The sequence below is a fragment of the Phaeodactylibacter sp. genome, assembly GCF_022763345.1.
Lineage (GTDB): Bacteria > Bacteroidota > Bacteroidia > Chitinophagales > Saprospiraceae > Phaeodactylibacter.
This window is the reverse complement of the sequence record NZ_JALEGS010000040.1, coordinates 57,672-115,342: the sequence shown is the minus strand read 5'-3', so window position 1 is coordinate 115,342 and position 57,671 is coordinate 57,672. Positions and strand designations below refer to the sequence as shown.

Sequence of the window (57,671 nt, the reverse complement as noted above, 5' to 3'; positions counted from 1 at the left end):
GGTCTTGATAGAACTGCCATGCAAGCCAATTTGCGCGGCCATATGCTGCCCGCAGGAATTCATGCAGCCGCTGATTTTTATCCGGATATCGCTGGTCTCCAGCAATTCGTCGTATTCTTCCAGTAAGACTTGTTCCAGTTTTGAGGCCAGCCCGGTGCTGTTGGTGACGCCTAATGCACAGGTATCGGTGCCTGGGCAGGAGGTGACATCCGCGATGCTGTCCGCGCCGAGGTCTGCCAGTCCCAGCGCCTGTAGTCCGTTGTAGAGGTAAGGCAGGGCCTCCGGGCGGACAAAACGCAGCAACAATCCCTGTTGTACCGTTATCCGGATGTCATCGGCAGCATAAGCTTTAACGAGGTCGGCCAACGGGCGGGCAATGCGGGCGTGAATATCTCCACGTGGGACTTTTACCTGCACGCCGTAAAACCCTTCCTGCTTCTGGCGGAAAGTATTAAGGACCAGCCACCGTTGGTAATGCTCCTGATCCTTGATTTCAGGACGCCCCTGGGGTGCATCAGGCAGAAGTACCTCTTCTTCCGCAGTCACTATCGGGACAGACTGCTGAGGCAGGCTGGGCCATTCTTCTTTAGCCAGCTTCATGAATGCCTCAACCCCCATTTTTTTAATCATAAACTTCATGCGGGCTTTCATCCGCTTTTCGCGTTCTCCGTAGCGGTCAAATACCCGAATGCAGGCTTCCATGAAGGGGATAATCTGGTCGTCTGGCAGGAATTCGTAGACGGTTTGGGCAATGGCACCAACGGCACCGAGCCCGCCACCAATCACTACTTTGAACCCGCGGCGCAGCTCACCCTCATGTTCCCGCAGACGGGGGATGAAACCAAAGTCATGGAAATAGGTATAGGCGGAGTCCCGCTCACTGGATGAGAAGGCAGGCTTGATTTTACGCCCCATTTCCTGGCAAATCGGGTTGCGCAGGAAGTATTCGAAAGTCGCCTGTACATAAGGTGCCACATCAAATGGTTCCTCGGGATCAATGCCGGCGGTGGGGGAAGCAGTGATGTTGCGTACGGTATTCCCGCAGGCTTCCCGGGCGGTCAGTCCTGCTTCTGCCAGTGCTTCCCAGATTAATGGTGAATCGCTGAGCTTGACGAAGTGCATTTGCACATTTTGCCGGGTAGTCAGGTGAAGGTTCCCGTTGGTGTAGCGCTCCGAGATATCGGCAAGGGCCCTGAGCTGAGTAGTAGTGATTTTGCCATAGGGTATCTTGGTGCGGAACATCTGCACCCCAAATTGCCGTTGCCCGTAAACACCGCGGGTCAGGCGGTACAGTTTGAAGCGCTCTTCATCTTCTTTTCCGGAATAGAAGCCGTCGATCCGTTGCTTCAGTTCCTCAATATCTTTTTGGTCTTCAGTAGGTATAGTTGTAGCAGACATGGTCAAACTTTTGGGTTTGGTCAATAGCACTTTAGGGGCATTGGGTTGCAATTAGCCCGGTAATTTGGTTTGAAAATTCAGCAGGGAAAGAATCGTGAATCAGAGGGTAGGGCAGGAGCAGCAACAACATCGCATCCGCAGATACCGCCGGAACATATCGTGGCTCATCAAGGCTTGCATGGTATATTGCTTTTGGTTCATAGTGCAATTATACAGCCTTACATTGAATAAAACAATACTAAACCGATAGGAATTTAGGTAATTTAACTTCTGGTTGTTTTAATACATTGATTTATAGGTCTTTAGGTTTGTTTTTTTTCTTTTCTAAAAAGCCCGATTTGTACTAAAAACAGACCGGACCAGGAATTTAAAAAAGGAGAAGGGAATAAAAAAAGCTGTACCGGAAGTCTCCCGATACAGCTTTTTGATATACTAAAGCTAACAAATTCGCTTACTTCTTCGTCAGTTTCAGGACTTTAACGCCTGATTTGCTGTAGTTCAGCTTAACGAAGTAGGTGCCGGATGGCAATTGTTTTACATCCAGTTCCAGTTGCTGCGCATCGGGTGCCAGCTGCTGTGAATAGATGACATTGCCCTGAACACCCAAGAGCTCTACTGTCACGGATTCCCCGAAGGTTTCAAATAGCTCAAGTGTAGCCACTTCTTCTGCCGGGTTTGGATAGAGCAGTGCAATTTCTGAATCTCCGTAGAGGATCGCTTCGGCTTCCTCAGAGTAGAAGATGTCACCCTGTGGGTTTTCAATCCGCAGGCGGTAGAGGTTGCGGCCGCGCTTGGCATCATCGTGCATTTGCTCGTAGTAGTTCATCACACCAAGGTAGGCAGAGGGCTCTTCTACAGTTGCAATTTCCACAAATCGCTCTCCGCCATCAGCAGAGTGTTCGACGGTGTAGGTATGGTCCTGAATAAACTCTTCGGTCATCCAGCTGACCATGACTTCTCCGTCCACCTCATTGGTGACTTCTGCGGTAAGCGGCATTGGCGAACCACAGTAAATTGGGCTGTTGGTACCGGTAATCGTCTCAATATCCGTTGAAGTACATCCGTTTTCGGTTACTTGTAGTGTGATGGTAAAAGAACCGTGGGAGGAAGCGGTAACACTTACCTGTGGACCAGTTGCGCTTTGCGGGCTAAGCCCCGGGCTAAAGGACCACTCGATCTGGGCATTGGCACCAGTTGGGCCGGCAAAGAAGGTCGTTGGCTCATCCACACAGATGAAATCAGGGCCATTGATGTCCGCCACTGCTACATTACCAACTTCAATAGTTACGATGTTGCTTTCCAGGTATACAATGCAGCATTCCCGGCGGGCACAGCGTGCAAAGTAGGTGGTTTCAGAAAGTGGCCCTGGATCGTAAGAGTCTCCGGTAGCTCCCGGAATAATCTGCCAGGTTTGCAGGTTAAATGGACCGGCTACAGTACTCTGCATCCACAGGTACTCAATAGCGCCGCTACCACCTGATGGTGATTCGATATTGATGATAGGGTCCGGATCGTTGCCAGGACCGCATAGGAACTGGTTTGGACCGATGAGCCCCGGATCGTCGATGTTGTCACACTTGGTGGAGAGGCCGGCGTCAATAGTCAGGTTAGAATCTCCTGCATTGATTACATAGATACCGGTCATCCCCATCAGAGTGTCCGCATCACTGTCAAGTGCATCATCCACACCTTGGTTAGGTGCCGTGAAGACCAGGCCTCCCGGTGCGATGAATTGTACTTTATATTCACCCGGATCTACATTAAAGAGGTAGAAGCCGTTAGCATCCGTGAACATGGTATCGATGTTGATTGGATCATTTTCAGCAGGGATCTGCAGGATGACCATCACGCCTTCGATGCCCTGTTCGTTCGGGTCCTGAATGCCATCCCGGTCTTCATCCAGCCAGACATAGTCGCCAAGCTGAGCCGGTGGTGCAATCGTTACCATACAAGTCGTTTCACAACCGTTGGCATCGGTAACGGTCGCGGTATAGTCGCCGGAGGCAAGGCCGGTTGCGGTCTGCGTGGTTTGGCCATCGCTCCAAAGGTAAGTGTAAGGGGCTGTGCCTCCTGTGACCGTAATGGTTGCTTCACCATCGTTGCCAGCCGTTGAGATAGGGCTCGTCACTTCAATAGAGCAGGATGGAGCAGGGAAGGCGTTCACGTCAATGCTCGCCGTAGCCGTACACTCTGCAATATCAGTAACCGTGACGGTGTAGGTACCTGCCGGCAGGTTAGAAATAGAAGGTGTTGTTGCACCATTGCTCCACTCGTAGAAGAACGGAGGCGTACCTCCCGTTGCGCTAACGCTTACAGCACCGTCGGTTGTATTCTCGCAAGTATTGCCTACATCGGCGGTGATATTAAGGTCGATCGCTTCCGGCTCGTTGATTTCCACAGTGAGAATATCTTCACAATCGTTCGCATCGGTAACCGTTACGGTATAGGTGCCAGCGGACAGGTTCGTTGCTGTAGGTGTCGTTTGACCATCACTCCACTCGTAGGTGAAGGGCATGGTGCCACCGGTTACTTCCACACTGGCCTGGCCATCAGACAAACCGTTACAGCTAACGTCCTCTGTCATAGAGGAGGATACGGAAGCAATTAATTCTTCCGGCTGTGCGACGCCTACGATTGCTGTTCCGGTACAACCGGCATCATCGGTTACCGTAACTTCGTAAATGCCTGCTGGGATGTCAATAAGTTCCGGTGTGGTGCTGCCCGTGTTCCACTGATAGGAGAACGGTGGCGTACCGCCGGAAACAGAGACGGCTGCTGCACCGGTTGATTCGCCAAAGCACTGTGGCGAAGTGGCGATCGGTGTCAGGCTCAGGCTTGGGAATGCGTTTATGGTGACCGAAGACATAGCTGTACACTCGTTCAGGTCTGTTACTGTAACCGTGTACTGACCAGGCTGCAGTCCATCAATGGTAGCCGTTGTTTCACCATTGCTCCACTCGTAGGTGTAGGCAGGTGTGCCGCCGGTTACCACGGCCGTAATGGAGCCTGTACCATCGTCATCACAGAAAATGTCCGTTTTATTAAGTGTGATATTGATGGGGTCTGGCTCCGCTACAGTAGCTTCTGCCGTTGCGGTACAGCCCTCAATATCGGTTACGGTTACGGAGTAGGTGCCCGCAGGTACCCCCATAATATCCGGAGTGCTGGCGCCGTTGCTCCACTCAAAGTTGTAAGGCATATTTCCTCCGGAAACAGTGGTCATCACTGCACCCAGCATATCACCGTTACAAGGATTGTTTTGCACATCAAGGCTCAGTTCTATCGCTTCCGGTTCATTGATAATGGCGGTATCGGAAGTTTCGCAGAAGTTAGCATCCCGCACCGTAACAATAAGTGTGTCCGGTCCTGAGAGCCCGGAAATGGTGTTTGAAACCACCTCGTTACCATCAACAAAAATGGTGTAGCTGGCATCATTACCGCCTGACACATTAATAACGACTTCACCGTCGCCTGCATTTGCGCAGGTAACGTCAGTCACATCAAGGTCAAGTTCAAGCAATGGTGGCTCGCCGATTGTCACCGTTTCAGATAACGTACAATCGTTGGCATCGGTAACCGTCAGGCTATATTGTCCTGCCGGCAGGTTGATCAGCTCGCTGAGCGTATCGCCGGTAGACCATTCATACGAGTATGGTGCGGTACCGCCCTCAGCAGTCACCAAAATACTGCCGGTATTGTCACCGTTGCAAAGCACATCTCTTGGTACTACTGTGATGGAAAAGTCTTCAATGACCTCAATAAAGATCTCTTCAACCTGCGTACAACCGTTGGCATCTGTTACCGTAACAGAATAAGTACCTTCAGGGAGGTTCTCAATATCTGTATCGGACTCACCGGTGCTCCATTCGTAGGTATAAGGTGGCAGTCCGCCTGTCGCCTCTACTGAAGCTTCGCCGGTATTGCCAGCTCCGCAAACCACCTCAGGGGCGTCTACGTTGATGTCGAGTTCAGGTGCTTCTTCTATGGTTACCGTTGCCGTTGCTTCACATTCGTTGGCATCGGTAACAGTGACGGTATAAGTGCCAGCACCAAGGCCGGTAATCATTTGTGTAGTGGCACCGGTGCTCCATTCATAGGAGTAAGGCGGTGTGCCCCCACTCGCCATTGCCATGGCAGTTCCGTTCATATCGCCGGGGCAAACCAGCCCGCCGGCATTCGCCTCCACCTCAATTTCGGTAGGCTGAGAAATAACAAAGGTCTGAGAAGCCGTACAGCCATTATCATCCGTGACCGTTACGCTGTAGAATCCGGCAGGTACGTTCAGAATAGCTGGCGCCATTGATCCGTTATTCCACTGATAGGTATAAGGAGGGGTGCCCCCGGTAGGGTTAGCCGTGGCTTCGCCTGTGCCGTCTGCGAAGCAAAGCAGGTTCTTGCTTGTGCCGTTAACAGCCAGGTCATCGCTTACATCAATGGTGAAGGACGTATCGTCTGTACAGCCATTTGCGTCCGTGACCGTAACGCTATAGGTGCCCGCCCCGAGGTTCATAATGGTTTGGGTGGTCGCGCCGGTGCTCCACAAGTAGGTAAACGGTGGCGTGCCTGATGTAGACATGGCGGTGAGCATGCCATCTGTCTCAGAGCCACATACAATATCTGTTCCGGTGATTACAGCTGTAACGCCATCGTATTCACCGATTTCAACGGATTTTGCGGCCTGGCATCCATTGGCATCTGTAATAGTAACCGTGTAGGTACCTGCCCCTAAACCGGTAATCATTTGAGTCGTTGCCCCTGTATTCCACTCATAGGTGTATGGAGGCGTGCCGCCCATGCCAACAGCCATTGCTGTTCCTGTAGATTCGCCCGGGCATACCTCAACTGTGGCATTGATCGTTGCTACCAGGGTAGGAGGGTCTGTTAGGACAAAGTTCTCTATAAGCTGGCAGCCGTTTTGATCTGTAACGGTAACGCTGTAGTTGCCAGCTCCAATATTTTCAAGCAGCGGGGTACCGGTTACACCGTTGCTCCACTGATAAATGTATGGTGGCGTGCCACCCCAGCCTTCAGCCAGAATGCTACCGTTTTCATCACCGGGGCAAAGTGGATTGGTAACGATAATATCCAGAATGAAATCATCTACGATATCGATGTCAATTTCATCCACGGCAGTACAGCCCAGTGCGTCGGTTACTGTCACACTGTAGGAGCCTTCCGGCAGGTTAGCAATGGCCTGTGTGGTGGCCCCTGTGCTCCATTGGTAACTGTAAGGCGGGTTTCCGCCGGAAGCCATAGCGGTTGCAAGCCCTTCGCCTTCCGGGTCGCAAATGGTTTCATCACCACTGATCACCACGACTAATGCTGATGCTTCCTCTATAACTACTGCTGCCAGGTCCTCACATCCATTAGCGTCTGTAACAGTTACGGTATAAGTTCCTGCGCTTAGCCCGGTGATCATCTGAGTCGTGGCACCAGTATTCCACAGATAAGTGTAGGGAGGTGTGCCGCCGCTGGCCATCGCCATCGCCATGCCCGTTGTTTCGCCGGGGCACAATTCCTGAGTTGCTGAAATATCTGCCACAACAGCTGGCGGGTCAACCAGCGTGAAGTCTTCAATGAGTTGACAGCCGTTCTGGTCTGTCACTGTAACGCTATAGTTGCCTGCTCCAATGTTTTCAAGGAGCGGGGTGCCGGTCACACCATTGCTCCACTGATAGATGTAAGGTGGTGTGCCTCCCCAGCCTTCAGCCAGGATACTGCCGTTCTCATCTTCCGGGCAAAGTGGGTTGGTTACGATAATGTCGAGGATGAAGTCATCCACAATTTCAATATCGATAGACTCTATTGCCGTACAACCAAGGGCATCCGTCACTGTGACGGTGTAGGTGCCTTCCGGCAGGTTGCCAATGGAAGCTGTGGTGCTGCTGTTGCTCCAGTTGTAGGTAAACGGTGGGGTGCCGCCAATTGGAGTAGCAGTAGCAAATCCCTCGCCTTCCGGGTCACAAACGGTTTCGTCTCCGCTAATGGTTACGCCAAGGCTTGGCGCGGCTTCAATAACGACTGTAGCAACGTCCTGGCACTGTGCGGCATCCGTTACAGTAACGGTATAGGTGCCCGCGCCAAGGCCTGTAATTTGCTGCGTGGTCTCTCCTGTGCTCCACAGATAGCTAAATGGAGCCGTCCCCCCTGATACGGTTGCGGTTGCCGTAGAGGTGTTCTCACCCAGGCAAACGGTAGACTCAGAGGTAATGATGGAAACAATCAGGTTAGGTGGGGTATCGATCATGACCGCGTCGGTAGCTGTACAGCCATTTACATCGGTAACAGTTACCATATATACACCACCGGGAAGGTTCGAAATCGTTTGCGTTGTCGCACCCGTGCTCCACTGATACGTGAATGGGCCCGCTCCATCAGTAACGGAAACAGTTGCAGAACCGTTCGTGCCATCACATACCGTAACGTCGTTGGCAATGGTCGTGATTTCAAGGTCTGTGGCTGCCATAATCATGGTAGAAGCTACATCCTGACACCCTTGGGCATCCGTGACTGTAACAGCGTACACACCCGGTGCCAGCCCGGAAATCGTTTGTGTGACAGCACCGTTGCTCCAGCTGTAGGAAACCGGCTGCACACCACCTACCGGGAATGCCGTGATAGACCCGTCATTCTGATCAGGGCAGCTTTCGTCGTTCTTTTGCAGGGATACATTCAGGTTAGACAGTGGAGCGATGACTACATTGTCTACGGCGATACACCCGTTTGCGTCCGTAACCGTTACGGAATAGCCTCCGGGAGCAAGACCAGCTATAGAAGTCGTTGTTGCGCCGGTGCTCCACAGATAACTGTAGGGTAGGGTGCCGCCCGAAGCAACAACGAAGGCAGAGCCATTGTCGTCGCCCACGCAAACCGGGTTTTGCCCGGTAGCATTGGCAAAGAGTGCAGGTGGTTCAATCACGGTGCCTGAGCCAACCGCCTGACAGCCTTCACTGTCTGTGACGGTAACCGTGTAAGTACCAGGTGCCAGGCCGCTGATAGAAGAAGCTGTCGCACCTGTATTCCATAAATAAGCAAACGGGGGAGTTCCGCCAATTGGCGTTGCGGTGATTTGCCCGTCGTTATCACCCGGGCAGGTAATATTGTTAACGTTAACGTTTACATCCAGAGGCGTGAAATCAACTGTTATACACTCCACTGCACCGCACAGGTCCTGATCGGTCATGGTAACGCAGTAAGTGCCTGATCCCGGTACGGTAATGGTAGATCCGGTCTGCCCGGTGTTCCAGTTGTAATTGTAGGGTGGCTCCCCGCCGCTGCCTGTTGCCGTAATGGTAATAGGCAGTGTACAGTTGTCAGCCGTGATGTCTACATTGACCAAATCTGGCTGTGTGACTGTAACATTCTTAATAGCGGTGTTATTGGAGGCATCTACCACGGTAACAGTATAAGTGCCAGCTGTAATCCCGGAAAGTACAGGCCCTACCGTACCCGTATTCCAGGTATAGCTGTATGGGGCATTCCCTCCGGAGGCGGTTGCCGTTACACTACCGTTCGGTTGACCAAAACAGGCAGGCTCCGTGACCTGAAAGTCGACTGTGATCTGTGCCTGTAAAACGGAAATCGATAAAAAGAAGAGCGGAAGCATCATTAATAAGCGGTTCTTCGGGCTCTTCAGCTTACACAATAACCTTGTGCGAATGGAAGATTGTAAAATTCTTTGCATCTGGATTATGAATTTGTTAGCTGAAAAATGGTATTTAACAGATTAGGATCAGTAAGGACTAGGGCATACGGCAGTCTTGGCTAGACCAAATACCTCTAATTTCTACCGATAAATGAATTTACTGACTATCGTTAAACCTGGAAAAACACCAAAACAGCCATAGCAACGCTATAGCTTTTTCTTTATGAAGGGAACTCCGATATTTCCGGAGCCAAAGGGGAATGGTGGGGCAAGATGATTGCTACTGTGTGTAGACGCGTTTCTACGTCTTATGTCACAAAGAAACAAATTTTGCTTCAAACTTCCAATCACTTTTTGGAAGTTTGCTGGGAACAGGTGTACCAAACATTTCTTTTTAAGGTGGGCCCGCATCCCTGCCTTTAATTATCTATACGGCTGGGTCTATTGAATGTTCCAAAAAAACCACATCTTTTTCCTGAAAACCAACGTATTAAGAAAAAATTTAGATGTTTGTCTGGTTCTTTGTGTACGTTATCCGGAGTTTCCGTTATCTTTAGCGCAAAAAAAATAAGTCGCACTGAATCTCAGTACGACTTATCATTCATAATCCCATGAACATGTACGAAAACTAGCAAAAGCTAGTTGAAAAGTATAAATCTTTATATTAGGTCCTCCTAATGTGGAGGCTTAATTGTCTTTCAAGGTTTGGAAGTAGTTGCCGTATAGCAAGTCAGATTTTCCCAGATCCGACTTGCTATAAGAGGCAAACTAAAATCCCAAATAAAAATCCCAAATTTTGAGAGCCGATTCATTCACCGGCTTCTATCTTCGTTTGACATTACAAACATCTTAATAATTACAAGGGATAACAAAGACAAAAACGAGCTATTGTGAAAAAAATACCTTAGAGTAGTGGCTGTAATCCTTTTTTAAAAGTGTTTTTCTGTTTTTTTTGTGAAAATAAAAGTGTTTTTCAGGCACTGATTCGGAAGATAAAAAGCTCAAAAACTTTCCTTTTTTATTTGCGGGAAACAAAAAATGCACTGCTGAGTAAGCTTCAGCAGTGCATTTTTGATTCGGCCGATGGCCTGTTTAGGCATCAATAAGCACGACAAAGTGATTATCAAGTGGGTCGAGGTGCTCAAGCAGGGCCTCAAAAAAGCCCCGTCCGTATTTCAGGTAGTACATCGTGAAGTTATCGTAGCGTTCCTGAAGCCCATTATTGGGGAAAAGCTTATCCTTTAGAGTACGCATTTGGTTGACAGCAGTATCGTGGCGCTGTTTTTCGGCCCGCATGAGCTTGCCTTCGAGTTGGTTTAGGCTGTTCAATTGCCGTGCCCCTTCAGCAGCGGCAGCCTTTCGCAATGTAGGGTCTACTTCCTGAGCTTTGGCTTCTACTTGCTTGAAAACCTGAGCAAGGGCTTTTTTCTCCTCTGATAGGCTGATCTCGTTCTCTGTGTTTTCTCTGACGTATTCCTTGATCAGCGCTTCTATGTCGCCGAAGAGGTCTTCCACTTGCAGGTCAAGCTTTTCCAAACGTTTACGGGTCCCCTTATCGACAAAAAGTACGGAGTTCCGGCGGACGAGCATAGGGAAATTCAGGTCAAAGGCTTCGAATTGTTTTTTGCGCTCAAGCCAGTACGCTATTTCTCCGCCACCACCGATGTAAGCCAGATTGGGAAGGATGTGCTCCTGATAGATCGGCCGCATAACTACATTGGGGCTGAACCGCTGAGGGTTGGCTTCGATTTCTGCTTTGAGTTCATCTTCAGTCCAGGTAACATCCTGATTGAGCACCTTGAAGGTTCCCCCTTCCTGTACAATGCGCTCCCGGAAACCTTCGCCCAGGTAGAAAAAGTTAATTTCCCTGGGATAGGCTTGTTCGGAAAAACCAGCGGCTTCTAGCTCTTTAACGGTGCCTTCTACCAATGACTTGGAAGGTTGCTCAAAAATCTCCTTTTGGATGAAGGGGGCAAAGGAAGCCTTTAAATCGGGCTGGCTGGGGTCCAGGATGACGAGACCGTACTCGCCCAGCAAGCGGTGAGTCAGGTCAAAAGCGACTTCGCTGTACTTCGTTTTGCCTTCAAGGGCAGCTTTGAAAAGTTCCGTCAGCTCCTGAGCAGATGGCGAATCGCCCATAATATCAACCAAGGTGTCCAAAGCTTTCTGCAACCCGTCAAGCGGCATTTGCCCTACGGAGCCGCTGTGGTCATTTTCCCAGGTAACGGTCTTGCCAAAAATATGCAGATGATTTACTTCCTCGAAATCATGGTCTTCCCCGCCCGTGATAAAAATGGGGACGAAGTTGTAATCCGGATAGGTTTTTCCGAGCCGTTCTGCCAGATTGAGGGTAGAAATGATTTTATAAATATAGTAAAGCGGGCCGGTGAACAGGCTGGGCTGGTGGGCTGTCGTGACGGTGTACGTATTGGCTTCCAGCAAAGCGTCTATTCTGCTGCTGGTGAGGTCGCTCAGCTCCTTGCCCTCATATTGGGCTTTGAGCGCCCGGACCAACGTTTCCCGACGTTCCTGGTCAAAGGCTTTGTCCCGTATGACCGATTCAAAGGCTTCCAGCGTTACCGGGTACTTATAAAAAGGTTTAAGCCTTGGATCGGCAGTAGTGTAGGCTAGGTCCCGCTCGGACAGTTGCGGTACTTTATCAAAGGGAAGAAGTTCTCGGGTAAGGTCTGGCTTCGGTTTACTCATTTAATGTTTGTAGATTGATGATTGTAGATGCTTTTAGGAGAAAGCAAATCCGGGGGCAATAGTTGACTGGCCAGCTATATTTTTGCAGGCAGCCAATTGTTGGGAAATCAAATGAGATTCCTTGCAGATATGCCCACAATTTATATTTTTGGCATACTACCCTTAATCAAATCATTATTACATCAAGATTGATATGGACCAATATATCCTTGCTCTTGACCAGGGGACTACCAGTTCCCGGGCCATTCTCTTTGATCATGAAGGCAGTATCGTTGCCACCACACAACAGGAGTTCACCCAGATTTACCCCAAAGCGGGCTGGGTAGAGCATGACCCCAACGAAATTTGGAATACCCAGCTGAAGGTTGCCCAGGGTGTCCTTCGCAAGCAGGGGGTTTCTGCCGACCGTATCGCTGGCATCGGCATCACTAATCAAAGGGAAACAGCCGTGGTGTGGGACCGCAACACGGGGGAGCCTATCCATAATGCAATTGTCTGGCAGGATCGGCGTACGGCAAAAATCTGTGACCAATTAAAGCATGATGGGCACGAACCTTACCTGCGTGAAAACACTGGCCTCCTTGCTGATGCTTACTTCTCCGGAACCAAGGTCAAATGGATCCTCGATAATGTGGAAGGGGCCAGAGCTAAGGCCGAAGCGGGTGAACTGTGCTTCGGAACGGTGGACTCCTGGCTTATTTGGAAACTCAGCGGTGGAAAGCAACATGTGACGGATTATACTAATGCTTCACGCACCTTATTATACAATATCAAGAATCTGGAGTGGGACGATCACCTGCTCGACATCCTCAGCGTGCCTAAGTCTATGCTTCCTGAGGTGAAATCCTCAAGCGAAGTGTACGCCGAGACCCAAGCCTACCTTTTTGGCAAACCGATCCCCATTGCCGGGATTGCAGGCGATCAGCAGGCCGCGATGTTCGGCCAGGCTTGTGTGAAGCCAGGCATGGGCAAAAACACCTACGGTACCGGCTGCTTCATGCTGATGAATACCGGGCACGAAATGGTCACTTCCAAACACGGGCTGCTGACCACGGTAGCCTGCGGGCTAGACGGGAAGCCCATGTACGCGCTGGAGGGCAGTGTTTTTATCGCCGGCGCTGCCATTCAGTGGCTGCGAGATGGGTTGAAAATCATCGATGAATCGCCGGATTCTGAATACTACGCCATGAAAGTCGTAGATACGGATGGCGTATACGTCGTGCCTGCATTTGCCGGCCTGGGCGCGCCCTACTGGGATATGTACGCCAGAGGCGCTATTTTCGGCCTGACCCGCGGTACCGGTAAAGCCCATATCATCCGGGCTACGCTGGAGTCTCTAGCCTACCAAACGAAGGATGTACTGAATGCGATGGAAAAAGATGCCGGCTTTCCACTTCAGGCGCTGCGGGTAGACGGCGGAGCGAGTGCGAACAACCTCCTCATGCAGTTCCAGTCCGATATGCTGGACGTACAGGTAGAACGGCCGAAGATTATCGAGACAACGGCCCTGGGCGCTGCCTACCTCGCCGGGTTGGCCACCGGTTACTGGAAACCGGAAGAATTGGAACAAAAATGGCAATTGGATATTGCGTTCCAGCCGGAGATGGCGGCTGAAGAGCGGGAGCAGCGTTATGAGGGATGGCAAAAAGCCGTCAAACGCAGCATGGATTGGGAAAAAGCAGAGTAAACGTACATGGCCATAACTTATATTTCCCCGGAGCAAGCTGTCGCACAGCTGAAGGACATACCCCTATTGGATGTCCGTACGCCAGCTGAGTTCGGGGAAGCGCACATCACGGGCGCACTTAATTTACCACTCTTTTCAAATGAAGAACGGGCAGAAGTAGGCACGCTTTACAAGCAGGTGAGCCCTAAAAAAGCTTTCCTGCGCGGCCTTGAGTTCGTCGGTCCCAGGATGCGGGAATTGGTAGAGCAAGCAGAAACCCTGGCGCCGGCTGGGAAGGTGCAGGTGCACTGCTGGCGGGGCGGACAGCGAAGCAGCAGCGTAGGCTGGCTGCTGGACCTGAGTGGTTTTGAAGTACAGGTCATTAAAGGGGGGTACAAAGCTTACCGGACCTGGGTTCAGGAAGCGCTTGCTCAGGTAAAGGCAAATTTCCTGATCGTTGGCGGGCCTACCGGTGCCGGAAAGACGGAAGTCATTCACGCGCTGAAAGCTGCAGGAGAGCAAATCATTGATCTGGAAAAACTGGCTCATCATAAAGGTTCTACTTTCGGTGCATTGGGCGAGGCTCCTCAGCCAACCGTGCGGCAGTTTGAGAATGACCTGTGGGAGGCATTCCGGCAGCTCAATCCGAAACAACGGATTTGGCTGGAAAATGAAAGCCGGGCTATTGGCAGGGTTTACATCCCGGAGGGCTTTTGGAAAACGATGATCCTGGCCCCCTTATTCGACCTGCAGGTGAGCCACGAAGACCGGCTCAACCGCCTGGTGCAGCAGTATGCATCCTTTTCTGATGCCCAGCTGGCAGAAGCTTTTGAACGGATCCGAAAGCGGCTCGGCGGGCAGCACCTAAAGGCGGCACTGGAATCTCTGGAGAATAAAGACTACCATAAGGCTGCCGAAATAGCCCTTGTTTACTACGATAAAGCCTATCACCACCATACCTTTGAAAAGGTAGGGCGGCAGACCGTTTATCCAATACCGGTAGAAAAAGACGATCCGGTTCAAACTGCCCAAACCCTAATTGCGTTCGCAAATCAAAAACAACACTGAAATGGAATATAAGCTTACCGAATACAGCCACGGTGCCGGCTGCGGGTGCAAAATCGCTCCTAAAGTCCTGGATGAAATCCTGGCGCATGCTAATGCAAAAGCACCTTTTCCGGGCCTTCTGGTCGGCAATGACAAACGGGACGATGCAGCGGTTTTTGATTTGGGCGACGGCACAGCCATCGTAAGTACCACCGACTTTTTTATGCCCATTGTAGATGATCCGGTTGACTTTGGGCGGATCGCTTCCGTGAATGCCATCAGCGATATTTATGCGATGGGGGCTACGCCTTTGGTCGCCATTGCCATTCTGGGGTGGCCCATAGATAAACTACCGCCCGAGGTAGCTAATCAGGTGATTGAAGGGGGGCGTCAGGCTTGCCAGGAGGCAGGCATTCCTCTGGCAGGGGGGCATAGCATCGACAGCCCGGAGCCGATTTTTGGGCTCGCCGTGACCGGCCGGGTAAAGAAGGAGGAAATCAAGATGAACGGAGGCGCCAAAGCAGGGGATGTGCTTTTTCTGACCAAACCCCTGGGCGTAGGCATTCTAAGCACGGCGCAAAAGAAGAAAAAACTGAAACCAGAGCATAGTACTATGGCCCGCGACAGCATGGTTCAACTCAATAAAGTGGGCGCTGTTTTTGCCCGCCTCCCGTATGTACATGCCATGACGGACGTGACAGGCTTCGGCCTATTGGGGCACCTGAGCGAAATGTGCGAAGCCAGCGGGCTGAGTGCTACCGTGAACTTCAGGCAGGTCCCACTGCTCGACAAAGCGATATTGGATTACTACCTGGGCGAAAAATGCATACCTGGTGGCACTCATCGGAACTGGAGCAGCTACGGCCATAAAATTGAAGACCTGCCTGATGAACAGCGCTTTTTGCTTTGCGACCCTCAGACTAGTGGAGGGTTGCTGACAGCAGTAGCGCCCGGACATGTGAGCGACTTTAAGAAAGCGGCAAAGGCAGAGGGGTTTGATTTGGAGCCTTTGGGTGTCCTGGAAACACAGCGCGCAAAGCTGGTCCGCGTTACAGATTAGCTTTCAGCCTGAGCGTACTGAACCATTAGGTGGGCTGCTTTCCGGGAGGCGCCACCCTGTCCGATCAGGTCTTTCAGAGCGGCGTAATCTACCTTCATAGTTTCCCGGCGGTGGCCACCGGTCAGAATGGCTGACAGTTCTTCCTGTATCCGTTCCGGGTTGCAGTCGCCCTGTATGAGCTCCTTGACAACTTCCCGGTCAGCAATAAGGTTAACCAGAGAAATATAATCCACATTCACAACCTGCCGGGCGATATAGTAGGAGAGGGGGCTACCTTTATAACAGACCACCTGAGGCACCTCAAACAGGGCGGTCTCCAAAGTGGCGGTGCCGGAAGTCACGAGGGCTGCTTCCGCATGTTGCAATAAGGCATAAGTCTGGTTGTCGGTAAAATGAACCCGCCCGGTAGCCTCTTTAGAAAGCGGTGACTGCTGTATAACCCGCTCGTAAAACGCCCGCTCCTGCGAAGGTGCGCCTGCAATCACAAACTGATAATCCGGGAAAGCCGGGACGATGGAGAGCATGACGTTGAGCAGACGCTCGATTTCCTGTTTGCGGCTGCCCGGCAGCAGAGCGATGATGGGAGCGTCATTCAGTTGGTGGACTGTAGTGAAATCTACAGGCGCTTCGAAGGCCTCCACCACATCCATGAGCGGATGCCCGACGAAATCGACCTCATAGTCGTACTTCGCATAAAAGTCACGCTCAAAGGGGAGGATTACAAACATACGGTCCACACTGGCCTTAATACCGTGCACCCGGCTGCTGTGCCAGGCCCAAATCTGTGGGCTAATATAGTAGAATACCCGTATGCCCTGTGCTTTAGCCCACTTTGCGATACGTAGATTGAAGCCCGGATAGTCAATCAAAATGAGTACATCAGGCTGGTAGACGAGAATGTCCCGCTTGCACATTTTTATATTCCCAAGAATAGTGCGGATATTCTTGAGGACCTCCCAGAAACCCATAAAGGCCAGGTCCCGGTAATGCTTCACCAACTGACCGCCCTGTGCTTCCATCAGGTCACCGCCCCAGATCCGAAAATCGGCTTGCTCGTCCTCGGCTTTAAGCCCTTTCATCAGATTGCTGCCGTGCAGGTCACCTGATGGTTCACCGGCAATGATGTAGTACTTCATGAAAGAATGTATTTCCCAAAGTAAATGACCCAGGCCGCTACCAGGACGACTGTGGCAAGCACTATGCCCCGCATGGATTGAGTAGCACGCGCTTTCATGAACTTATTCAGCGGCAGCAGGTTGAGGCAAATAGCAATTACAGCGGATGTCCGTTCCCGAAAGTAAGGGGAGAAACCGCGTTCGCTCACTACGCCGCTATTTTCCAGCATGCCATACCCAAAATAAATGAGCGCAAAGCCAAGTGCGGGCAGCAGCAACCCGATCAGCACACCATAAAAGAGGTTGTTTCTCTGGAACATGCCTTACAGTTTTTCGATTTGCTTGAGGGTCTTGATGGCCCGGTAATTGGTCAGGTCGTGCATGGAGGGCACTACCGAGATATAGTTATTTTCCAGCGCCCAGATATCAGTATCATCGGCTTCGTCATCATTGGAGAAGCGGCCGGTGAGCCAGTAGTATTTTTGCCCACGGGGGTCTTCAGCTTCTGTGAATTCTTCGATCCAACGGGCATCCGCCTGACGGCAAACCCGCAGCCCTTTGAGCTCCGATCGGGAAATAGCCGGGATGTTGACGTTTAGCAGGCTGCCTTCTTCCAGCCCGTTATTCAAAACCCATTCCGCCAGGGTTGTCACAAAAGGCACACAAGGCTCAAAGTCCGCTTCGTGGGAATAGTCGAGCAGGGAAAGCCCAATAGACGGTATGCCTTCCAGTGAAGCTTCCATTGCCGCGGAAAGCGTACCGGAATAGATGATGTTAATGGAGGCATTGGACCCGTGGTTGATGCCTGAAAGGCACAAATCAGGTTGCCGGTCTTTGAGCACCACATGTTTGGCCAGTTTGACGCAGTCTACCGGCGTGCCCGAGCATTCGTAGGCTTCCACATCTTCAAACACCTGTTTGTTGGGGTGAAGCCGGATAGGGCCACTGATGGTGATGGCGTGCCCCATGCCCGACTGCGGAGAATCCGGGGCGACGACTACAACATCCCCCAGCGATTTTGCAATTTCCACCAGAGTGTGAATGCCGGGTGCGGTGATGCCGTCATCATTGGTTACCAGTATCAGAGGTCGTTTCATGGAATCGTTTTTGAGCCATGCCCGAAATTAGTGTTTTACCAAGTAGAAAACACTTAGGGCTGGGCAGGTGAGTGGCCAAAAATACATTAACATGGCCATAAATAAAAACAAGGTTTTAAACTTAGAAAGCAAGTGAGCGTTTGAAAAGTTGACATTCCGAAAAATGAGTACTAACAGACAGAACGAAGGCATGACGAGTATTGGAAAAAAAGGCGTATTACTGGTTAATTTAGGTACCCCGGACGCCCCCTCCCGGGGAGCAGTATACCGCTATCTCAAGCAGTTTTTGCTCGACCCCCGTGTAATTGACTACCCGTGGCTGCCCCGGAACCTGCTGGTGCGCGGTATCATTGCGCCTTTCCGCAGCGGCAGTTCTTCCAAGCTTTACAAAATGTTGTGGACGGAAGAAGGCTCTCCGCTCAAGTTTTACGGGGAGCGCGTCCGGGATGGCGTGCAGGAATTGCTTGGCGATGAGTACGTCGTGGAGCTCGCTATGCGCTATCAGAATCCGTCCATCGGCCATGCCATCGAAAACCTGGAGAAAGCCCTGGTCTCAGAAATAACGGTGATCCCCATGTTTCCACAATATGCTTCGGCCACAACTGGTTCGGTGCACGATGCGGTCATGCAGGAACTCTCCAAGCGGCAGATCATCCCGGATGTCAAAATGGTCAATTCTTATTACGACCGCCCCAGCATGATTAAGATATTCGCAGACAATGCCCGTCAGTTTGACCTGAACAGCTACGACCATATCATTTTCAGTTACCACGGCCTGCCGCAGCGGCAACTCCGCAAGGGCGACCCTACCAACAGCCACTGTACGAAAAAGGAGGACTGCTGTAGCAATATTTCTCCGGTGAACCAATTCTGTTATTCTGCGCAGTGCCATGCCACTACGAAGGCCATTGTGGCAGAGCTTGGGCTAAAGCCGGAACAGTATACAACCGCTTTCCAAAGCCGTCTGGGGCCGGAAGCCTGGGCACAACCCTATACCATAAAGACGATTGAAGAGCAGGCGGAGAAAGGTGCAAAACGCCTGTTGGTGTTCAGCCCGGCTTTTGTAGCCGATTGCCTGGAGACCATCATAGAAATCGGCACTGAGTATCAGGAAGAATTTGAGGAAATGGGCGGCGAGCATGTGGACCTGGTCCCCAGCCTCAACGATGACCCAAGATGGATTCAAACTGTTGCTGATCTGGTACTGGAACAGCAAAAGGCTAGCATTAGTCGTCAGGCAGCCACTGCTGAATCACAGTCATAAAAAAGCCGGGGAGGGGTGTTAGGTATCCCTCCCAAAACCTATCTTTGCGGCAAAAATTGCAGCCCGTGAAAGAACGCCAAATTACCAACCACCTTTTAATGGTGCGCCCAGCGCACTTCGGTTACAACCCGGAAACCGCCACCAATAACGCCTTTCAGAGCCTGAATCCTGATCTAACTTCTGATCAGGTGGAAGAAAAAGCACTTCAGGAGTTCGACACTTTCGTAGCCCGTCTGCGTGACGCCGGTGTGCAGGTACATGTAGTCGAGGATACTACCATACCAGTGAAGCCAGATGCCATTTTCCCCAATAACTGGGTCACCTTTCATCAGGATGGCACCGTAGCCACCTATCCGATGCATGCACCGACCCGCCGGAAAGAGCGGCGGGAGGATGTCATTGAGCAGCTTTCTGCTCACTTTGAGGTCCGTAACCGGGTGAAGTTTGAAGGCACGGAGAATGAAGACCGTTTCCTGGAAGGTACGGGCAGCCTTATCCTGGACCGTCCTAATCGTGTCGCCTACGCCTGCCTGAGCCCGCGTACGGAAGGGGCGCTGCTGGAATCATTTTGCGATAAGATGGGGTACGATAATGTTGCGTTCACTGCCGTAGATAGCGACGGGAAAGCCATTTACCACACCAATGTGATGATGGCGCTGGGCGTGGACTTCGTGGTCATTTGCCTGGATGCGGTCCCCGATAAAAAAGAGCAACAGTTGCTTAAGGATCGATTTGCCGCTACCGGAAAAGCGATTATTGAGATATCACTGGATCAGATGATGGCCTTTGCCGGGAATATGCTACAGGTAGCCGGTAAAGACGGCACGCCTTACCTCGTTATGTCAGAGCAGGCTTATCAATCGCTGACCCCTGCGCAGGTGGAATTGATTAGCCAATACACTCAGATTCTCCACAGCCCGCTGTACACGATTGAGCAGCATGGCGGCGGTAGTGCCCGCTGTATGATGGCGGAGATATTTCTGGAGGAAAAATAACTGGTAAATGGGCGAGGCTGCTTTCGGGCAGCCTCGCCCATTTGCCCCCTTAAGCCTGTGCTTTTGGCGTATTAAAACTCATCGGAGGGAACGGTGGCTGGCCGGACTCGTCAATGGCTCCAAATTGGGCTTCATATTTCTGGATATTTTCCTGTAAAGCTTTGAGCATCCGCTTGGCATGCTGTGGGGTCAGAATGACCCGCGACTTGACTTTCGCTTTAGGCACATTGGGCACAAGGCGCACAAAGTCGAGGATAAATTCTGAATTGGAGTGGGAAATGATGGCCAGGTTGGAGTAAATACCTTCGGCTACTTCTTCCGGCAACTCTATGTTGAGTTTATTTTGAGGGTTTTTCTTCTGGTCTGCCATGTTCTGGAACTATTTTTGTTTTCCTGTAATTTTAAAGATTGGCAATATCGCAATTAATCTCATGCCCGCAAAACATGAATACCTACCTACAAGCGAATCGTGAACTTTGGGACGGCTGGGCTAGCTTCCATCCGCAGACGGATTTTTACAATATGGAAGCGTTCAAAAACGGAGCGTCTTCTCTTATGGAACCCGAATTGCAGGCCCTTCAACCGGTCGATGGGAAAAGCCTGCTTCACCTTCAGTGTCATTTCGGACAGGATACCCTGTCCTGGGCGAGGCTTGGAGCTCGGGCGACAGGCGTGGATTTTTCAGGCGAGGCGATTGCTACCGCCCGCTCGCTGGCAGAATCAATGGGCCTTGCTTCCCGTTTTGTACAATCGGATGTCTTAGCGCTCGATTTGGAGGAAACTTTTGATATCGTTTTTACCTCCTACGGCGTCCTTACCTGGCTCCCGGACCTTAAGCGGTGGGGGGAAGTAGTGGCACGCCACCTAAAGCCTGGCGGCATTTTCTTTATTGCCGAGTTCCATCCGGGCCTTATGATGTTCGACTTTGACACCGGTAAATATATCTGTAGTTATTTTGGGACCAAGGAGCCATCTTTTGCAGAAGAAGTCGTGGGGTCCTATGCCAGCCAGGAGGAAGGCACCACTCGCATGGAGTACACCTGGAACTACGGCATAAGTGAGGTCATCAATGCGCTGATGGGGCAGGGGCTGGAGCTAAAGGCTTTCGAGGAATATCCGGCATCACCTTTTGATTGCTTCCCGAATATGATAACAAGGCCTGATGGTTGGTTTGAGTGTGAAACTTTAGTGGGTGCGCCTCACCTGTTTACCCTGCTGATGCGGAAGCCTAAGTAATTGCAAAGCCTGAGCAGCGGCAGTGGCTTTTCTTAATAGGAAAGCCACTGCTGCTGCTTAAATTATTCAACAACAATTTGCTGAACAGCCTGTCCTTCCGCTGTTTGAAAGGACAGAAAGTATAGTCCTGCTGCCAGCTGTGCGGTAGGAAACTTCAGGGTGTGCCGCCCGGCACCGTAGTTCAGGGCTGTTTCCTGAAGAGGTTGCCCAAGGCTGTTGAATAGCCTGATCCGGCCATTAATCGGTGCATTGACTGTAAAATCGACTGTGAGGGCATTCCCCCCACCAACTGGCTGAGGGAAAACCCTAAGCGAAGTCAGTTGATTTATTGCGGCTACGCTGCTTACATCAGTAGTACTGAAAGTACCCACTTCCGAAATAGGTGCGCAGTAAGAATAGGCATTGTATGGGGTAATGCGCCAATAATAGTCGCGGTTAGCCACAAGGTCGGTCACCACAAGGGCATTACCTTCCACCACGTATTCTGACCGCAGACCAAAGGTCGGCAGGGGACTGATTTGCACAATGTAGTGGGTCGCATTTTCTACTGGTGCCCAGGAAAACAAGACTTCATCGAAAGGCAATTCCGCGCCCTCTTCCGGACTAAGGATCTCAGTGACAGTACCCGCTACAAGGTCCATGGGCGGTTCCTGAGAGATCCAGTCCGGGTTCTCATCATAGAGGTCAGCGCGCATGGCGGCAATCTGCTCCGGTGTAAACCTGGCCTGACAGGCATCATCGGAATACCCCATGATCAAGCTGCCATCCGAACGGAAGGTGGCACCGGTAGGGTCCGTTTGAAGCACCGGGCTTTCCCCATTGGCGTCGCAAAACCAGCGTTGAGCCAGATAGTCCGGTGGGGTATCGCAGAAACCGTCAGCGGCAAAGCTGCAGTTACTGCCATCCAGCAATTCTACGTAGGCGGTGTCAATAATCAAGGTGTCTTCAATCAGGGTGTCCTGAAAAAAAGTATAGTCATAGGTGATGATCTCGGGCGCCGGGTTGTTGTAATTGTGCGTTTGTGATCCATCGTGGCTGATACCGCCTTCCCAGCCCAGGAAGGGGTGGGGGATGGCCAGAGCATGCCCGATTTCGTGCGCCCAGGTATTGTCATTGGGCCCGGAGCAGCTTTTGCGCATAGCGATGCCTGCATAGGGGAGGTTGTAACCACAATTGCCGGCCGGATCATTGACAAAATAGATGTTTAAAGTGCCATCAACGTTGTTGGCAAACATCATTTCCGCGCCTTCCAAAACGGTCTCATGGGAGTACCAGGCAGAATTCATCAAATAATTGATCTCACCCGCCATAAAAAACTGAATGTTGGCTTCTTCGAAGCTCTCGTTGAGTTTGCAGAAGGCTGCTTTCAACCCGGAAAGGGAAAAGAACCCATTACCGGAATCAGTCCCTACGATGTGGATGGTGAGCGGGACATACAAGATCGTATCGTTATCCCGCTGATACAGCTGCGGGGCTTCCTGATAGCGTTTCAGCCAGTCAGATTTGCCAGGTGGGGTGCCACAGGGGAAGTCCCAGTTGGATTGTGCCTGGGCTGCTGTAGCCAAGCCAAGGATTAAAGCCAGTGCGTGTAAAATTTTTGCCATCGGTCTGCATTTTTCCGAAAGATAAACAATGGTGGGCAGTTCTCCATCCGGTAGCTGAAGTGCCTAACGGGACAGGCTTAGTTTTTCCACCCATCGCCCGGCGCTTGTTGTCAGTTCCAGGAGGTAAAACCCGGGGGGCAGCCCTCTCGTTAGGACCTCTGCAGTTTGCTTTCCGGGCTGAGCTTCAAACTGCAGGGTTTGTACAATCTGCCCGCTGCTGTTGATCAGGCGGAGCTGGGCCAGCTCATTTCCGGGAATTTTGTATTCCACATTGAAGTGCCCGATGCTCAGGCTAGCAGGTTGAGGGAACGCCCGGAGCCCGTAGGCCGCTAATGAGACATCTTTGCTATCCACAAAAGTGCCTACTGTGAACGCTTTGGGAGTGCTGTAGGCTGTGCAACCATCATAACGGGCGAAGGGGCGAACTTTCCAAATGTAAGTACGGTTGGATTGCAGGTTGTTGAGTGTCAGGCTATTGGTGGATGCAGTATAGCTCCTGAAGTTGATGGTCGAACCATTGAAAGGCACATAGAAGTCGAAGTCTATAGCGTAACCGATCGCGCCGGGCACGGCTTCCCATTCCAATGTAACAGAGCTGGTGACATCAAAAACCGCACCTGAATCGGGCGCAAGCAGTGCTACTTCAAAGGTATCTGGAATCAAGTCCGGCAGGAACGGGTTGAGGAGCAGCCCCGGGCGCTGAAACTCGATATTAGCACGCATGGCGGCAATTTGCTCGTCTGAAAAACGGTTCATGCAGCGGTCGCTTGCGTAGCTCATGAAGAAAGTGCCGTCAGAACGGAAGGTGGAATCTGCGGGGTCTTTTTGTTGTACATTGCTCAATCCTTGCATATTACAAGGCCACCGGTAGCTTAGATAGTCGGGTGGCGTATCGCAGAAGCCGTCACCTGCGGTACTGCAAAAGTCGCCATCCATCCGCTCCACCCGCCGGCCATTGATGAACGCCGGTGTAGGGTCAATGGGGCTGTAGTCCGTACCTTCCCAACCTGAAAAAGTATGGGGCAGGGAGAAAAAATGCCCAAGTTCGTGCGCCCAGGTGTGGCTATTGACACCGCTGCATCCCTTAGACATCGCTACTGCGTCAGCTCCGGGAGAGAAGTAGCCGCAGGCACCTCCGGGATCTTGTACAAAGTAACAGTTGACCGTATTTGGCACATTATTCTCTTGCATCATCTGGAAGCCTTGCCCAAATGTATGCTGGTAGTAGGTAGAATTGCTGATGTACCGGATGTCTCCCGCAATAAAGAATTGCAAATCGGCAGGCAAAAAATCCTCGTTTAAAGTACAAAGCGCATCTGCCAGCTGCTCACCGGTAAAAAAGCCTGATCCCTCATCTGTGCCGACCAGGTGGATGGTCATTGGAATATAGAGCAACTCATCTGAGCGGACGGCGTAATTTTCCGGGTTGCGCTGATAAGACTCCAACCACTCGATTTTTCCGGGAGGGGTGGCGCAGAAGTTGTCTGTTGCCTGGGCGGACAGTTCAGAATAACCAGCCACTAAAACAAACAGTATCAGGTAGAATGGGTGCTGATTTAAAATCATCTGGCAGATTTGTTATTTAACAGTTAATGTACAGGCGCTATCGTATTGTTGCCGCGCCCGGCCCAATAATAATGCCCAATAAAACAAGTAGTTCATTGGGCATTATTGGTAAGAAATAATTTGTCGTTTCTCTTTCAGAAAAAGAAGGACAGCAAGGCAGGAGGTTAGCGGGTGACGACCAACCGCTCAAACTGACGGCCCTGCGGGCTGCTGAGCCCAACGAGGTATACACCCGGGCTAAGATTTTGGGTGGACATTTCAATCGTATTGCTGCCGTGTTGCACCCTCACCTCGCCCAGCTGCACGATTTCCTGGCCTGCCATATTGTACACGGAAACCCGTGCTGAGAAAGCCTGATTGGCTTTAAGGTTGATCTGAACGTTGGCCTGCCCGCTTACGGGGTTTGGTGCCACATTGAACACCTCAAGCAGTTCGATTTCATCTGCTGCTACCGTGCTACCGGTGGTAAAGGCTTCGGCATCCGAGAACTCTGTGCAGGTCCGGTAAGCACTAAAGGGGCGCACCCTCCAGAAATAATTGGTATTCTCCAGAAGGCCATTGATTACTTTTGAGGTCCCGTAGACCACCTCGTCATAAACTGTAAGCGTAGCAGAGAAGGTAGGCAGGCGTGAAATTTGCAGGACATAAGCCTGAGCACCGGGCACTGGATCCCAGGACAAGTTCACCGCGTTAAAGCCTTCTACGATCTCGCTGTTAATCGGGCCGGTAAGTACGGGAGTTTCCGTTATTTCTTCCAGCACCGGGATGTGATTGCTTCTGATGTAAGCTCGTTGAGCAGAGGCCAGGTCTGCCTGCATCAAAGCAACCTGATCATCGGAGAAGAAGTACTCGTCCCTTGGGCAATTGAGGAAGTAGCTCATGAAGAGGCGTTCCTCCGGGTCAAGCACATCCCCATTGCGGTCCTTCACTTCCGTAGTGAAGTTGCAGTTGGACCAGCCAAAGCCAAAGTTGTAGTTGGGTGGCGTATCACAGATAAAGTCGCCCGCGCTTCCACAATTGCTCCCGTCTGCCACCTCTACCGGCGTAAAGTTATCCGGCGCAGTAGTTTGGTTAACGGTCGTGCCATGCGTAGCCGCCTCCCAGGGTTCGAAGTCCCAGCCATTGAAAGGGTGGGGGAGGCTGAAGAAGTGGCCAAACTCGTGGGTCATAGTTATTTCAGAGGTACCTACGTCATTTTTACGGATGACCAACCAGTCTTTGAAGGGAGAATAATACCCCAAAGTAGTCCCAATGCCACCACCCCCGGTATTGGCATTAGCGGGAATAAAAACATTGATGGCGTTGTTGTCCCTCGCAAATTCCATGATCGTATTTTGCGTGTTGGAGTGGTTTTCAAACACCGCATTATTGAAGATTTCATTGAACCCATCCTTGATGTAGAATTGAATATCAGCGGATGCGAAGTCTTCATTGAGGGCACACAGCTGGTCTAGGACTCTGGAAGGCGATACGCGGCCGGACCCGTCCGCCTGGCCAACCAGATGGAACTTTACAGGCACATAGCTGGTACTGCGTTCAGTGATCAGGCCTGCTTCCAGAGCAGCTTTGTTTTCGAGGAGGCGCTCGGTAAGGAGTTGTGCACCTTCGTGGTCAAGCCCGCAGGGGAAGTGTGTTTCCTGAGCCTGTGCGGAAAACAGGGCTGATAGTGCGATAAAAAGCAGAAGGAAGAACCTTTTAAACATTTCCAAGAGGTATTTTGCTGATGAAGGCCTCGGTAAAGGGAGGCGAAATTTGTTTTACTCCTTTCCTTTCCAGAGGTAAATTTGGCACCGCAAAAGTAGCAAAAATTTAAAATATGATTTGTCTACCGTGTGCCAAATCCGCCAAAATGTAATGCCAAAAATCCGGTAAGAGCCCTGAAGGAGTGATTAAACACAGCAGTTGATATGACGAAAGTTACTTCGGAAGCTGAAGATTATTAATTAAGTTTGCCTCGCTGACCCATCCTGAAGTAAGGTGCAGCGGATACACATAAGTCAACTAGCAAAAACCAATAAAAAATTATGAGTAAAGTAACCGTAGTCGGCGCCGGCAATGTGGGCGCAACCTGTGCTAATGTTTTGGCCCATAAGGACCTGGTTAACGAAGTCGTCCTCCTGGACATTAAAGGTGACATGGCGAGAGGAAAAGCGCTGGACAGCTGGCAGCAGGCTCCAATCGATTACTACAGCACCCGGCTGGTCGGAACAGAAGATTATGCAGCGACCGCTGATTCGGATATTGTAGTGATCACTGCCGGTATCCCACGTAAGCCTGGCATGAGCCGCGATGATTTGATCGCTACCAACGCCAAAATCGTTAATATGGTTTCCAGCTCTATCATGGAGCACTCGAAGAATCCTATTATCATCGTGGTTTCCAACCCACTGGACGTCATGACCTACGCCGCCTACAAAGCTTCCGGCCTTGATGCTTCCCGCGTATTCGGTATGGCGGGCATTCTTGATACGGCCCGCTACCGGGCTTTCCTGGCCACAGAGCTGAATGTGTCTCCCAAGGATATTCAGGCAGTGCTCATGGGCGGCCACGGCGATACGATGGTACCACTGCCCCGGTACACCACCGTAGCGGGTATCCCGGTGCTGGAACTCATTGATAAAGATAAACTAGATGCCATTGTGGAGCGCACCAAAGTAGGTGGGGGCGAACTGGTCAAGCTGATGGGCACCTCTGCCTGGTATGCGCCGGGGGCGGCCGCTGCTCAAATGGTGGAATCCATCGTACGCGACGAACAGCGCATTTTCCCTTGCTGCGTGCGCCTCGACGGGCAGTACGGCATTAATGATATGTTCCTAGGCGCGCCGGTGAAGCTGGGCAAAAATGGCATTGAGCAAATCATCGAGCTACAGCTCAACGATGATGAAAAAGCACTGCTGACTGAATCCGCCCAGCATGTTCGCTCCGTAATGGACGTATTTGAGAAGATGGACATCTAATTGTCCTGCTAGACATGCTTCGTGAGTAGGGCTTCCGTATTGTTGCGGGAGCCCTACTCTTTTTGGCAGGTGGATTGTTGCTTTTTTCAGACAAATTCCATTTTTGGAGTTGTGTTTTTTATCCGATATTTATCAGCGCAGACAGAAGAAAGCAGATACCCTGAAATACTTTCTTTGATTAGGGCAAGAACAATGTTTAGCCACTGGTGTTGAAGATTACTGAAAATTGAAAATTGTATGGAAACCAACCGTTTAGTTGAAAATGAGCTTTTGCAGGAAATGGTGACCAATGAAGGTGCCAGCCTCATGGCATTATCTGAAATCAGGCCGGTCTTGCTGGTTTTTCTGCGGCATTTTGGCTGTACCTTTTGCCGGGAAGCGCTCGCTGATATTTCCGAGGAGCGGGAGGCTATAGAAGCGTCTGGCTCAGAACTGGTTTTCGTTCATATGACCGACAATGAAATCGCCGAGCGGTACTTCAACCGCTACGGATTGGAAGGCGTGCAGCACATCAGTGATCCGGAGTGCAAATACTACACGGAATTCGGCCTGGTCAAAGGTAATTTCACCCAACTTTTCGGTTTGCAATCCTGGATACGGGGCTTTTCTGCGGGTGTGGTAGCCGGACATGGCATTGGCCCTCAGTTAGGCGATGGTTTTCAAATGCCCGGTGCCTTTGTGATTCAGGATGGAGAAATCAAGAACAGCTTCATCCACAAATTGGCATCGGACCGTGTGGACTACCTGGGGCTGGTAAAATGCTGTGAGGTGGAGAATGACACACCTGCCTAAACAGTCTTCCATATAAAGCATAAGACCTGGTCGCTCTGAACTTTTTCAGGGCGACTGTCATTTCATGTCTATAGGTCCGCAAAGGAGGCCTTACCAAAAAAACAGACTTATGATCGGTTGGAAATTCTCAGAATATGTTCCCGGACAGGAGGATGGCGCTTCTTTCGAGAAGCTGCTTAAATTGTTTCAGGAGTTGCTGGTGCACACCTCGGGCGATGTTAGCGAGGCGCTTTCCTGGCTCACCGAACTGGATAAGCAGTATGACCTGACCGATGAGGAGTATGGTATGGCGGATTTCATACAAGACTTGATTGACAAAGGCTATATTCAGCAGCAGGACCGGGACAACGCCAATTTCGTGCCTTCCGCTAAAATGGAAATTGCCCTACGCCAAAAGGCGCTGGAGGATATCTTCGGCAAACTCAAAAAATCAAAGCGTGGCAGCCATAACACCAATTTTGGTGGCGGGGGAAATGAAACGACTTCTGATCTCCGTCCCTTCCAATTTGGCGACCCTTTGGATCAGCTGGCGGTCTCGGAAAGCCTGCGCAATGCACAAATCAATCACGGCATCGATGACTTTAAGCTGACCCATGATGATCTGGAAGTGAAGGAGACCTTCTATCAGAGCCAGATGAGCACGGTCCTGATGATCGATATTTCCCACTCCATGATTTTGTATGGGGAGGACCGGATTACACCTGCCAAGAAAGTAGCCATGGCACTTTCTGAACTGATCACGACCCGCTACCCCAAAGACACCCTTGATGTCATTGTGTTTGGCAATGATGCCTGGCGCATTGAAATCAAAGATTTGCCTTACCTGGAAGTCGGCCCCTACCACACCAATACGGTTGCTGGTTTAGAATTGGCCATGGACATCCTGCGCCGCCGCAAGAATCCAAACAAGCAAATCTTTATGATTACGGATGGCAAGCCGACCTGCATCAAGAAAGGTAAGCGGTACTATAAAAACAGTTTCGGGCTTGACCGTACCATTGTCAACCGTACGCTCAATCTGGCCCAGCGCTGCCGGAAAATTGATATCCCTATCACGACCTTTATGATTGCCCGCGACCCTTACCTTCAAAATTTTGTAGAGCAATTCACTCAGGCGAATAATGGCAAAGCCTTCTACAGCAGCCTGCAGGGGCTGGGGGAGTTCATATTTCAAGATTACAAAAACAATAAAGGCAAACGCTACCGGTAATCATTAGCCTGTAGCCATTCCCGCAGGAAGGATTTTCAGTTGCTCAAAATATAGGAAGCCAACTGAACGTTATTCGGTTAGTCCAAAAACGACAGTATGATTTCCAGGCTAATCCAGTCTTTTGTTTGCGCTTTCCTTACGATTTCTGCCGTCCCGGCAGCGGCTCAGGCTCCCAAAGATTTCACCTACTTTGAAAGGGTAGAGGATTCCCTTTCCGGGCTTGCCAAAACGATTCTGAGAGACTCCCTTGCCGAGCACCGTTTGAAGGCAGACACAGAAATTAAAGCTCTGCTGAAGGAGGCGCTTTCCACTGACAATGCCTTCCAATATCCCTTTTCCGGATTACAGGGTATTTCCATTCAGTATCCTCAGGACAGCACGTTCCGGATATTCACCTGGCAATTGTACGTGAGTGAAAACGATTACCGTTACGGTGGTTTTTTGCAGCAGCGTTCAGGCCGTGTTTACCCGTTGGAAGACCATTCGGCAGCGGTGCGCATGCCGGAGTATGAGGTCATGAGCCCCGATTACTGGTACGGTGCGGTTTACTACAACATCAAGCAGGCGGGCAAAAAACGGGACCGCCATTACCTGCTTTTTGGGTACGATGGGTATGAGCTGTTCCGGAAGCGGAAGCTCGTGGATGTGCTCGTTTTTAAGGATGGGGAGCCCAAATTTGGGGCGCCGGTTTTCCAACATGGCCCGGGAAAAGTCAAGCACCGCGTGGTGCGGGAGTATTCCGCAGAAGTCAGCACCCGCCTCAATTACGATGATGTACTGGAGATGATCATGTTTGACCACCTGATTGGTCAAAACGGGCCTCACGGTGAAGGGCTAACCTACTACCCCGATGGCAGCTACGAAGCCTATAAGCTTGAAAAAGATGGCAAATGGGTACATGTGGAGAAAGTCTTCGATCAAGTCTCTGAAGAAGCGCCTCGCCCGTCACCTATTCTGGACAATCGCAAAAAAGATATCTTTGGGCGCGGAAACCAATAACTGCTGCTTTGATTGAAGAACACCACCTCAGCGTTCAACGCACTGCCCGCTATTTTACGCTTGGCCATTGTACAGCGCAGACCAACTGCCTGGTTATTGCCTGCCACGGTTATGGGCAGTTGGCTAAGCATTTTATTAAGAAATTTGATGTTATTGCTCGCCCGGACACGGTGGTGGTGGCTCCGGAAGGGCTTTCTCGTTTTTACTGGGGCGGACTTTCCGGCAACGTGGTATCGAGCTGGATGACTAAGGAGGACCGGTTGGCTGAAATTGCGGATTTTTCGGCTTATCTAACCCAATTGCACGGACACTTCACAGCTGATTTGCCAGCCAATGCCCAGATTATACTGCTAGGCTTCTCTCAGGGCTGCGCCACACAGCTCCGGTGGATGGCCCGTGAAAAGCCTGCCTTTTCTCATCTCGTCCTTTGGGCAGGAAGCATTCCTAAGGATATTGACTATACGCCTGTCCGGAGTTATCTTCAAGGTAAGCCTTTGCATTTTGTACACGGTACAGAAGATCCCTTTATCACGCCGGAACGCGTAGCCACGCAACAAGCACTTGCCGCGCAATTGCCTATGGAGTATCAGGTGCATACTTTTGAGGGAAAACATACGGTAGAACGGGAGGCGCTGCGGGACCTGTTTGAGCAAATCCGGCCCTGATTAAAAAACAAATCCGCCAGTGGGTGTCTAGCCACGCTGGCGGATTGTCGGGAATGCAAATCTGTATTTTTATAACCTATTCAGGTTTATCATTATCACTTACAATTACTAATTTGCCACTTACGGACACTGAATTCAAATAATTGTAGCAGATAGCCTTGTTTTTGTAGCAGAGACTGGAATAATGAAAATCACGCATGCCCAAGACCGGCTTTATGAAGCATTGCGCAGAGACCTGGTGCAGCACCTGGTATTCGGGGCAGTGGTGCTGATCGTGGTTTTTTGCTTTTTTGCTGTGCACGCCTGGTATCAGGGCAAAGCAGAACTGCTGGACACCTTCGGCTATCAGCGGGAAGCCTTCTGGAAAGTATTCCGCGAAGCCCTCGGTTACACGCTCATGATGGGGGTGCCGGTTTATTTTAATCTGTTTTTTGTGTATCAGGGGCGGCTGCAGGATTTTCTGACCCGAGGCATCAACGACCGGAAGTGGGTGAAAAATGGTTCTTTCTATCTTTTTTTGTTGCTGAGCCTTATCACCGCCGTGGTCTTCTCCTTTATCTACGCTCCGGTCATGCACGCTGCCTTCGACATCATCGAACAGCAGTGGTACGAACTGGTCATCGCTATTCTGGTCTTCATCCTTTGCACCACAGGAATTTCCTATACCAAAGAAGCCATTGAGCGCAGCCGGGAACTGGAACGGAAAGAGCGCCTGGACATCATCCGCCGCCGCCGGGAAGCCGAGCAGCAGTTGAACTTCATCAAACGGCAAATCCGGCCCCATTTTTTGTTTAATACCCTGGCTAACCTTCAGATTCTTGCCCGGCGAAAATCAGAGGGCTTACCCGACCTGATCGGCGAATTGTCGCGCTTGCTGAGGCACCTGGTCTATCAGACCAATGAGCGCCTGGTGCCCCTTCAGGATGAACTCCGTTTTATTCGAAGTTACGTCGAGCTACAGCGGCTTCAACTGGGCGCCCACACTCTGCTGGACTACCGGGAAGAAGGGCAGGTGCCCGATAACGCCCGGATTGCCCCAATGATTTTGCTGCTCTTTGTAGAAAATTGCTTTAAGCACTACAACAGCCGTGGAGCAGGCGAAAAGCTCATACAAATCCACTTTGAAATCAAGGAAGGGTGGTTGGAAGCCTGTATCCGCAATACCTTCAAGCCTCACGCCCGCAATGAAGGCACCGTAGAAGGCCAAAAAGCCAAGAGTGGCATCGGGCTTTCCGCAGCCCTGGAAAACCTGGAACTGGTTTACGGCGGGCGGTACCTGCTGGAGGTGGACAAGTCTGCGCCTTACTATACCATTAACCTGAAAATCCCCGTGCTATGAATGCAGTTTACACCTTTATCATTGTTGAGGATGTGGCGCTGCAAAGAGAGCACCTTACAGACCTGTTGCACAGCCGGTTGGACCTGCGGTTGCTCCGGGCATTTGACAATGCCGAGGATGCCTACCTCTATCTTTCCGATAGCGGAACCCCTGACCCGGATCTCATTTTTCTGGATATTGAAATGCCTGAAGCCAGTGGGTTCAATTTTCTGGAAGCCATTCAAAAGCTCCCGGTAAGCCCCAGGGTCATCATCACTACGGCCTTCGCGGAGTATGCCGTTAAAGGGTACGATTATGACCTTTCAGGTTATCTGCTCAAGCCTATTGAGGAAGAGCAGCTGAACAAAGCCATTCAAAAAGCGCTGCGGAGCCTTGAACAGAAGGAGGACAACAAGCCCGCACCTAAACAGGAAGCACACCTGCTAATCAAGATCAAAAGCAAGTGGGTCAAACTGGCGTATGAGGAAATCCTCTATGTGGAGGGCGCTAACGTTGACGTACGTATCGTAACGATCGGCGGAGCCTATACTACCCGCGACCGTATCAAGAATTTGCAACAAAAACTGCCAGGCAATCACTTTATGCGTATACACGACAGCTTTGTTGTTAATCTGGACCACATTAGAAGCTATGCCAGTAATTACACGTTTTTGGAGTTGCGGTCTGTGCCGGAGGGGGGCTTGGAAAAATTGCCGGTAGGGCCAAAATACCGCGATCAGTTTCGGGAGAGCCTGGCACCGGAGTAGGCTTTTACTGTAGCTTAGCTCCCTGTCGCAACGCCTGAAGCAGATGCCCCGGCGTTCGGCTCTCTTCCAGCATTCGCTCTATGACCAATAGCTCTACGAAATTTGTCCGTTTATCAAAGGACTCGGTATAGGAGTGGTTGAAGTACAGTTGAAGGTCATCAAAGAGCGCTGCAACCATCAGTTTGTAGGACGAAACACTCGGATCGTAAACGATAATGAGGAAACGCCGGTTGTGCGCCCTTGGAGAACAAAGCAGAAAGATGGGGTAATCAAAATAAGGGGCACTCCAAAAACCGAACAGATTGGCTTCGAAAAGCGGATAGTTCAGCAATTGGCTTTTGTACCCTTTATGGGTCAGAAACTGCTGCATTTCCTGAAGGCGCGCATTCATGGTACCCAGCGGGGTCTCTGTTTCTGTCAGTTCGGTATATGGGCGCCAGGCGTGGAGGCTTAGGTCAAAGTATTCTACATCGCCAATTCTTAGTTTGTAATCAAATCTTGGATACCCCGGCACAATATAACCAGGATAGTAATAAAGCAGGTTCCGCTCCATCGAGTATTCAATCTCTCTGAGCATGGTGAAGAGGCCCAGGCTATACTTTTTGTAGTCCGGGTCATAAATCCCCATAATGCTTGCCGAGCTGTGGTGCCCGAGGTCAAAATAGCTCAGGCCAATGAGCTTGTCCTTATCGTAAACCCTGACTTCATAAGTCCTGAAAATATTGAAGTCTTCGCCATCCATCAGGGCATCGCGCAGGGTAGGGGCCAGCATGCCGGAGAAGGAAGCCTTGTAACGGCGGTAAAGCCTTTCTTTTTCGGGTGTAATCACAGCCTGGCCGATTTCGGATTCGAAATAGCGGTCCACTTTTCGGTAAACCTTTCTGAGGCTTTTCCGAAACCGGTAGCCTTTAAGCGGTAGCCGGACCCAAATGGCAGAATAGTAAGAACGGCCAAAGCAGAGAAAGTGGGTCGTGAAGACCGTTTGCCCCATACGGTACCAGCCTCGGGAGAGGTAAGCATCCAATTCTTCAGGCAACAGTAATTCAGGATAATGCTTCTCTGCAAACATGTTAAGCTCTTATAGAGGCGATATTAACAATAAATACTCGAAAAAAGCGGCTGATCAGGTTATAAAAAACTGGCATTCCGCATTTCTCTTTCCAACAAAGTTACGGTGGGCTCCAGTTCGAGCTTTTCCCCGACAATTTCCATAATGGCCATCGGGTAACGGACAACTGTGGGCTTGTGCGCCATAACTTCCTGATAGGTAGGGACATGGTGTACACCAATGCCAAAGAACTTGATGTCCAGTACAGCGTATTGCTGCAACTCCGGTATAAAAACGACCGCAGGACAGTACCTTGCCGGCTCTGGTGTGCCGATCAATAGCAGGAGTGGGAATTCCAGAAAGGGTAGGGGGCGGTTGTCGAAAAAACGGATGTCAAACAGGGCGTACTCCAGCAGGTGGCTATCCAGGCCAGCGATTTGAAGCTTGTTTTTTAGCGTTTTCAAAGCCTCCCGCATTTGATTGACCGGGATTTGTTCCGGAGCGACTTCCGTTTCAGGCACCCATTCGCGTGTTTGCAGCAAGAAAAATTCAAGGGGCCCTACCCGTTTTTTGTAGTCGAACTCCGGATAGCCGGGTACCACATAGCCAGGGTAAAAGTAAGAGCGGCCTGTTTGCTGCGCGTACCGGATTTCTTCCAGCATCGTGAAAAAGCCCAGGCTATAGCGGCTCCATTCCGGATCGTAAATGCCTTGACTACTGTAGAGGCTTTCCTCACCAAGGTTAAATACACTGAATGCGATAAGGTTGCCCTGATGAAAAACCTTTACGCAGCGGGTATCAAAAGTGAAAGGGCCTGCTGGTTTTGCCTGATACACTTCCAGGTCAGCAAGGGGGCGGTCGGGGAAGGCTGCCTGATACTTTTCGTGAACCTGTTCCATCGCCTTGTCCCAGGCCATGTGCATGCCTGAGCGCACCTCAAATTGCTCCTGTACCTTTCGGTAGAGCTTTCTTAGGCTTTTGCGAAAGCTGTACTCCTGCAAGTCAAGCCGAGTGGGGATGGTGGAATAAATCCGCCCGTGCATTTCCGGTGGGAACCGCATGAAGTGGGATGTATAAATAGACTGCCCTGTACAGCGCCAACCTGCCCGGAGGTAGTCGTCGAGCTCAGCCGGAGATACGCGTTCAGGATGACGGATTCTGGAATGCATCGCGCTAAGTTAACGCGATTGGTGCCGATATACAAGTGAAAATCCATACCGGCTGGAAAGCCCGATGTTGCGCCCACCCACAATAAAGGCCAGGTTGCCTGCCAGTCCGAGCCCTTTGTATACCGGAACATAAAGGGTGCCTCCGAGACGGGTCCAATCTGAGCCTGCGCCTCCGGTCACTTGCTGGTCCACAGCGTTGTTGAGGGTATTGTACCATTCCACCCAGCCTTCCACAAAGTAGTAGGCGCTCCCAAAGCCCGTACGGACCAAGATTGGGATGGAAGTTTGAAGCGGGGATAAAAACCGAAAATCGGCACCGCTTTGCACATGGAAGAAAAAACCGTAGTTGGAATTGTATTGCAACGCCAGCCGCCCCTGAAACTGTACTGCTCCGTAGCCAATAGGTGTATCAACCGTAGTCGGATAGGCAGATAGGGGCGTGGTAAGCCCTACCGCAGTAATCGTGTTCAGCTTTCCGGAAGAAAATTGACGCAGCCCATTCCTTATCTTTATAAAAACGGACCCGTCCTGAACGCCATTGATGTTTTCGTTTATATAAAGGTAGGGCAGGTTAATGACGACAGAGCCATGATCGCTCATGCTGTATTCAGCAAAAAGATTGTAACTTATGGTGGTTAGTTCCTGTGCACGGGTTTCATCCCCGAAACGGTACTCATCGAAGTGCTCGTATCCATAACCGGGCGCAATATCAAGTGTGCCTTTGGGGTTCATAAAACCGCTGATCATTCCCTGGCCCGGCAGGAGGAGCGGGAAGAGCATCAGAGCGGTCAACATTTTTAGCGTTGCGGGCTGCATATAGTCGTTTTGAACAAAGGTAGGGCTATGATGGCATTTTTAGCGTTGTGGTGACGACAGCCCCTGCCGAAAAGCATGGATTTTTGGAGGCGGCTGCCAGGAGACAAACTTTTTTGTTCCGTGGCTCAAAATAAAGGGCAAAGCGTCTATCTTTGTCGCCCGTATTATTACAACACTCATTTCAGAATTACCGACTTTGTCTGATAGTTTAGTCATAATTCCAACCTACAATGAATGCGAGAACATTCCTCGCATGATCGACACGGTGATGAACCTGGAGAAGGATTTTCACCTGCTTATCGTTGATGATGGCTCGCCGGACGGAACAGCCGACCTGGTCCGTGAAAAGCAGGAAGCTTACCCCGGGCGTGTTTTCCTCAAGGAGCGGCAAGGCAAACTAGGCCTGGGCACGGCCTACATCGCTGGTTTTAAGTGGGGGCTGGAGCATGACTATGCGTTTATTTTTGAAATGGATGCCGACTTTTCACACAGCCCTAATGATTTGCTCCGGCTGTACGAGGCTTGTGCCCAGCCCGGAGCAGGCATGAGCGTGGGTTCCCGCTACGTAAAGGGCGGAAAGCTGGAGAATTGGCCCATCGACCGCATCGCGCTATCCTATGGTGCCTCCCTCTACGTAAAGTTCATCACTTTTATGCCGGTCAATGACCCTACGGCAGGCTTCGTCTGCTACCGGCGGGAAGTCCTGGAAGCTATGGATCTGGATAAAATCCGCTTCGTGGGGTATGCTTTCCAGATTGAAATGAAATTTGCGACCTACCAGATGGGGTACAAAATCGTTGAGGTACCTATCACCTTTACAGATCGCGTAGAGGGAACTTCAAAGATGTCCTCAGGCATTATAAAGGAAGCCGTCTTTGGCGTTTTGCAAATGCGAATGCGCGGCTTTTTTAGTAAGTACCGGGTGGGGTCTGCTCCCTCAAAACACTAAATTAATTCCTTCCTGAATCTTTTCTTTTTTCCGCATTCAAGCGGTGCAACACCTTGGTTTTGTTGGGACGGTTGATTTCGGCATGTTAGTGACCTGTCTCATTATCTAAATATTTCTGGTACTCATTTAAAATTTTCTGAGCATTAAAAAATTAAAAACCCCGATAAAAACAACCTTAAAAAACAGAAACTGCCTCCCACCTTGCGTATTATTGCCCTAAACCTGTAACCGGCTACATTTTGGACTTTCAGCAAATTCTACATGACCTGCGGGAGAAAAAATTCCGCCCCATCTACTTTCTGCACGGAAAGGAGCCCTACTTTATTGATTCCATTTCTTCCTATATCGAAAAAAATGCCCTTTCGGAAGCCGAGCGGTCCTTCAATCAAACGGTCTTCTATGGCAAAGATGTAGACCACATGGCTATCGTGGATACGGCCCGCCGGTTCCCGATGATGGCTTCCCATCAAGTCGTATTGCTGAAGGAAGCGCAGGACATGCGCACACTAGCCAACCTGCTCTCCTACGTGGAGAAGCCCATGGAATCCACCATACTGGTCATTTGCCACAAGCACAAAAAGCTCAACCTCAATTCGAAGTTTGGCAAAGCGCTAAAGAAAAACGCGCTGATCTTTGAGTCCAAGCCTCTGTACGACAATCAGGTGCCAGGCTGGATCAGCAACTACCTCAAAAGCCATAAGCTGACCCTTACCCCGAAAGCCGGTGAGCTGATTGCGGAGAACCTGGGGACTGATTTATCAAAAATTGCCAATGAGCTGGACAAACTGGCGCTAAATCTCCCACCGGGCACACAGGTAGATGACGCTGCAGTGGAACAATACATCGGTATCAGCAAAGACTTCAATGTATTCGAGCTGCAACGGGCTATTGGGCTACGTGATCCCCTCAAGGCGCAGCGTATTGTCAACTACTTTTCTGCCAATCCGAAGAAAGGGCCAATGCCAATGCTTATCGGCTCCTTGTACAACTACTTCAGCAAAATCTACTTATTCCACGCCGCGAAAAATTTGCCGGAAAACGAATTATTGAGTACTTTGCAGCTGCGTTCGAGTTTCTTTCTGAAAGAATATCGGGCAGCAGCACGCAACTACTCCCGCTCCAAGACTGAGCAAGTCATTACCCTCCTGAAAGAATTCGATCTGAAGTCCAAAGGCGTTGGCTACAACAACACCGGTAAGCCCGAAGGCGAACTGATGAAAGAAATGGTCTGGCGCATCATGCACTGATACCTTATCGTAAACACCCCCATTTTTGAATCTATTGGCATCACTTTCACATCAGCCTATTGAAGGGCGGAGGTGGCGTAGTGATGTATAATCCTGATATCAAACCATAACCAATGAAGATGAGGTTTTTTACGATTTTGAGCCTGCTTTTTCTGACCGGCATCCTATATGCACAAGCACCTTACACCGTGATCGGATCACTGGATTCCACCTTCACGCCCATTGAGCTGATCGAAGATGTATGCCTGGGCGAAGGCATTGAGGTCACGAACATTGAATTTGAAGGGGTTAGCCCGGCAGTGGGCCGGTTTCTTGGGGGCAGCGACGTTATTGGGCTGGAGCAGGGCTTCCTCATGACGACCGGACTGGTGCAATCTTCCGGCAATTTTGGCGGGGCCGACCTGGCTAGTTTTGGAGATGCTTCCTTTATCAACAACAGTAATGCCTACACCGAGGAGATCGCGACAATCTCCAACAACAGTACCATCAGAGATGTCGCCATCTTCCGGATAAACTTCGTGCCCACTGGCGATACCCTCATGTTCCGCTATGTCTTTGCTTCTGATGAGTACCCGAATTATGTGTGCAGCAATTTCAACGATGTATTTGGTTTCTTCCTGGAGGGCACAGACCCGGAGACCGGAACCTCCGCGATTCGCAACCTCGCCCAGATTCCAGGCACAGAACTGCCCGTATCCATCAATAGCATCAATAATGGTGTACCGGGCGACTATCCCGGCAGCCACCCTGCCTGGTGCTCCGAAGAATTTAATGGATCACTCGACTATGCCAGCCTGTTTAATCAGGTGCCACCCTTTGTTGCGCCCACCTACAATGGCTTTACGGATGTACTCTTGGCCAAAGCCGATGTGGTACCCTGTCAGGAGTACCAAATGACCCTCGTTATTGCGGATGTAGGAGACGCATGGTGGGATTCGGGCATCTATTTTGAGGCCAATAGCTTCTGTTCCTTTTCCGGAAGCCATGGCACTACGGAGCGTTTGACCATCACCGAAGACTGTGCACCTCAGGAGCTGGAGGTCGACCTCAGCCTTTTTCCGGAAGAGGAATATCCATTGACTTATACCATCACCGGTGGTGCAACAGCCGGGGTCAGTTTAGCTGGAATTCCACTCAATGGCACCATTGCTGAAATGGCAGATGCCTGGCTTTTGCCTGTTGAAATCACAGCGGACAGCCTGGCACAGGGCGCCGATACCCTAAGCATCGAAATAAAAGGAGCGACCTGCCGGGAGAAAGTCTTTAAGCTCACGATTCTGGACCCCCTCCTGATTGAAGGCCCCTCTGATGCAGCGGCCTGTGCCGGGGACCCCGTAACCCTTACCGCAACCCAGGACTCCACCCTATTGGCCGATTTCGATTTCTCCTGGAGCAATGGCATGACCGGGGCGTCCATCCAGGTGAACCCTCCAACCACTACCACTTATACGCTTACTTACGGCAATGCCGCCGGAACCTGTACGCAGGATTATACTGTATTCGTGACGCCACTGGAATCCGCCCTTACGGTTAGCATCAACGAAGGGCAGTCCTATCTCTTTGGCAATCAAAACCTGACCGCCGCCGGCACTTATGAAGCAGCCTTTATCGCTGCTAACGGATGCGACAGCCTGGTGCAGCTTACGCTGCTGGTGAAACCGATAGCTGAAGTGCTGACCGATTCCATTGCTATTGGACAAGAAGGGACCCTTTGTGTGAATACGGATTTGTTCCAGAGTGTTGAGAGTTTCACTGAATCCTGTGGCAATGTTCAAACTGCAACACTTATGACCGATCCTGCCACAGCATGTGCAACTTATACCGGTGTACAAACCGGGCAGGACACCCTTTGCTTTTTGGCCTGCGGCAATACCGGGCTTTGCGACACCACTTACCTGGTACTGAGCGTCTTCACGAATCTGCTGGACGCAGTAGACGACTACGATACCACCGCTTACGATGAAAGCAAAATCATTGATGTGCTCAGTAACGACTGGATCAGCAGCACCGCGCTTACCGATCAGTACCTCGTTCGCCTTCCTGAGACTGGCACCGCCTTGCTGAACCCGGATGGAAGCATTCTCTTCGAGCCCGATCTCAGCACCTGTCTTCAGGAAGAATCCTTCAGCTACGCCATTTGCAATGACATTGGCTGTGATACGGCCACCGTCTTCCTTTTCCTGGACGAAACCGAAGGACAATGCGACCTCGTCTGGCCAGGTGATGTAGGCAACGATGGTATCGTTAATCAGATGGACCAATGGGCGATCGGGCTGGCTTACGGCAGGGAAGGTATTGTGCGGGCGAACGCCAGTATTGACTGGGTGGGGCAATATGCGCTCAACTGGCCGAGCACCATCACCTTCGCTTATGAATTTAATGCCAAATATGGCGATTGCAACGGGGATGGCTTCATCACGGCAGATGATATGGAAGCGATTGAGCAAAATTGGGGTCTTACGCATCCGTTAGCGCCACTTGTCCCCTTCAGCTTCCCGGAAAAGGAGCAGCCAAAGTCACTTGGCCCGGTAGCCGAATCGGGCGGGCAGTATCGCATTTCGGTTTACCTGGGCGAAACCAATCAGCCTGTCCAGGATGCCTATGGCTTGTCCTTCACCCTCCACTTTGAGCCGGGTACGCTTGCTAATGTGGATTTTGAGGCGCAGGAGGGCCCCTTCTACACAGCACAAAGCCCGTTGCTGAACCTGGTTAAAGTAGAAGACGATAAAGCCATCGTCTCTATCGTCCGGACCAATCAGGAAGGCGTCGAACTCACTGGCTATATCGGCGATTTATGGACCGACAACCCCGACTTCACGATTTCCGATTGGTTTTTCCTGCAGTCAGATGGGGAGGTCTTTGCTTTGCCGGGTGCAGTGGCACCGGCTGCTATCTCAGGTACCCATCATACCGGCCTTGCCAATGGCATGGCACTAAGTGCTTACCCGGTGCCGACTCAGGATGAGATTTTTGTGGAAGTCAATGAAGCGGCTACGGCTACCGTCTTTAATGCCAGCGGGCAGTTGATTTGGAGCGGCCCGCTACAGAAAGGCGTGCAAAGGTTATCCGTTGCAGAATGGCAACCGGGCATCTATCTGCTCCGCGCAGAAGGGAGGGAAAACGTGGCCCACACTCGGATTTTGGTTAATCGTTAATTGACCGTAGAGAGGGTGTATTTCCTGTGGGAAATGTATCCCAGGCTGTCCATCACTACGGAATCTGGAGGGAGCTGTTCTGCCTGCATGTTACTCAGGCGAAATAGCTCCCTTTTGCCTTCATATTCAGTGAGATAAAGCAACTCTGGGGTGTAAAGAGCATGGTACCGGCTATTATTGCTGATGCCAATGCCTGGATATTGGATTTTTCCAAAGTCACCATCCAAAATCTGTTCTACGGTAGGCGCATTACAGGCGTGCGTTTTCTGACCATCCACAAAGCAGCGTTCCACAAGGGTGGGGAAGAGGGTGCGCAATTCCATTAATTGCGGTACGCGGTGGCTACTATCCTGCTTAAAATCATAGTAAAGGAAAGGCACTTTGACGTATTGTGGCTTGAAGTATTCCCGTTCGAGGTCTTTGGGCCTAATGCCCATCGGGTTTACGCCCAACAAAATGACGATGGTGTTGCTAGCCTCCTCAATGTCCATCAGCTGGTCCAGCAATTGCCCTACTTCCCTGTCCACTTCCGTAAGGGCGTCTTGATAAGCCACCTGATTGCTGTCTTGCAAAACGGCTTTCATCTGGTAGTGGGCGTTGATGAAAAACGGGTCGCCCTCGTATGCTGCCCACAGATTGAACACCTGCGCTGTAACGTCGGCGTTTCCGGTAGTCTTTGGTATTTCCAATGCTGCTTTTTCCGCAAAGTGGGCTACCCTGATCGGATTGTAAGCAGATTTATCCCGAGGTTTAAGCCCCGGAAAAGCAATATGATAGTCGCCGGACGCTAATCCCGGGAATAGGGAATTCACATACAGCCCGTCCTCAGGATAAGCTGGAAAAAGGTCCGGGTACCAACCCGTAAAAACACTCGTCAGAGCTTCTTCTGCTAAAGGGTGCTGCGCCAGTGCGTCCTTAAAAACAACAGCCCGCATCGCCAGCTGGTCAATGTTAGGGGCCCGTAAAACAGTATCGCCGTAGCAGGGCAGGGCGCGGCTCAGCCCTTCCACTGAGATCAATAGCACATTGGGCGGATCGTAATTCCAGTTGCGCAGCTTATTGCAACTGAAAAGAACCGGGAACAGGAGCAATGTCCAGAGGCGTCGGCAGCATATTTGACGTTTCATCGTGCAAAGAAAACCATTTCTTTACAATCTTACCCGTATGCCCGGCCCGAACAGCAAAAACCACTTTTGCTCCGATAGGAAATACCCCCCACCGGCAAACAGCGGGAAGGACAACCGGCTGGAGTACTTGGTCTTGATGGGGTAGAGGCTTGCCAGTGCCACCAGGCCCACATCCCGGTTGGTATTGTTCTCACTAAAGTTGAAGGCGTTGAACGCCAGGAAGCCCGCACCAAATTTGTAGGGCTTGGGGGTATTGATCTTTTTGTCTTTGTAAAAGCTGAATTGGGCAATCATAGCCATACTGATACCTCCAAGGTTGCCAAACCCGGGTTCATTCAGCCGCTTTATGACCAAACCAGCCGGGAAAGAGACATCTATATCAAAACTGCTGCTCCGGTAGAGCACCAATTCGGAGGTATGGCTGTAGCCTTTGCCCCGCCCGTAATGGTCCTCATCATGGCGGATCGTCACCCGGATTGTAGACCAAAGATCGAGGGTATATATTTTTTTCCTCAGGAATTTGTTGAGGCTCATATCAAAGGTCTGGCACTGCTGTTGCTTGTAGAAGCTTGCCCGGGGCGACTCTTGTGAAGGGCAGACCACAAAGCCCGGCAGTTCCCGCTGATCCACCAACTGATTGCGCTGATCTCTTATTTCCACTTCCACTTTTAGGTGCTGTGGCCCATGCAACCTACCGCTGTCGATGCGCCCGGGATGGAAGGACAGCATAATGTCGTCCATATTTTCCTCTACAAACAGGAGCCGGTCGGCAGCGTTGAGCCCCACCTCCTCTTCGCCATAGCGGAGTGTAATGAAGTCCAGTGCGCGTGCCCGGTCATATTCCCTGATTTGAAGTGACCGGCCGGTAGATTGATCATGGCTGAAAATCTGTACTTGCTGCTGAATAATATCCAGCGGTATTCTTGCCCAGAAAATCTGAGCCTCCGCAGTACTTGCAATGGTATCCTGCTCCACCTGCTTCAGCCCTTCGAATCTAAAACTGCCGCGGTTGAGCTCCTGTCCTTCTAAGCGGATGCCAACTCGCTCCCCGGGATAAACCTGATTGCCAGGCTTCCAGCTTTCGCCCTCCCGCTGCAGGCTGATCCGGTCAATCTTCATTTCGGGCATGATATCCATATTGGTGATAAACCGGGCTTGATCCCCATCTTTGATATACAGATACCCCTTATTCCGGCGGTGATAGTCATATAGGCGCAGCCAGCAAAGCAGCTTCCCGTTGCCGAGAATACTACGGGTGAAAAGCTCAGCGACCAATGCCCCGCCCGGCCGTTCCTGAGCTTCCAGCCGATAGGTTTTTTCCAGCTCCAGCCCGGCATCATAATTCAATTCGACTTCAATGCCCTTGCCCCGGTTGTCGTCACTCAGCACAAACTGGCCGGGGCGGACTTTCAGGAACCCAAGCTTTGCGGGCTTGACGGTAAAGTCCCGCTCCAAAGGCGGCAGCGAATAATGGGGCACCCGCAGGGAGTCCAGATAAGGCTTCCGGGTTTCAAAAGTGGCGTTTAGCAAACGGATGCCCACCGCATCCGGGAGCAGGTGCAAAAGCAGCTTTCCATCGCTTATAGTGATCCGGTACGGAATTTCTCCTTCTTTGGACCAGTTAGGCTTTTCTCTGATATTATTCAGGTTGTTGGTCTGCAGTTCAAATACCCGCTCCTCTCCGATAAAGAGTTCTTCCACCGGAGACTGAAAGCTAACCTGCGTACGTGTTGAAGGGAATAGCCGGAATTCCAGTAAGTAGGGCTGCCGGGCGTAAATGGAGGTGACCTCTAGGGGGAGCTGCAAGAAATCTAAATCGGTAACAGACTTAAAGCGTACTTTGAAACGGTAGTAATCCTCATTCACGAGCCGGATGCTGTCCACCAGCTCGAAATCACCTGATGGCAGCAAGGTTACACTTTCGATCACGCTGCGCCCAACAGGAAAGAACCGGAATTCCGCCACCGGAGTTTCCTCCCGGTAATTGAAGCTGAGGTAGGATTCGCCCTGCCATTGCAACTGATGCTCCGTCCAGCGGAATACAGAAGTATCAATCCGCATTTCCACTTCTTTAAAGAACCGGAGGTCAGGCATTTGGGCATACAGCCCCATGGTCATCCACAAAAGGGCAAATAGGAATAGGTGCCGCTGCATCGCTGGTTTTGTTTTTGTTTGCTACTTTTGGTTTCACCATGAATGAAACGCTCGCGCCAATGCTTAGGTGCGAAAAGGAAAATACTGAAAAATAACCACTGTATATGAATAATCGTTTGCTCGGTTGGCTGACTTTAGCCCTTCTTTTTCAAGCTTGCAGCCCAGATTCACCGAATGAGACGGATTCAGCGCCTGCTACTTCAGCTGACTTCACCGCCTCTATGCCTCATCAACCCGGTACGGAAAACATGGCCCTCATTCCGGGCGGGACCCTACAAATGGGCGGTGACAACAAGCAGGCAGCCCCCAACGAATACCCCAAACACCCCGTCCGGGTTGATTCCTTTTACCTCGACAAGAAAGAAGTGACCAATCGCGAGTTCAAGGCTTTTGTAGAAGCTACCGGATATGTTACAGTTGCGGAAAGGGCTATTGATTGGGAGGAATTGAAATCTACAGTACCCCCTGGCACCCCAAGGCCACCCGACAGCCTTCTTCAACCAGGTGCGTTGGTCTTTCAGGCCACAAATGGCCCGGTGCCCCTCGACAACGTCGGGCAATGGTGGCAATGGACCATCGGCGCGAACTGGCGGCATCCGGAAGGGCCTGCAAGTTCTATAGAGGCCCGCATGGACCACCCTGTGGTACAAATTGCCTGGGAGGATGCCGAAGCGTACGCCAAATGGGCAGGCAAGCGGCTGCCAACGGAAGCCGAGTGGGAATGGGCTGCCCGGGGCGGAAAGGAAGGAGCGATTTATTCCTGGGGCAATGAGCCGGTAGGAGAGGGCGCGCCTAAAGCGAATTACTGGGAAGGTTTTTTCCCGTACGAAAATACCAAAGCAGACGGCTACTTCCTGACTGCCCCGGTAGGAAGTTACGAACCAAACGGATACGGTCTCTACGATATGGCCGGCAACGTTTGGGAATGGTGCAGCGACTGGTATGATTATGACTTTTACAAGAAACTGGAAGCGAAACAGGCAAATGCAGAATCCGAGGAAGCCTGGAACCCTATGCAGCCCTATCAGGCAGAAAAAGTCCTTCGGGGCGGGTCTTTTCTGTGCAACGACAGCTACTGCTCCGGCTACCGCAACGCCCGGCGGATGAGCTCCAGCCCGGATACGGGGCTTAATCATACCGGATTTCGATGCGCGCGAAGCCTTTAGCAATACTTTGGAAAAAGCTTTCTTCGGGCGAATGAGATTACAATGCAGCTGGCCCGGCCTCTATTCTATTAGGAACCAAAAAACCAACTTATGAATCGATTTGATCTTTCCGGGCGGGTGGCGCTCATCACAGGAGGCAGTGGAGCATTGGGTGGAGCGATGGCAAAGGGGCTGGGAGAACTGGGATGCAAGCTGGCCATTTTAGGGCGCACTCAAGGTAAAGTGGAAAGCCGGGTTGAAGAACTGGAGAAACAAGGGCTTGAAGCTTATCCGCTGACTGCGGACGTCCTGGACCGGGAAAATCTCATGGAGAGCAGGGAGCGCCTCCTCAGCAAATGGGGGCGTATCGATATTCTCATCAACGCCGCAGGCGGCAATAAGCCGGGTGCTGTCGTGCAGCCCGATCAGGAAATTTTCAACCTTTCAATCCCCGACTTCAATCAGGTGGTACAGCTCAATTTGCAGGGCACTCTTCTACCTACAATGGTTTTTGGAGAAGTCATGGCACATCAGCAAAAGAGCGGCGTTATCCTGAATATTTCGTCTATGGCCGCGCAGTTGCCTCTGACCCGGGTCATGGGGTACAGCGCTGCCAAAGCGGCGATCGATAACTTCACCCGCTGGCTTGCCGTGGAAATGGCCCAAAAATACGGAGAGCACATCCGGGTTAACGCGTTAGCCCCCGGCTTCTTTATCGGCGAACAAAACCGCAGTCTCCTGCTCCATGAGGATGGCACTTATACCGCACGGGCGCAAACGATTGTCTCCCAAACGCCAATGAAACGCTTTGGGGAAGCGGAGGAGCTGATCGGTGCTGTGCAGTGGCTATGCAGTGATGCCTCGAAATTCGTTACAGGTATTGTCGTACCTGTTGATGGAGGGTTTAGTGCTTTTTCTGGTGTCTAGATAGGACACTAAGCAACAGTTGGCAAATTATATTTTGAGACCTTGCCGCAAAGCAGCAAAAGATTCCTAATTTACGAGCAGAATAGGAGAGAGACCTCCTGAAAAGCCGCTGAGGCTCCGGAACCAATAAAAAACGAAAAACCAAACTATGGGATTCGCGTACATCGACTATGTCATTTTTGTCGCCTATGGCGCGCTGATTCTATCCATTGGGCTCTGGGTATCCCGCACCAAAAAGGGAGAAACCAAAACCGCTGAAGATTATTTCCTGGCGGGTAAATCCCTGCCGTGGTGGGCAATTGGAGCGTCGCTGATTGCAGCCAATATTTCAGCTGAGCAATTTATTGGCATGTCAGGTTCGGGTTTCGCGATTGGGTTGGCGATCGCTTCCTACGAATGGATGGCGGCACTCACGCTGCTTATCGTGGGAAAATACTTTCTGCCTGTTTTTATTAAAAAGGGGCTCTACACCATCCCGGAATTTGTAGAAGAACGCTACAGCACGAACCTTAAAACCATACTCGCCGTATTCTGGATCGGGCTATACATCTTCGTCAATCTTACCTCCGTGCTGTACCTGGGCGCAACGGCCCTGGATACCATCATCGGCACCGGTGATGGCAGCCTCGTCATGTACAGTATTCTGGGGCTTTCGCTTTTTGCGGCCTCCTACTCCCTTTGGGGCGGGCTGGCCGCCGTCGCCTGGACTGATGTAGTGCAGGTGGCATTGCTGATCATTGGCGGGCTGGTGATGACCTACCTGGCGCTGGATCAGGTGACGCCCGAAGGTGGCTTCTTCCGTGGGCTGGCCTTCCTTTACGAAGTGGTCCCGGAGAAATTCTCTATGATCGTTTCCAAAGGAGAAATCATCACGCCCAACGGCAGGGATGCCTGGCTGGACCTGCCCGGGCTCGCGGTCATCATCGGTGGATTGTGGGTCGCCAACCTATACTATTGGGGGTTCAATCAATACATCATTCAGCGGACGCTGGCTGCGAAGAGCTTAAAAGAGTCACAGCGTGGCATCGCCTTTGCGGCTTTCCTCAAACTGATCATCCCACTTATCGTGGTCATACCCGGTATCATCGCCTATGTGCTCAATATGGGGCCGGATGGAGCGGTAACGGCAGCATCGCTGGATCCGAGCTTTATCAATTCTGAAGGGACGGTCGTCAATGACAACGCTGCGCCCTGGCTGATTAGCAATTTTATCCCGGCCGGCCTGAAGGGGTTGGTGCTCGCCGCGCTGGCCGCCGCAATTGTCTCCTCCCTCGCTTCCATGGTCAATTCCACCTCCACCATTTTTACGATGGATATTTACAAGCCTTACATCAACCCGGGCGCCAGTCAAAGCGCTATGGTGCGTGTGGGACGGATCACAGTAGCGGTTGCGCTCGTTATCGCAGTCTTGGTAGCCCCTCAACTGGCGAACCTGGGACAGGTATTCCAATACATTCAGGAATACACGGGCATCGTCTCGCCAGGCATCCTGGCAGTTTTCCTGATGGGGCTCTTCTGGCGAAAGGCGACCAATAATGCTGCCATCTGGGGGGTATTGCTATCGATTCCTATCGCGATGTACTTCAAGGTAGGTCCTAAAGGCTGGGCAGAGGGCTCGGCTATGGAGATTTTGTTCCTATCCCTGCCTTTCCTGCAGCAGATGCTGTATACCTGCCTGCTCACTATCGGCATCATTATGATCGTGAGCCAGATCGAAAATAAAGGCGCAGCAGATGAGAAAGGGCTGAAGCTAGCACCGGGCTATTTTGCTACCGGCCCGGTCTTCAATATCAGTGCTATTGCCATCATGATTATTCTGACGGCATTGTATGCGATCTTCTGGTAAAAAGAATGGGCAGGGTACTATTTAACACCCTGCCCATTTAGCTTCCCGCAATTTGTAAGCCCTACTTAACGAATCACCAGTTTTCCGTAACCCTGCAGGCGGTTAGTGCTCATCACCTGATAACTATAAGTGCCGGCAGGCAATCCTCCCTTACTGACTGTAAACTGTCCGGCCGGCAGCTTATCCTTTTGCAGCACCAGCTTGCCGGTGGCATCAAATAGCCGGAGTGTCACCGTCCCGTCGGGCACTTTAGCTCCGTCTCTCCACTCAAAGGTAGTGGCAGAAGTGACTGGATTGGGATAAACGCTGTACCCGGAAGGCGTGCTGAGCGGTAGGGCGAAAGCTTTGGTACCCACCACCGTACGCTTAACGACAAAAACAGCGTCATTGGCAATTAGGGGCACGGCAACAACGCTTCCATCTGGTGCCACTGCCATATTGTGAATAGGCAGACCGGGCAACTCAAAGACCTCTTCGCCAATCTGCAACTGATTGCTTTGATCCGGATTATCGCCCCGCAGCAGCGTATGCTGTACCCCAAAGGTGTCCACGGCTACCGAGATGGGGATACGCCCACCACTGAAGCTCATCGGGGTTTCAAAACTTAGGTTGTCAATACTGAAAACCCGGACGACCTTATTGGTCTGGTCGCAGATCAGGAACGCCCGGCGGGTGGCGTCATAGGTAATGCGGGTTGGTATCCCTCCGATATCATAGGTATCCAGCAGTCCGGCATTGGGGCCAATGGGGGTGATGATGGCAATACCTTCTCCGTTACGCAAGGTTACAGCTGCAAAACGCCCAATACCTGGCACCTCATCAGAAATAGCCGTTCGTAGTGGAAAGTTTTCCAGTTCGACGGAAGCTACAATTTCATTAGCTTCCAAGTCGATGACCTGCACTGCATCGTCGAAGGGTGTAGCCAGTACGCCATACCCACCATCCGCTGTAATTGACAGATTGCTCCTCAACCCGTAGTTGATCCAGCTGATGCCGGTATTGCCAGAAGCAAAGCTGTCTTCCAGTTCTGTATTTGCACCCGCCTGCTGCAATACACCTATCCGGTCTACGCCCCCCGCATTAAGCACATAGGCCCGGTCTACGCCCGGCAGCGCGTAAACTTGGTCCGGCCGGTCACCACCACTGCTGACAGTTTTGACAATTTCGAAGGTCTCCAGGTCAATCACTTCCACCTGGTCCTCGCCGCGTTTAGCCACATAGGCATAGGCTCCATCCGGGCTTACCGCCGCGAAGTAGGTCTCTGCGCTACTGAAGGGCACGAGTCCTTCCAGGGCCTCCTCCTCAAGGTTAATGACGGAAAGGGAACCCGAAAGCGGGTTGGCCACCAGCACACGGCTTAAATCAGGAGTAAGTACAGCCGAGTAGGAGGCATCTGCTTCCATTGCCGAACCTGTAGGCGTGCGCATGAGGTAATTCAGGCTGGTGGGGTCTTCAAATTCGTAATAATCCAATCCTTCGTACCGTAGAGGGTCAGTCGCCACCATCCGGTTGTTGGCCGGAGAAACAGCACCGTTTTGGATAGGAATCCCCTGGCTGGAGCCTACGATTGCTGCCGTCTCAAAATCAATGACATTAAGGTAAAACTGCCCCCCAATTGCATACTGATAATCGGCAGAAGAAAAGATCCAGTTGGGAGAAGACGTGACACTGATATCAACCACATCCCCCTCATCAAAACGGCCCAGGTAAATGGTGCCGGAGAGACCAGGCACAGCGGCACGAGTACCGTCCATATTGACCGCCACAGAGCTGTAAGTGCTGCTGATACTCCCGGAAGGCAACAATTGCCCCACGAGGCTTAGTGTCTCCAGTGCTATTCTTGACAGTTGCCCCTCATTGCCTGTACTTGCCGCTACGAGGTGGGTGCCATCGCCACTCAGGCTGATCTGGCCGGCGTTGGGGACCTCAGGGATAGATTCCACCAAGTCTCCGGTCTGGGTATCAAAAAACTGCAGAGCATCTTCGCCCCCCACAATAGCAAGGCTGCCATCCGGGCTTAGTTCAAAACCATTCCAGTAAACTGTATTCCGAGGGTTCGAGGTGATGAAGGAGAACCGGTACAGGTAGTTATTAAAGCCAGAGAGGGTCGTTTGCTTGGTAAGGGTAGCCAAATCGATTACTTCCAGCACATCTGCTTCGTCACAGGCTACAGCTGCTGTGCTGCCATCCCGGCTGATGCGGGCCTTAGTGGGCTGCACACCTGTGGGAATGACCGCTGCGACGCTGAAGTCATTCAGGTTGATCAGGTAAGCTTCATTGCTGGCAAAGCAAGGCACTATCGCCATCGTGTCCATGACAGTGACTTCCATTGGGCTACCCCCAACCGGTATATCCGCTACGAAAGCGCCTGTTTCCCATTCGATTACCGAAATATTGTCGGTCTGCCGGTGGGGGACAAGGACATAGGCGCCGTCTGAGCTAAACGCCATCTGCCCGATGTAGTCCCCCTCTATCTCGTCTCCGGCAGGAATAATAGCTTCTTCGTTGCGAAGGTGCTGCCAAATGTACTCAGCTGGATTCCCCCTGACGGTCATGGGGTCGCCGTGCTCATTTTCCAATACAGATTGTGGGCTGGCCAGAGTGCAAATCCCAAACAGAAGGCCAAAAAAAGATAATTGCTGCTTCATAGAAGTTTTATGATTTAAACAATGGTACAAATCCCGTTGCTGCATGATTGAGGATTGTTTTTTGAAATAAGGGCTACACCTTGTCAGAAAGATACAAAACGAATAGCAAAAACACCTTCAGAAATCTAACGGAGCAACTTAATGGGCTAACCGAAAAATATTTTTAGATTTGTCTAAAACAAAAGAACCGGCAGCACTGTACACATAGCATCAAATAGGAAAAAGCGACAAATCTATGCGGTTATTTAAAACGACTATACTTTTCTTCTGCCTGCTCTCCCTATGGGGGTGTGAGGCTACGGATACCTCTGTAAATACGGATAGCGGGAAGCTTCAAATTGTTGCAACGACCGGTATGATTGCAGATGCCCTGAAGGAGGTCGTTGGCGATCAGGCCGAGGTTGTTGCGCTGATGGGGCCGGGGGTTGACCCCCATTTGTACAAAGCCACGCAGGGCGACCTGAAACGGCTAACTGACGCAGATGCAGTTTTTTATAACGGGCTGCACCTGGAAGGCAAAATGGGAGAAGTGCTGGAAAAGCTGGCGCGTTTAAAGCCGGTAGCCGCTGTAGCCGATCAGCTTCCGGAAGCCCGCCTGATCAATTCTACCGATTATGCAAGTGCGCACGATCCGCATGTATGGTTTGATGTCAGCCTTTGGTCGGAAGTGGTCGGCATTATAGGAGCGGAGATGGGGCGGATTGATCCGGCAAACGCATCCCGCTATCAGGCAAATGCCAAAGCCTACCAGGAAAAACTAAGCACGCTACACCAATGGGTAGCTTCTGAGATTCAACAAATACCAGAAAAACAACGCGTCTTGATCACTGCCCATGATGCCTTTGAGTACTTTGGTCAGGCCTACGGAATTGAAGTACGCGGGCTGCAGGGCATTTCAACGGTATCAGAATTTGGGCTGCGGGACGTATCAGAGCTGGTAGATTTTATCGCCGACCGGGGCATCAAGGCCGTGTTTGTGGAAAGTTCGGTGCCGGAGAAGTCGCTCCAAGCGGTTGTGGAGGGTGTTAAACAGCGGGAGCATACTACCCAAATTGGCGGTACGCTCTATTCTGATGCAATGGGCGCTGAAGGAACAGAAGCTGGGACTTACCTTGGCATGGTCCGGGCCAACGTCCGTACCATTGTAGAAGCGCTCAGATAAATCAGGAATCATGAAAACTGCAATTGAAACACACAATTTAACGGTAGCCTACAACCGGCGGCCGGTGCTTTGGGATATTGACTTTCAAGTACCGGAAGGGCAGCTGATCGGTGTACTTGGGCCGAACGGCTCCGGCAAAACCACTTTGCTGAAAAGCGTCATGGGGCTTATACAGCCCAGCAGTGGTTATGTCCGCCTATTTGGTCAAAGCCTGGAAGAAGTACGCTCCCGGATTAGTTATGTGCCTCAGCGGGAAAGTGTGGACTGGAATTTCCCCATCAGCGTGCGGGAAGTTGCTTTGATGGGGCGTTACCGCAAGGATAAGCTAATGGGGCGGCTCAGCCGCGAAGACCACAGGCTGGCCAGTGAAGCGCTTGAAAAAGTAGGGATGTTGCCGTTTGCCGACCGGCAGATTGCTCAACTCTCCGGTGGACAGCAACAACGTGTTTTCGTGGCCCGCGCGCTGGCTCAGCAAGCCGACCTTTACTTGATGGACGAGCCCTTCGCCGGCGTGGATGCCGCCTCTGAAGAAGCCATCCTGACTTTGCTGCAGGATATGAAAAAGGCCGGGAAAACCGTACTGATCGTGCACCATGATTTGCATACGGCTCATCAGTTTTTTGATTGGATGGTTCTGCTCAACACCCGCCTGATCAAATGCGGCCCAACGGCGTCTGTATTCACTGCCGAATACCTAAAGCAAGCCTACGGAGGACAGCTCACCATCCTTTCTCAGGTCAGCGATTTAGTCAAAGCCCGGGATTTCCCGATCCGGGAGCGCTCCTTTAAAGATCAGCCTAAATAATATGAGCGATTTTTTCACCTTTTCTGACCCGAATGTGCGCCTGGTCACTGCCGGCACTATCCTGCTGGGTATGAGTGCGGCCATTGTAGGGACCTTCACCTTTTTGCGCAAGCGGGCGCTGGTGGGCGATGCTATTGCCCATGCTATTTTGCCGGGGGTATGCTTGTCGTTTATCATCACCGGAGACAAACACCCGGCTTATCTTCTGGTTGGTGCGGTTATTGCAGGCTGGCTATCCCTACTGGTGATGGACTACCTGTCTTCCAGGACAAAGTTGAGTATGGACACCGCAATAGGGGCGGTACTGAGTGTGTTTTTCGGAGCAGGCATTCTGCTGCTCACGTCCATACAGCATTCCGGCAGTGCCAATCAGGCAGGGCTGGACCAGTTTCTTTTTGGAAAGGCTGCTGCCATGACCCGTCAGGATATTTGGGTTTTCAGTGGGGTAGCGGTAGTGCTGCTAGGGTTGGTCCTGGCTTTTTTCCGTTCCTTCAAGCTCATCTCCTTTGATCCTGCTTTCGCCAAAAGTATCGGGCTTCCTGTGCGAAGGCTGGAGTTTTTGCTGTCCACAATTACCGTACTGGCTGTGGCCACCGGTATACAAGCAGTGGGTGTGGTATTGATGGCGGCACTGCTGATTACGCCGGCGGCAGCTGCTCGTTTTTGGACTGACCGGATTCAGGTGATGGTCCTGCTGGCTGCGGCTTTTGGATTGCTTTCAGGCCTGTTTGGTTCCTGGATTTCTTATACCGCGCCCTCTATGCCAACCGGCCCCTGGATTGTAGTGCTGCTTTCCCTGATTGCCGTAGTTTCCGTGGTGGTGGCACCGCAGCGGGGGATTTGGGCCCGCCTGCGCCTGCAGCGTGGCAATGCCCGGAAAATCCGTCAGGAAAATATTTTAAAAGCTTTCTACGGGATTGGTGAAGCTGCAGATGCACCTGTTGCCACCGTGACTGTGGAGGCACTCCGGCAACAGCGTCCCTTTGAAGACCGGGCGCTGCAACTGGGGCTTAGGGAATTGGTTGCTAAGGGGCTATTGCACAAGCACGGGGCCAGTACTTACGCTCTTACGCCTACCGGGCTTCAGGAGAGCCGCCGGGTCGTCCGCCTCCACCGGTTGTGGGAATTATACCTTACCGAACGGATGAACTACGCTGCCGACCATGTACACAATACCGCAGAGGCTATTGAGCATGTGATAACGCCTGAGGTGGAAGCTGCACTGCTCAGGGAGTTGGACCACCCCATCCTGGACCCGCACGATGCGGTCATTCCCTATCAGAACCCTCCAAAACCTTCTGACTCATGAATGCATTTTGGATTATTTTAACCGGTTCACTGGTTGCCACAAGCTGCGGGCTGCTGGGCACTTTCCTCATCCTCCGCAAAATGGCCATGGTGGGGGATGCGATTTCCCATGCGGTACTGCCCGGGATCGTGATAGCCTACCTGTTATCAGAATCCCGGGATGTATTGCCTATGCTGATCGGTGCAGCTGCACTGGGGGTACTTACGACTTTTATGATTGAATTCCTGTATCAAAAGGCCCGTTTGCAGATAGATGCATCTATTGGCATTACCTTCACCTGGCTGTTTGCCATGGGCATTATACTGATTTCGCTCTACGCCGGGCAGGTTGACCTTGATCAGGATTGTGTCCTTTACGGCGAAATTGCCTATGTGCCGCTTGACCTCTGGATAACGGAAAGCGGCCGCTCACTGGGCCCAAGGCCGGTCTGGATTCTGGGTGGAGTACTGCTGCTCATCCTGCTTTTGGTTACATTGGGTTACCGGGGGCTTAAGATTACGACTTTCAACCCAGAGTACGCTGCTGCTGTGGGGATTTCCACGGTATTTTGGCATTATCTCCTGATGAGTGCAGTTTCTGTCACAACTGTGGTCGCCTTTGAGTCGGTGGGCGCTATTTTAGTGGTCGCCTTTTTGATTGTACCTCCTGCAACCGCCTACTTGCTTACGGAAAAGCTGCACCACATGCTGTTGCTCACTGTCGGGCTCGGTCTACTCACTGCGGTAAGCGGATACTATCTCGCTGTCTGGATTGATGGGTCTGTAGCAGGGGCTATGGCCGTCACTTCAGGTGTTTTTCTGCTTTTGGCGGTGCTGTTTTCGCCCTCCACCGGCGTGCTTACCCAACGTTTTCGCCAACAGGCCCTCCCGGTATCCGCTGAAGGTTACAGAGACCGGTAAATGAGGTAAAGCACCAAAATCAATAATGGGAGCGCCGCCGTTGCAGCAGAGAGGTAGAAGAAATAGTTTGCCGCCTCTGTACTGCCGACAAAAGCCTCCTGCTGCTGAAACACAAAAGCCCAGTTACCCGCTAATCCATAGCTCAGTACCCCCCAGAGTAAGCTTAGTGTGAGGGCGGCCAGGGAGCCGATGTAAAAAACACCGATCCGGGGGTCCTTTTCCCTATTCTGCTTGTGGTATAAACCAAGCAATTGCGCGGACGGCAACGCAATCAGGGCTGCCCATGCTATCCAATTACCCGCAGGCAGGCCAAAAGGGCCAGGCCGATTCAGCACAGGGTGGCCTGAATATAATAGCAGGCCCGCAATCAGAACCAGCCCTCCAAGGGTGTAAGCAGCTGCCTTTTGCATCAAGTGAAGTTGTCTAAAATTAGAAAAAATCAATTATATTGCATTCGGATTTTGACGGATGAATATTGCCTCCGTTGTCCTCCTCTTTCCCGCAAATATGCACGAAAATGTTAGAACAGCAGATTTTAGTTGACGCTATCGCGGCAAAAGTATTGGAAAGCGACAGTATCTACATCGTCGCTACAGATCTGCAGGGAAAATATACTTACCTCAATAATTGGTTTTGCAAAAAATTTAATGTTGATCCGGTAAAGGCGATTGGTAAAGATTCCATGCATTCTATTGTCAGTGAGGACCAGGCCGCCTGTTTAGCAATGGTACAGGAATGCTTGTCCAATCCGGGCAAAAGCGTGATTGGCAAATTGCGCAAACCATCAGGTGCAGGTATGGATACGTTGGTTTCTTTCTGGGAATTTGTAGCCGTTGTAAACGAGGCCGGAGTGCCTGTTCAGGTGCTTTGCATTGGCTACGACCTGAGCCTTCACAAAAAGCTGCAAAAGGAAGTAGAATTCAAAAGCCGGCTGTTGGATACCATTGGGCAGGCAGCGGTGGCCTTTGATTTGGAAGGCAAGGTGACCTACTGGAACAAAGCTGCTGAAAGAATCTATGGTTACAGCCGGGAGGAAATACTCGGACAACAGATTGATATTACAGTACATGAGCAAAACCCGGATGATTTGGAAGCAGCCCGGACCGCAATAATGGCAGGCAAACAGTGGAGTGGTGAGCAAATCCATCAAGACAAATCAGGGCGCATATTCCCAGTTAAAATTATCGACAGCCCTATCATCAACGAAGATGGGCGAACCATAGGCGTCATTGCCACCGCTGAGAACATCTCTGAAGAAAAAGCGTATCAGGAAAGCGTAAAACGGCATAAAGAGCAGTTGGGCAAGCTGATGCAGAATGTACCTGGCGCAGTATTCCAAATGGAACTCACGCCAGAAGGCAAGTTGTATTTTCCGTACATCAGCCGGGAAGTCAATCGCCTGCATCACACGCTGACGCCGGAATTGCTCAGGATATCTGCAGAACCAGGGTTTGAGGCCATTCATGAAGATGATGTACACCGGATGAGGGCTGCAATTGCCAATGCTGTGAACGGCGACCTGAGCGAGCTGAATCTAGAATACCGGGTCAAATCTGCGGAGCCCGGGCAGCACCGATGGAACAGGCTGCGGGCACGCCCTGAACTCAAGGCGGATGGCGGGTTGGTCTGGTACGGAATTTTCGAGGACATCACAGAGCAAAAATCGGCTGCCGTAGAGCACCAGAAATTACTGCGTACAGCGACTAACCAAAACAAGCGGCTCAAAGATTTTTCCTTTATGGTGTCTCATAACATCCGGTCATCGGTGGCCAATATTATGGGGCTGTTGGAAATGGTCCGGTCGGAGCCCTCCAACGAGGAGTACCTCGATATGATGGGACTGACGGTGAACCGGCTCAATAACACCCTCTCCAACGTCAATGAGCTACTGAACTTTGAGCAGAGCCTTGATATGACCACCTGGGTACCGTGCAATCTGCTGGAGACCATCATCCGAGTCATTGAGCTCAATAACGAGAGTGTCTTCCGGGAAGGCATTCAGTTTTTGGTAGGAGTGCCCGATGACCTCTATGTGCAGTCTGTACCGGCCTATCTGGATAGTATATTTCACAATCTGGTTACCAATGCCATCAAATACGGCACCACCAAGCGCAAGAAGACCGTGGATATTATCGGGGTGCAGGAGGGGGATCGAATT

Annotated in this window: 41 protein-coding genes (2 of these 41 cut by a window edge); 24 read left to right on the top strand and 17 right to left on the bottom strand. The window is 51.3% G+C overall.

Annotation, left to right across the window (positions count from 1 at the left end; genetic code table 11):
- The 3 genes from MRY86_RS11125 to bshC all read right to left on the bottom strand — a co-directional run.
- On the bottom strand, positions 1-1,398 hold the 5' portion of the coding sequence (locus tag MRY86_RS11125) for a nitrite reductase (protein WP_293571454.1). 735 nt of this gene lie to the left of the window's left edge; only the first 1,398 of its 2,133 coding nucleotides appear in the window; the start codon lies at positions 1,396-1,398; the stop codon falls past the left edge of the window.
- 451 nt (positions 1,399-1,849) lie between these two features.
- A complete protein-coding gene (locus MRY86_RS11120) occupies positions 1,850-9,007 on the bottom strand; it encodes an SdrD B-like domain-containing protein (RefSeq protein ID WP_293564351.1) in 7,158 nt (2,385 codons plus the stop codon).
- 1,128 nt (positions 9,008-10,135) lie between these two features.
- A complete protein-coding gene (gene bshC / locus MRY86_RS11115; protein WP_293564349.1) occupies positions 10,136-11,749 on the bottom strand; it encodes a bacillithiol biosynthesis cysteine-adding enzyme BshC in 1,614 nt (537 codons plus the stop codon).
- A 193-nt stretch (positions 11,750-11,942) separates the two neighbouring features.
- On the opposite strand from bshC, the gene glpK reads away from it, so the two are divergent.
- The 3 genes from glpK to selD are packed head-to-tail and all read left to right on the top strand — an operon-like array spanning position 11,943 to position 15,522.
- Positions 11,943-13,436: a glycerol kinase GlpK gene (gene glpK / locus MRY86_RS11110; protein WP_293564347.1), complete on the top strand. Its 1,494-nt coding sequence runs from the start codon at positions 11,943-11,945 to the stop codon at positions 13,434-13,436.
- Between the two features lie 6 nt (positions 13,437-13,442).
- Complete coding sequence (gene mnmH, locus MRY86_RS11105) at positions 13,443-14,483, top strand: tRNA 2-selenouridine(34) synthase MnmH (RefSeq protein ID WP_293571452.1); 1,041 nt, start codon at positions 13,443-13,445, stop codon at positions 14,481-14,483.
- A gap of 1 nt (position 14,484) precedes the next feature.
- Positions 14,485-15,522 carry a selenide, water dikinase SelD gene (gene selD / locus MRY86_RS11100; protein ID WP_293571450.1) on the top strand — a complete coding sequence of 346 codons (1,038 nt, stop codon included), beginning with the start codon at positions 14,485-14,487 and terminating at the stop codon, positions 15,520-15,522.
- Here selD and lpxB read toward each other — a convergent pair.
- From lpxB to surE, 3 genes are read right to left on the bottom strand one after another with little or no spacing between them, the layout of a single operon-like run.
- Positions 15,519-16,658 carry a lipid-A-disaccharide synthase gene (gene lpxB, locus MRY86_RS11095; RefSeq protein ID WP_293564095.1) on the bottom strand — a complete coding sequence of 380 codons (1,140 nt, stop codon included), beginning with the start codon at positions 16,656-16,658 and terminating at the stop codon, positions 15,519-15,521. The two genes, selD and lpxB, sit on opposite strands and share 4 nt — an antisense overlap.
- A complete protein-coding gene (locus tag MRY86_RS11090) occupies positions 16,655-16,957 on the bottom strand; it encodes a hypothetical protein (RefSeq protein WP_282781959.1) in 303 nt (100 codons plus the stop codon). The genes lpxB and MRY86_RS11090 overlap by 4 nt, the downstream gene beginning before the upstream one ends.
- A gap of 3 nt (positions 16,958-16,960) precedes the next feature.
- Positions 16,961-17,734 (bottom strand): 5'/3'-nucleotidase SurE, encoded by a 774-nt coding sequence (gene surE / locus MRY86_RS11085; RefSeq protein ID WP_293564094.1) that lies wholly within the window; start codon positions 17,732-17,734, stop codon positions 16,961-16,963.
- Positions 17,735-17,897: 163 nt separating this feature from the next.
- On the opposite strand from surE, the gene hemH reads away from it, so the two are divergent.
- Together hemH and ctlX are read left to right on the top strand one after the other, a co-directional pair.
- Positions 17,898-18,998, top strand: a complete 1,101-nt coding sequence (hemH, locus tag MRY86_RS11080; protein ID WP_293564093.1) for a ferrochelatase — start codon at positions 17,898-17,900, stop codon at positions 18,996-18,998.
- Between the two features lie 65 nt (positions 18,999-19,063).
- Positions 19,064-19,993 carry a citrulline utilization hydrolase CtlX gene (gene ctlX / locus MRY86_RS11075; RefSeq protein ID WP_293564092.1) on the top strand — a complete coding sequence of 310 codons (930 nt, stop codon included), beginning with the start codon at positions 19,064-19,066 and terminating at the stop codon, positions 19,991-19,993.
- Between the two features lie 49 nt (positions 19,994-20,042).
- On the opposite strand, the gene MRY86_RS11070 is transcribed toward ctlX, so the two are convergent.
- Entirely contained in the window at positions 20,043-20,363 is a 321-nt protein-coding gene (locus MRY86_RS11070; RefSeq protein ID WP_293564091.1) for a DUF3467 domain-containing protein, read from the bottom strand.
- A 74-nt stretch (positions 20,364-20,437) separates the two neighbouring features.
- Between MRY86_RS11070 and MRY86_RS11065 the strand changes: the two genes are divergently transcribed.
- The gene (locus MRY86_RS11065; RefSeq protein ID WP_293564090.1) at positions 20,438-21,229 is read left to right on the top strand and encodes a class I SAM-dependent methyltransferase; all 792 of its coding nucleotides are present in this window, start codon (positions 20,438-20,440) and stop codon (positions 21,227-21,229) included.
- A 62-nt stretch (positions 21,230-21,291) separates the two neighbouring features.
- On the opposite strand, the gene MRY86_RS11060 is transcribed toward MRY86_RS11065, so the two are convergent.
- The 3 genes from MRY86_RS11060 to MRY86_RS11050 all read right to left on the bottom strand — a co-directional run bounded on the left by MRY86_RS11060 (position 21,292) and on the right by MRY86_RS11050 (position 26,102).
- Positions 21,292-22,833: a zinc-dependent metalloprotease gene (locus MRY86_RS11060; RefSeq protein WP_293564089.1), complete on the bottom strand. Its 1,542-nt coding sequence runs from the start codon at positions 22,831-22,833 to the stop codon at positions 21,292-21,294.
- 63 nt (positions 22,834-22,896) lie between these two features.
- Positions 22,897-24,399, bottom strand: coding sequence for a zinc-dependent metalloprotease (locus tag MRY86_RS11055; RefSeq protein WP_293564088.1), 1,503 nt, complete (start codon positions 24,397-24,399; stop codon positions 22,897-22,899).
- Positions 24,400-24,563: 164 nt separating this feature from the next.
- Entirely contained in the window at positions 24,564-26,102 is a 1,539-nt protein-coding gene (locus tag MRY86_RS11050) for a T9SS type A sorting domain-containing protein (protein WP_293564087.1), read from the bottom strand.
- A 321-nt stretch (positions 26,103-26,423) separates the two neighbouring features.
- Between MRY86_RS11050 and mdh the strand changes: the two genes are divergently transcribed.
- The 7 genes from mdh (at position 26,424) to MRY86_RS11015 (ending at position 33,107) form a co-directional block, all read left to right on the top strand.
- Positions 26,424-27,356, top strand: a complete 933-nt coding sequence (mdh, locus tag MRY86_RS11045; protein ID WP_293564086.1) for a malate dehydrogenase — start codon at positions 26,424-26,426, stop codon at positions 27,354-27,356.
- 237 nt (positions 27,357-27,593) lie between these two features.
- A complete protein-coding gene (locus MRY86_RS11040) occupies positions 27,594-28,148 on the top strand; it encodes a SelL-related redox protein (protein ID WP_293564085.1) in 555 nt (184 codons plus the stop codon).
- A gap of 109 nt (positions 28,149-28,257) precedes the next feature.
- Positions 28,258-29,358, top strand: coding sequence for a VWA domain-containing protein (locus MRY86_RS11035; protein ID WP_293564084.1), 1,101 nt, complete (start codon positions 28,258-28,260; stop codon positions 29,356-29,358).
- A 96-nt stretch (positions 29,359-29,454) separates the two neighbouring features.
- Positions 29,455-30,357, top strand: a complete 903-nt coding sequence (locus MRY86_RS11030) for a hypothetical protein (RefSeq protein ID WP_293564083.1) — start codon at positions 29,455-29,457, stop codon at positions 30,355-30,357.
- 8 nt (positions 30,358-30,365) lie between these two features.
- On the top strand, positions 30,366-31,022 hold the full coding sequence (locus MRY86_RS11025; protein WP_293564082.1) for a hypothetical protein: 657 nt from the start codon (positions 30,366-30,368) through the stop codon (positions 31,020-31,022).
- A gap of 184 nt (positions 31,023-31,206) precedes the next feature.
- Entirely contained in the window at positions 31,207-32,361 is a 1,155-nt protein-coding gene (locus tag MRY86_RS11020) for a sensor histidine kinase (protein WP_293564081.1), read from the top strand.
- On the top strand, positions 32,358-33,107 hold the full coding sequence (locus tag MRY86_RS11015) for a LytTR family DNA-binding domain-containing protein (RefSeq protein ID WP_293564080.1): 750 nt from the start codon (positions 32,358-32,360) through the stop codon (positions 33,105-33,107). The genes MRY86_RS11020 and MRY86_RS11015 overlap by 4 nt, the downstream gene beginning before the upstream one ends.
- Before the next feature lie 4 nt (positions 33,108-33,111).
- On the opposite strand, the gene MRY86_RS11010 is transcribed toward MRY86_RS11015, so the two are convergent.
- Genes MRY86_RS11010 through MRY86_RS11000 form a run of 3 tightly spaced genes read right to left on the bottom strand, consistent with a single transcriptional unit; the run spans position 33,112 to position 36,140 of the window.
- On the bottom strand, positions 33,112-34,176 hold the full coding sequence (locus tag MRY86_RS11010; RefSeq protein WP_293564078.1) for an arginine-tRNA-protein transferase: 1,065 nt from the start codon (positions 34,174-34,176) through the stop codon (positions 33,112-33,114).
- A 59-nt stretch (positions 34,177-34,235) separates the two neighbouring features.
- Positions 34,236-35,324: a GNAT family N-acetyltransferase gene (locus MRY86_RS11005; RefSeq protein ID WP_293564077.1), complete on the bottom strand. Its 1,089-nt coding sequence runs from the start codon at positions 35,322-35,324 to the stop codon at positions 34,236-34,238.
- A 9-nt stretch (positions 35,325-35,333) separates the two neighbouring features.
- Positions 35,334-36,140, bottom strand: a complete 807-nt coding sequence (locus MRY86_RS11000; protein WP_293564076.1) for a hypothetical protein — start codon at positions 36,138-36,140, stop codon at positions 35,334-35,336.
- Between the two features lie 196 nt (positions 36,141-36,336).
- Here MRY86_RS11000 and MRY86_RS10995 point away from each other — a divergent pair, with 196 nt between their 5' ends.
- From MRY86_RS10995 to MRY86_RS10985, 3 genes are all read left to right on the top strand, one after another.
- On the top strand, positions 36,337-37,089 hold the full coding sequence (locus MRY86_RS10995; RefSeq protein ID WP_293564075.1) for a polyprenol monophosphomannose synthase: 753 nt from the start codon (positions 36,337-36,339) through the stop codon (positions 37,087-37,089).
- 239 nt (positions 37,090-37,328) lie between these two features.
- Positions 37,329-38,336 (top strand): DNA polymerase III subunit delta, encoded by a 1,008-nt coding sequence (gene holA / locus MRY86_RS10990; RefSeq protein WP_293564074.1) that lies wholly within the window; start codon positions 37,329-37,331, stop codon positions 38,334-38,336.
- A 113-nt stretch (positions 38,337-38,449) separates the two neighbouring features.
- Positions 38,450-41,491 (top strand): choice-of-anchor L domain-containing protein, encoded by a 3,042-nt coding sequence (locus tag MRY86_RS10985; protein WP_293564073.1) that lies wholly within the window; start codon positions 38,450-38,452, stop codon positions 41,489-41,491.
- Here the strand turns inward: MRY86_RS10985 and MRY86_RS10980 are convergent.
- Both MRY86_RS10980 and MRY86_RS10975 read right to left on the bottom strand, forming a co-directional pair.
- Positions 41,488-42,618, bottom strand: coding sequence for a sulfatase-like hydrolase/transferase (locus MRY86_RS10980; protein ID WP_293564072.1), 1,131 nt, complete (start codon positions 42,616-42,618; stop codon positions 41,488-41,490). The genes MRY86_RS10985 and MRY86_RS10980 overlap by 4 nt on opposite strands.
- 21 nt (positions 42,619-42,639) lie before the next feature.
- The gene (locus MRY86_RS10975; RefSeq protein WP_293571448.1) at positions 42,640-44,772 is read right to left on the bottom strand and encodes a hypothetical protein; all 2,133 of its coding nucleotides are present in this window, start codon (positions 44,770-44,772) and stop codon (positions 42,640-42,642) included.
- A gap of 104 nt (positions 44,773-44,876) precedes the next feature.
- Between MRY86_RS10975 and MRY86_RS10970 the strand changes: the two genes are divergently transcribed.
- The 3 genes from MRY86_RS10970 (at position 44,877) to MRY86_RS10960 (ending at position 48,690) form a co-directional block, all read left to right on the top strand.
- On the top strand, positions 44,877-45,938 hold the full coding sequence (locus tag MRY86_RS10970) for a formylglycine-generating enzyme family protein (protein ID WP_293563540.1): 1,062 nt from the start codon (positions 44,877-44,879) through the stop codon (positions 45,936-45,938).
- Positions 45,939-46,028: 90 nt separating this feature from the next.
- Entirely contained in the window at positions 46,029-46,844 is an 816-nt protein-coding gene (locus MRY86_RS10965; protein WP_293563539.1) for an SDR family oxidoreductase, read from the top strand.
- 148 nt (positions 46,845-46,992) lie between these two features.
- The gene (locus MRY86_RS10960) at positions 46,993-48,690 is read left to right on the top strand and encodes a sodium/sugar symporter (RefSeq protein ID WP_293563538.1); all 1,698 of its coding nucleotides are present in this window, start codon (positions 46,993-46,995) and stop codon (positions 48,688-48,690) included.
- A 65-nt stretch (positions 48,691-48,755) separates the two neighbouring features.
- On the opposite strand, the gene MRY86_RS10955 is transcribed toward MRY86_RS10960, so the two are convergent.
- Positions 48,756-51,338 carry a T9SS type A sorting domain-containing protein gene (locus MRY86_RS10955; RefSeq protein ID WP_293563537.1) on the bottom strand — a complete coding sequence of 861 codons (2,583 nt, stop codon included), beginning with the start codon at positions 51,336-51,338 and terminating at the stop codon, positions 48,756-48,758.
- 235 nt (positions 51,339-51,573) lie between these two features.
- Here MRY86_RS10955 and MRY86_RS10950 point away from each other — a divergent pair, with 235 nt between their 5' ends.
- From MRY86_RS10950 to MRY86_RS10935, 4 genes are read left to right on the top strand one after another with little or no spacing between them, the layout of a single operon-like run.
- Positions 51,574-52,500 carry a zinc ABC transporter substrate-binding protein gene (locus tag MRY86_RS10950; protein WP_293563536.1) on the top strand — a complete coding sequence of 309 codons (927 nt, stop codon included), beginning with the start codon at positions 51,574-51,576 and terminating at the stop codon, positions 52,498-52,500.
- 10 nt (positions 52,501-52,510) lie between these two features.
- Complete coding sequence (locus MRY86_RS10945; RefSeq protein WP_293563535.1) at positions 52,511-53,305, top strand: metal ABC transporter ATP-binding protein; 795 nt, start codon at positions 52,511-52,513, stop codon at positions 53,303-53,305.
- A gap of 1 nt (position 53,306) precedes the next feature.
- Positions 53,307-54,614: an iron chelate uptake ABC transporter family permease subunit gene (locus tag MRY86_RS10940; RefSeq protein WP_293563534.1), complete on the top strand. Its 1,308-nt coding sequence runs from the start codon at positions 53,307-53,309 to the stop codon at positions 54,612-54,614.
- The gene (locus tag MRY86_RS10935) at positions 54,611-55,513 is read left to right on the top strand and encodes a metal ABC transporter permease (protein WP_293563533.1); all 903 of its coding nucleotides are present in this window, start codon (positions 54,611-54,613) and stop codon (positions 55,511-55,513) included. The genes MRY86_RS10940 and MRY86_RS10935 overlap by 4 nt, the downstream gene beginning before the upstream one ends.
- On the opposite strand, the gene MRY86_RS10930 is transcribed toward MRY86_RS10935, so the two are convergent.
- Positions 55,498-55,923 (bottom strand): hypothetical protein, encoded by a 426-nt coding sequence (locus MRY86_RS10930; protein ID WP_293571447.1) that lies wholly within the window; start codon positions 55,921-55,923, stop codon positions 55,498-55,500. The genes MRY86_RS10935 and MRY86_RS10930 overlap by 16 nt on opposite strands.
- Before the next feature lie 107 nt (positions 55,924-56,030).
- Between MRY86_RS10930 and MRY86_RS10925 the strand changes: the two genes are divergently transcribed.
- Positions 56,031-57,671: the 5' portion of a PAS domain-containing sensor histidine kinase gene (locus MRY86_RS10925; protein ID WP_293567563.1), read on the top strand. Its footprint extends 213 nt past the window's final position; the window shows 1,641 of its 1,854 coding nt (coding positions 1-1,641); the start codon lies at positions 56,031-56,033; its stop codon lies beyond the right edge, outside the window.

Coding starts and splice junctions, on each gene's coding strand:
- MRY86_RS11035 (WP_293564084.1), top strand. CDS start 28,258: ATGATCGGTTGGAAATTCTCAGAATATGTTCCCGGACAGGAGGATGGC.
- mnmH (WP_293571452.1), top strand. CDS start 13,443: ATGGCCATAACTTATATTTCCCCGGAGCAAGCTGTCGCACAGCTGAAG.
- MRY86_RS11000 (WP_293564076.1), bottom strand. CDS start 36,140: ATGCAGCCCGCAACGCTAAAAATGTTGACCGCTCTGATGCTCTTCCCG.
- MRY86_RS10935 (WP_293563533.1), top strand. CDS start 54,611: ATGAATGCATTTTGGATTATTTTAACCGGTTCACTGGTTGCCACAAGC.
- MRY86_RS11015 (WP_293564080.1), top strand. CDS start 32,358: ATGAATGCAGTTTACACCTTTATCATTGTTGAGGATGTGGCGCTGCAA.
- MRY86_RS11055 (WP_293564088.1), bottom strand. CDS start 24,399: ATGATTTTAAATCAGCACCCATTCTACCTGATACTGTTTGTTTTAGTG.
- glpK (WP_293564347.1), top strand. CDS start 11,943: ATGGACCAATATATCCTTGCTCTTGACCAGGGGACTACCAGTTCCCGG.
- bshC (WP_293564349.1), bottom strand. CDS start 11,749: ATGAGTAAACCGAAGCCAGACCTTACCCGAGAACTTCTTCCCTTTGAT.
- MRY86_RS10930 (WP_293571447.1), bottom strand. CDS start 55,923: ATGCAAAAGGCAGCTGCTTACACCCTTGGAGGGCTGGTTCTGATTGCG.
- MRY86_RS11020 (WP_293564081.1), top strand. CDS start 31,207: ATGAAAATCACGCATGCCCAAGACCGGCTTTATGAAGCATTGCGCAGA.
- MRY86_RS10985 (WP_293564073.1), top strand. CDS start 38,450: ATGAAGATGAGGTTTTTTACGATTTTGAGCCTGCTTTTTCTGACCGGC.
- MRY86_RS10940 (WP_293563534.1), top strand. CDS start 53,307: ATGAGCGATTTTTTCACCTTTTCTGACCCGAATGTGCGCCTGGTCACT.
- selD (WP_293571450.1), top strand. CDS start 14,485: ATGGAATATAAGCTTACCGAATACAGCCACGGTGCCGGCTGCGGGTGC.
- MRY86_RS11030 (WP_293564083.1), top strand. CDS start 29,455: ATGATTTCCAGGCTAATCCAGTCTTTTGTTTGCGCTTTCCTTACGATT.
- MRY86_RS10945 (WP_293563535.1), top strand. CDS start 52,511: ATGAAAACTGCAATTGAAACACACAATTTAACGGTAGCCTACAACCGG.
- MRY86_RS11040 (WP_293564085.1), top strand. CDS start 27,594: ATGGAAACCAACCGTTTAGTTGAAAATGAGCTTTTGCAGGAAATGGTG.
- MRY86_RS10970 (WP_293563540.1), top strand. CDS start 44,877: ATGAATAATCGTTTGCTCGGTTGGCTGACTTTAGCCCTTCTTTTTCAA.
- MRY86_RS11060 (WP_293564089.1), bottom strand. CDS start 22,833: ATGGCAAAAATTTTACACGCACTGGCTTTAATCCTTGGCTTGGCTACA.
- hemH (WP_293564093.1), top strand. CDS start 17,898: ATGAGTACTAACAGACAGAACGAAGGCATGACGAGTATTGGAAAAAAA.
- MRY86_RS11010 (WP_293564078.1), bottom strand. CDS start 34,176: ATGTTTGCAGAGAAGCATTATCCTGAATTACTGTTGCCTGAAGAATTG.
- MRY86_RS11050 (WP_293564087.1), bottom strand. CDS start 26,102: ATGTTTAAAAGGTTCTTCCTTCTGCTTTTTATCGCACTATCAGCCCTG.
- MRY86_RS10980 (WP_293564072.1), bottom strand. CDS start 42,618: ATGAAACGTCAAATATGCTGCCGACGCCTCTGGACATTGCTCCTGTTC.
- MRY86_RS11065 (WP_293564090.1), top strand. CDS start 20,438: ATGAATACCTACCTACAAGCGAATCGTGAACTTTGGGACGGCTGGGCT.
- MRY86_RS10975 (WP_293571448.1), bottom strand. CDS start 44,772: ATGCAGCGGCACCTATTCCTATTTGCCCTTTTGTGGATGACCATGGGG.
- lpxB (WP_293564095.1), bottom strand. CDS start 16,658: ATGAAGTACTACATCATTGCCGGTGAACCATCAGGTGACCTGCACGGC.
- MRY86_RS10950 (WP_293563536.1), top strand. CDS start 51,574: ATGCGGTTATTTAAAACGACTATACTTTTCTTCTGCCTGCTCTCCCTA.
- MRY86_RS11005 (WP_293564077.1), bottom strand. CDS start 35,324: ATGCATTCCAGAATCCGTCATCCTGAACGCGTATCTCCGGCTGAGCTC.
- surE (WP_293564094.1), bottom strand. CDS start 17,734: ATGAAACGACCTCTGATACTGGTAACCAATGATGACGGCATCACCGCA.
- MRY86_RS10965 (WP_293563539.1), top strand. CDS start 46,029: ATGAATCGATTTGATCTTTCCGGGCGGGTGGCGCTCATCACAGGAGGC.
- MRY86_RS11090 (WP_282781959.1), bottom strand. CDS start 16,957: ATGTTCCAGAGAAACAACCTCTTTTATGGTGTGCTGATCGGGTTGCTG.
- MRY86_RS11120 (WP_293564351.1), bottom strand. CDS start 9,007: ATGATGCTTCCGCTCTTCTTTTTATCGATTTCCGTTTTACAGGCACAG.
- MRY86_RS10960 (WP_293563538.1), top strand. CDS start 46,993: ATGGGATTCGCGTACATCGACTATGTCATTTTTGTCGCCTATGGCGCG.
- MRY86_RS10955 (WP_293563537.1), bottom strand. CDS start 51,338: ATGAAGCAGCAATTATCTTTTTTTGGCCTTCTGTTTGGGATTTGCACT.
- mdh (WP_293564086.1), top strand. CDS start 26,424: ATGAGTAAAGTAACCGTAGTCGGCGCCGGCAATGTGGGCGCAACCTGT.
- MRY86_RS11070 (WP_293564091.1), bottom strand. CDS start 20,363: ATGGCAGACCAGAAGAAAAACCCTCAAAATAAACTCAACATAGAGTTG.